The following is a 57,671-nucleotide window of genomic DNA, read 5'->3' on the forward strand; positions in this document are numbered from 1 at the left end:
TGATTCTACAGACCTAAAGTGGAATTTTGACCAACAGCGGATCAATGAAAAAGAAGTCCTGCTGACCATCAAAGCCTCTGTACCGAGTGGTGTAAAACTTTATGGATTACAAAAGTCGGAGAATGATGCCCTTTACTCCACCATAACGTTTGATTCGGCTGCTAAAAAGTATTTAGCCAATACGGTTACTGAAAAAGGAAGTGCCCGCACTGAGAAGGATCCTTCCCTGGATGCTACGGTAACTTATTTTGCAGACTCTGTACTTTGGCAACAGAAAGTACTGGCCGGTACTACGGATAGTGTTTTATTGAAAGGAGCCGTGAGCTATATGTATAAAAAAGGGGAGGAGTACCTGCCCGGAGAACACCCGTTCAAATTTTACATTCAGCCCGAAGTTTCTTCCAAACAAACTGATTCTGTAACAGCCACAAACGATATTGCTAATCAATCCTTAGGCTGGATCTTTTTGATTGGGTTTCTAAATGGGTTGGGCGCCCTGCTGACACCTTGTGTGTTTTCCATGATTCCTATTACCGTTTCGTTTTTTACCAAGCGGAGTCAAACCAAGGCCCAAGGCAAAGTGAATGCCTTTATGTACTCGGCCTCTATCATTGCCATCTTTACCTTTATTGGCTTTTTAATTACCCTGATCTGGGGGGCGGCAGCCTTAAACAACCTGGCTACCAACTGGGTGGCCAACCTGGTGTTCTTTGCCCTGTTTTTGCTGTTTGGCATCTCGTTCTTAGGGGCCTTTGAAATAACATTGCCCAGCGCCTGGACCAATAAAGCCGATTCGAAAGCCAATACCGGCAGTTTTGTGGGCATCTTTTTTATGGCCTTAGTGCTGGTGCTGGTATCTTTTTCTTGTACTGGGCCCTTCATTGGTAACCTGTTGCCTATTATTGGCAAGGGTGGCTACTTTGGACCGCTGGTTGGATTCTTTAGTTTTTCCCTTGCACTTGCCCTTCCTTTTTCCCTATTTGCCTTTTTCCCTTCTAAACTTAATGTACTTGGAAAAGCGGGCGGTTGGCTCAATGCGGTAAAAGTTACGATGGGGTTTGTGGAGTTGGCCCTTGCGTTGAAATTCCTCTCCAATGCCGATTTAGCTAAGGGCTGGCGCTTATTGGATAGAGAAATCTTTATTGCTCTGTGGGTAGTGATCTTTATTTTACTGGGAGTATACCTGTTGGGTAAACTCAAGTTTCATCATGATGATGAATTGCCTAAAAACGATTTTGGTCTGCCGTATGTAAGTGTTACCCGGCTATTACTCGCTATTACAGCTATTTCGTTTTCTGTTTATATGATCCCTGGCTTATGGGGTGCACCTCTGAAAGGAATCAGTGCGTTTGTTCCTCCAATGGGAACACAGGATTTCATCGCCTCTCCTGCAGCATCAAAGCCTGGTGCTGGTAGTAGTACAGTTAGTAACCAAGATGAACTGCCGCATCCTAACAAATATTATGACAAGATGCATATTTATGAACCGGAAACGGTAACCAAATATGGCATGGTCACCTATTTCGATTACCAGGAAGCTTTGGAAGTGTCTCGCAAATTAAAAAAGCCCTTGTTGCTGGATTTTACCGGGGTGAATTGTGTGAACTGTAGAAAGATGGAAGGCCAGGTATGGAGCGATCCGGAAGTAATGCGTCGCTTAAAAGAAGACTTTGTGGTGGTGTCTCTTTATGTGGATGTGCACAACATTGAGTTGCCCCAAGGAGAACAATACTTTTCCAAGGCTTTAGACAAGCAGGTGGAAACTTTAGGCGACCGCAATGTTGATCTGCAGGTTTCACGCTTTGGCTCCAACACACAGCCCTATTATTTCTTTGTGGACGACAAGGAAGCAAAGCTGGCTGATCAGGGCTATGGCTATGATCCCAGTATTCCAAAGTTTATTGAACTGTTGGATAAAGTAAAAGCAGAATACAATAAAAGAAAGGCTTGATCATTCAATACTGGTTCCGATAATGAATGAAAGATATTGGCCGTTCAGGCTTTAAAAATGTGCATTTGGTGTTTTTTCTCATCGTGTAAAAAAGGGTTTGTTTCTACTTACCCTTTCTTTTATTTAAGCATACGAATGCGCAAATAAATTTATGACATTAATCAGCCTAAAGTAGTATCCAACAATATAGATTCGCCTAATTGAAATTAAACCAATGCAAGAATTATACAAAGAGCAATTACAGCTGTTTTTAAATAGGATCAAACAACGCTCTCAAAACTTTATCGGATACCCTGCATCGGTAGATTATGATTATAAGGAATTATTTCCCTTTTTGGATTATTCCTTAAATAATGTAGGAGATCCGTTTGTGGAGTCCAATTGTGATATGGATTCCAAAAAGTTTGAGCGTGAAGTATTGAACTTTTTTGCCGATCAATTTCATGCACCCAAGAACAATTGGTGGGGCTATGTTACCAATGGTGGTTCAGAGGGAAATTTATATGCCTTGTATCTGGCCAGGGAATTATACCCGAATGGTATGGTGTATTACTCCGAATCAACCCATTACAGTGTACAAAAGAACATTCACTTACTGAACATGGACAGCATCGTGATCCGCACCGATTATAAAGGAGAGATGGATTACGACGATCTGAAAGAAATGATTCAGTTACAACGGCACCGACCTGTGATCATTTTGGCCAACATTGGAACCACCATGACAGAGGCAAAAGATAATGTGCCTTTAATAAAAGATATTCTGAAGAGATTGGCTATTAAAAGCTCTTACATTCATTGCGATGCCGCGTTAGCAGGAACATATCTTTCCTTATTAGGTCAAGGCTCTTTTGACTTTTCCTATGGTGCCGATAGCATTGCCATTAGCGGGCATAAATTTATTGGTTCACCTATACCTTGTGGTGTGGTGTTAGTCAAAAAATCATATAAGGATAGAATTGGACGTTCCATTCCTTATATCGGAACACTAGACACAACTATCTCAGGCTCCCGTAATGGAATAACACCACTCTTTTTATGGTATACCATTCAAAAGCTGGGAAGGCAGGGATTGTTAGAAAGAGCAGAAAATTGTCTGACCGTAGCAGACTATGCCTTGCAACTTTTAGAAGAGGCTGGAATCAATGCCTGGCGCAACGAAAATGCTTTAACCGTGGTATTTCCTCAACCCAATGAACATATCTGCAAGAAATGGCAGCTAGCAAGTGAAAATGAGATGTCGCATCTTATCTGTATGCCTGGCGTAACGAAATCACACATTGATGCCTTTGTAAATGATTTAGTTCAGCAGCAAGATGAAAAGTGCCCAGACTTGGAATCACAATTAAACTAAGGCAAGATAAATAACGGGCTTCCAAAAGAAGCTCGTTTTCTTTTTAATTTGGAGTCAGAAACAAAGGACGACTGTCGTGGTAATTAGTGAAATTTGTGAATTTGTGTCATTCGTTTAATTCGTGTATACTATTCAATATTCAAGTTGTAATTATTGACATAATCAACCAGGGCTGCTGCATTGCTTAGGTTTAACTTTTTCAGGATTTTGGTGCGATGCACATTTACTGTCGACAAAGTAATGCCTAGTTTTCTTCCTATTTCTTTTGAAGAAAGGCCCTCCTTAACAGCTTCAACAATTTGAAATTCTCTTTTTGAAAGTTGGGTGATCTTGACGCTTTTCCCTTTACCTTCAATTAATTGCAGTGTGATATTGTCTTTTATTTCATGGCAAATGTATCTTCTGCCTTCGCTTATTTCTCCAAGTGCTATGAACAATTCACGAAGCGGTGAACTTTTGGTCATATAGCCAAGTGCTCCTTTTTTTAAAAGCTGACGCGCATAAGTTGGTTCCGTGTGCATGGATAATACTAATATGTGGGTAGTAGGGGAGCATTTTCGAATAATATCTACAGCCTCTGTGCCACTTAGATCGGGCATATTAATATCCATGATAAAAATATTGGGATGGGCTTTCTCTGCAATTTCAATAGCCTGGTTCATACTGGCACAGCAGTCAATAACTTCATAAAGTTGATGTGTAAATAGAATTTGTCTTAATGAGTCTCTAAACAAAATATGATCATCTGCAATTAAGATCGTCTTTTTCTTCATGTTGAATGCTTGTTGGATGGCTGCTTTCGTATTAGTTTTTGTTGAACTAATGAGCTTAGGAGAAAATCAAATCAAATAAAGGAGTCTTTCTGATGTGTTACCATAAATCAAACTATGATTGGTTTGTAGAATTCGTGCGACACTCGTACTTTTATTAGGTGGGGATGCTGATCTTATTGAAATAACTGTACTATGAAATTTTTAATTGTAGACGATCATAAGATAATAAGGGACGGCCTTAAGCAAATACTGTCAAAGAGCTTCCCTTTCTCCATTTGTGATGAGGGGGAAAATGCTGAAGATGTCTTTGGCAAGCTAAAGGAGTCGTCTTATGATGTTGTTATTTGCGATTTGTCAATGCCCGGTAGAAGTGGGTTAGATGTAGTTGAACAAATCAAGCTAACTCACCCAGATATGCCAATACTTATTTTAAGTATGCATCCAGAGGAGCAGTATGCCTTGAGAGCGTTAAAAGCGGGCGCATGGGGCTATTTAAACAAAACGGGAGGTGCTGATATTTTAATAGAAGCTATCAAACGTGTATTGCAAGGCCGAAAATTTATTCCCGCTTCTGTGGCAGAGCAATTAACCTTGAGTCTAAGTTCTCCATACCATAGTTTGCATGAAGCTTTATCCAATCGCGAGTTTCATATATTTAAGCTGATTGCAGAGGGTAAATCTATTTCAGAGATATCAGACTTATTGTCCCTTGGTTCTACTACCATAAGCACGCATCGGGCACGACTTTTAAAAAAACTGCATTTAAGAACAAATGCAGACCTGACAAAGTATGCTCTTCAGCATAATCTTCTATAGTGCTTATTTCTTGTAGTAAGAAGTCTACAAGTAAATAGTGCGTTCTACTATTGTTACCATTTCTTATCATTAGTTTCTTTATGGTAGAATTCATTTTTACCCCTAGTAAGTCCAAATAAGTTTTTGAAAAACCTTTAGTAATGTTGGTTATTGTTAACCATCATTTAACCACGACTTACCTTATAGAAACAAATAGTCCGATTGTTAGCCTCCTGAACTCTAATGGTCAAAGTGTGTGCAAGCCAAACCTATTGCAATCAATAAATAAGCATCATTTTGATCGAAATGTGACTATTCTACTAAATCATGGATCTGAAAAGCAAAATCTATAGTCTAAATCCTGTAATAATTTTAGGAGCTATTGCCTATTTCTTCTTCAGTTCTTGTAATGGACTTGCATCCAACAATGCTGATTATGCTCCCAGTTATTCGACAAAGCATCTAAGCAAGAAAATACTGTTTTTTGGCGTTGTCAATCCTGCTTACTATGAAAAGTTAGATCCTTTAATTAAATACCTGAATAAACATTTGACAGACGTACAGGTTCAAACTGTTGCTGGAAGTAATTTTGACGCCTATTTGGAAAAGCTTGATAAGAGATATTACGACTTTACATTAATAAATGGGATGAAGGCGCTTGAATGCGAAAAAAATGGATATGCAATTGTAGGCAAGGAAGACAATGATGAGAATTATCGTGGTGTGATTTTAGTAAACCGCGATTCAATGGTAAATCATTTCGCTGATCTTAAAGGTAAGACAATCGCATCGCCCGGTAAGCAAGCTTTAGCCGGTAGTATGATGCCCTTGTATTTTCTGCATACTAATGGCATAAACGTTAATAAAGACATTCGTATTAGCTATCATTCTTCGTTTGAATCAGCGATACTCAGTGTTTATCTTGGAAAAAGTACCGCTGCTATGTCCTGGCTTGCCAATTGGAAAGAGTTTGTTAGCAAACGTCCAGAAATTGAATCGAAGGTTGTTATAAAGTGGCAAACATTTCCTTTAATGAATGTGGCACTGCTTTTTCGAAATGATATGGATGCGAAAATAGCAGCCGAAATAAAAAAACTGATTTTTAACTTACAGAATAGTAAGGAGGGTATGGAAGTGTTGAAAGAAATAAATGCCACCAAGTTTGTTCCGGCTAACACCAGGAATTATCAGACCTTAAATGAGTTTGTGAAAAAGTATCATGCTGCCATACATCTCGATTAACTAATCCGCTGCCTAACAAATACCATGTTGAAAAACCTTTGGCCTGCTAAGATTCGAACCCAGTTGATATTAGGAATTGCATTAGTCCATTTAGGAATGATGGCGTTTTTTGTATTTGACATGGTCGAGCGACAGCGCACATTCTTGAAAAAGCAAAATCATGATCAGACAGTTAGTCTTGTAAGTGATTTTGCCGTTAACGCTAATTCGTTCATTGTTTCAAATGATTTTGACAGACTTGAACGTTTGGTGCGCTCTCATGGCAACTTCCCAAATTTGAAATATGCCATGATCTTGTCTCCGGACGGATTGGTGTTAGCGCATACCAATACCGCTTTTGTGGGCTTAAATGTTTCAGACAGTATTAGTCTTAGATTAAGAAATGTACGCCAAACGCAAACGCTAATTGAAAACAATCGAATTCTGGATATTGCAGTTCCTATCTTACAGAATAGGAACATAGTTGGCTGGGCAAGAGTAGGAGTAGGGCAAGAATACATTTATGATAATCTCTTTATAATCCTTCGAAATGGTATTTTGTATATAGTACTGGCTCTAGTAATAGGGTCATTTTTTGCTTTTTTAATTGGAAGAAAGTTGAGTAACGGGCTTTACAAGCTTATTGACGTCACTAAGAAAATTAAAAATGGCGATCGTAATGTGAGAGTTGCAGGGTCTAATAGTTTTGAAATTGACGAACTAGGGATGGCCTTAAACCAGATGCTGGATGAGATAAGTACCAATGAAAGATTGCTTTCAAAAATGTTGGAGAATATGCCTGTTGGTGTGTGGATCATCAATGAAAAAGGAGATATTGTTTCTGCAAATGCCGCAGCCAAAGAAATTTGGGGCGGTGCAATATATGGGGCTATAGAAGTATATAGCGAGTACAAAGCCTGGAATACAGTAACCCACCGGCGCATACAACCAAATGAATGGGGAGCTACTATTGCTCTTGAAAAAGGGATCCCCGTTTTAAACCAGGAAATAGCGATTGAAGGGTTTGACAAAAGCCGAAAGATTCTCCTGAACTCCGCCATTCCACTGACGGATAGCAATGGTAAAATAAATGGGGCTATTGCAATCAATGTTGATATTACTGAAGAAAAAGAAAATACGGCCAAGTTAAAAGAACGGGAAGGTCAGCTCCGCATTTTTGTAGAACATAGCCCTGCATCGCTGGCAATGTTTGATGCCGAAATGAACTATATGGTAGTTAGCCGCCGATGGTTAATGGATTATGGGTTGAAAGAAAAGGAGGTAATTGGCAGGTGCCATTACGATGTATTTCCAAATGTGCCAGAACGCTGGAAACAGATTCACCAGCGTTGCCTTACAGGTACTATTGAGAAATGCGAAGAAGATACCGTTATTGGAAAGAATGGCGCTTTGGAATGGATCAAATGGGAAATACATCCCTGGTGTAAAGCTTCAGGTGAGATAGGTGGTATAATCATGCTAACCGAAGTGATAACAGAGAAAAAAGAAACAGACCTACGCTTTAAAAACCTGGTAGAAAAAGCCCTGATCGGTATCTGGATCATACAAAATGAACGATTTGTATACGTTAATCCTCGTTTGGCAGAAAAGCTTGGCTATACTGATGATGAATTACTGCAAATGGATAGTATCTATTCGGTAATATACCATAAGGATATAGAACTTGTCAAAGCAAAATTGCAGTTGCGATTAGAGGGCGAAACTGAAAATACTCAATATGAAATAAGATGCAGAAGAAAAGATGGTAAGATCATCTGGGTAGAAGTAAATGGCTCTGAAACACTCTTTATGGGTGCAAAAGCTGTTATTGGCGTTATGAAAAATATCACGGAGCGGAAGGAATTTGAATCGCTGATCTTACACGAGAAAAAACTGTCAGAAACGATTATTAACGGCTTGCCTGGCATTTTCTATATGGCTGATAAAGAAGGCCGCTTAATTCGCTGGAATAAGAATTTCGAAACCATTTCTGGCTATACTCATAGGGAGGTAGGGCAGATGTATGCTACCGATTTTGTAGAGATAAGTGAAATTGATCTTGCTTTAAGTATACGACAAGAAGCCTTTCTCAGAGGTAAAGCCAGTGTAGAGATGCCGATTTTGACAAAACAAAAGCACCGGCTGATCTTTTATATAACGTTTATGCCAGTATTATATAATGACGAACAGTATATACTTGGTATCGGGATTGATTTTACGGAAAAGAAAAAAACGGAAAGAGCACTATTAAAAAAGAACTGGGAGAATAACGAGCGGGTGAAAGAGTTAAGATGTTTGTATAAGTTGTCTGAATTGTCTTATTCAAAACAGCTTGCCATTGAAGATATAATGATAGAATGTGTCGCTATTATTCCGCCAGCATACCAATATCCTGATATTACCTATGTTAAATTAGAATTTGGGGATAAAAGTTTTAAATCACAAAAATTCTTTGAAACAGAATGGAAGCAGGAGGCTAGCATTTCAATTAAAGGAAACAAGATCGGCAAGTTAAGCGTCTATTATTCAGAAGAGCGCCCTGTTTTTGACGAAGGGCCATTCTTGAATGAAGAGCGATACCTGATTACTTCAATAGCGGAGATTCTAAGTAATGCCATTGAAAGAAAGATGGCAGAGGGTGAAGTGCTTAAATTAAATAGACTCTACCAGTTTACGAGTAATATCAATGAAATGATGCTTAGAGCAGCCGATGATGAAACCATATTTGCTGAGGCTTGTCAAATTGCTATTGATCATGGAGGGTTTCAAATGGCATGGGTTGGATTATATAATGAGGTATTAGATTCCATAACCCCAGTTGCCTGGGCTGGGAATGAAAACGGTTTTTTAGAGGCTAAGAATTATAAATCACTTCCAGTATCTACGGCCACAACTCCTGTGGCGCGTGCCATACGAAGTAGAAAGCCATACTGTTTCAATAATGTTTCAAATAATCCTGGGGTTGCTGATTTAAGAGAATTGATGCTGGAACGAAATTACCAATCAGGGATATCGTTGCCCATTCTTGTAAATGGCAAAGTCGTAGCAGCATTCATTATTATGATGTCCGAATCCAATTTTTTCAATGAAACAGAAATCAAACTGCTGCAAAAAGTAACAGATAATATTGCTTACGCGCTTGATAAGGTAAGAATTAAACATTTGCAGGTAAAATCTGAAGCAGAATTAAGAGAAAGTGAAGAGAAGTTTAGGCGTTTGGTTGAAGAGTCGTTGGTAGGTGTATTCATACTGCATCAGGAGAAGTTCATGTATGTCAATCTACAGTTTGAAAAAATATCCGGTTATTCTAAAGAGCAGCTACTAAAAAATTTAAGATTTGATAACCTGGTTCACAATGATGATTTGCAAAGAGTATGGGCAAAATATAAAAACAGGTTCAATGGGCCAAAGGTTGCCGATCATTACCTACTAAAGGCTAAGCATCGTAATGGATCGGTAGTGCATGTAGAACTGATTGTTTCAACCATAAACTATCAGGGCGAACTAGCTGTGTTAGGAACGATCATTGACATTACACAAAAGGTTGAGGAGGAAATGAGAATTAATAAGGCCGTTACGCACATGCAAGAAATGGAGCGCCAGGAAATAGGCATGGAGCTGCATGATAATGTGAAACAGATACTGGCTGCTTCTTTATTGAACATGGATTATGCCCAAATGTGTATGGATGATCCTGAAATGGCAGTGGGTGTTATTGAAAAGGCTAAAAAGTATATGGGCGAAGCGATCCATGAGCTAAGACGCATTTCACATCAATTAGCACCCTCTATTGATTCTACATTATTGTTAGAGGAAAAGATATGGTCGTTGATCAGCACTATGAATGTAGCAAATAGCTTAAAAGTAAACTTGCAAATTGATGCATTTCCAAAATCGCTGGATAATGACTTGCAGTTAGCTATTTATAGAATTATACAGGAGCAATTTAGTAACATTCTAAAATATGCGAAAGCATCTGAAGCTACAATTAGTGTTACTGAGTCCAATAGTCAAATCATCATGACGATAAAAGACAATGGGCAAGGCTTTGATATAGAAAGCAAAAAAATAGGTATTGGTTTGGAGAATATCAGAAGAAGAGCGCAGGTTTATAATGGTAAAGTTACCATCGATTCTTCTGTCGGAAATGGCTGTGAGTTGAAGGTAAGTATTCCACAACTTAACTAGTTGTTTATAGTCCTATTGATTGGATTCGACGCGAGAATTTTTGAATCCAGTAGAAAGTAAATTCAGTAAAGATCATCGTTAAGGCAAAACGAGTAGTCATTTAGACTACTCGTTTTTTATTTTGAGTATTGAAAGTAAACAGCAAATAGCAGTAATTCTACTGGTAAAATAATGGGTGTGCAAAGGAGTGCTGCATCTATTTCTCGTGCTATGAAGTTGGCGGCGGCTGATCTTATTCTTATATTAGGCCTTCACACTATCATTTATGAATTTGCGACTCCCATTATTTACGGGTGCTTTTGTAGTACTATTAGGTACTAACATACAAGCACAAGTGGCTTCTAACATTAAGACACAAACATATTTTTCAGATCCTGCCTTGTCGCCCGATGGAAAGGAACTAGCCTTTGTTTCAGGTGGCGATATCTGGACAGCTGCTGCCATAGGCGGTGAAGCTCGGTTATTAGTATCGCACCCCGCTATGGAATCACGCCCTATGTATTCGCCCGATGGTAAAAAGTTGGCCTTTGTCTCTACCCGCTCTGGCAACGGCGATATCTACATTCTGGATATGGGAACAGGGGTGGTGACAAGGTTAACGTTTGATGACGGCAATGAGGAACTAAGCGCTTGGTCGAAAGATGGGCAGTACATTTACTTTTCCTCTACCAGCCAGGATATTGCCGGTATGCGTGATGTGTTTCGTGTAAAGGTTACTGGTGGCACCCCCATGATTGTTTCTGGTGATCGCTATGTCAATGAATATTTTGCTACTCCTTCTCCTGATGGCAAAACAATAGCCTTATCTGCTCGGGGCTTTGGATCGCACCAGTGGTGGCGCCAGGGGCGTAGTCATCTGGATGAATCCGAGATATGGTTGTTGAATGAAAAAGAGGGCAAGTATACGCGTGTGGCCGAAAAAGGCGCCCGTCAGTTGTGGCCGATGTGGAGTACCGATGGTAAAACATTGTACTATGTATCGGATCGCGATGGACAACAAAACCTTTGGATGCAGCCGGTAGGTGGTACTGCCAGCAAACTGACAACCTTTACCAAAGGAAGGGTACTGTGGCCTTCAATAGCCGCAAATGGCAATACGATCGTTTTTGAGCGAGATTTTGCCATTTGGAAATATGATCTGAACACTAAAGAAGCTAAGCCAATTGCACTTAGTTTGAGAGGAGCTCCGGCAGGGGTTGCTGTAGAACAGGTGCGATTGAACAGTGGCTTTAGCAACCTGGAACTTTCTCCGGACGGAAAAAAACTGGCCTTTGTAGCGCACGGAGATGTATTTGTGGCCGGCACTAAAGATGGCGGCGATGCCACTCGTGTTACCAATACAGCAGGAATGGAGTCTGAGTTAGTATGGACGAAAAACAGTAACGCTGTTATCTATGTATCGGATCGGGATAACCAGACCAATATTTACCAATACCATTTTCTTACAGGAAAGGAGACACAGTTGACCAAAGCCATGGGTGATGAGGGAGGGCTGACCCTTTCTGTCGATGGCAAAAAGCTAGCATTTATCCGTAACCGAAACGAGCTTCATGTTTTAGACCTGGTTACACAAAAAGACGTGTTGCTGACCAAGGGCAACTTTAATTTTTCCCCTATAGGTTCTGGGGGTACGTTGAGCTGGTCTCCTAATGGACAATGGATTGCTTTTGCTAGTTATGGTCAAAAGTCGTTACGTAACATTAGCGTAGTATCGGCCCAAGGTGGTGAGGAGCATCCTGTGAGCTTCCTTGCGAATGTATTTGGCGGTGAAGTATTGTGGGGCCGCGATGGTAAGTCAATTTTATTTATCACAGGACAACGTACTGAGAATAGTTCAGTTGCCCGTGTCGATCTGCAGCCGCGCCAGCCTCGTTTCCGTGAGGATCAGTTTAGAGACCTCTTTACAGAACCACAACCATTAACAACTACTCCAACACCAGCAGTCAAATCTGACCCTGTTATCGATTCAATGAGCAGTGTTACCAAGCAAGTTGATGGCATTGTATGGGAAGGTATAAGACAACGCCTAAGTCTTTTACCTTTAGGTGTAGATGTGCAAAGTATTGATCTAAGTAAAGATGGCAATACACTGGTATTGACAGCAAACATTGGTGGTCAATCCAACCTGTTTACTTATTCATTGGATGAATTGTCGCGTGAGGCTCCCGTATTGAAGCAAGTAACTTTCAGTTCTGGTTTTAAGAGTAATGTACAATTGTCTGCAGATGGTAAAGAGGTTTACTTTTTAGAAAGCGGACGTATACAATCAGTGAATCTTGATACAAAAAACGTAAAACCAGTTGCCGTCACAGCGGAAATGGCTGTTGATTTCAACAAGGAGAAATTAGAAGTGTTCCGTCAGGCATGGGAATTACAGAATGATGGTTTCTATGATGATAAATTTCATGGTGCGGATTGGCAGGCTGTGAAGCGGACCTATGAGCCATTGGCCGCAGGAGCGCAAACCCCAGATGAATTACGCCGTATCCTAAACCTTATGGTAGGAGAGCTTAATGCCTCACATTCCGGAGTGTCAGGCTCTACGCCACTTGCTTTCCAGGTGGGGCGCCTTGGTTTGCGTTTTGACCGGAGCGTATATGAGAAAGAGGGCAAACTGCTGGTCAGTGAAGTAGTAGCACTTAGCCCGGCCGCATTAGCTGGAAGTATAAAGCCGGGGGACTATTTGTTGGCAGTAGATGGAGTTAGTTTAAATAGCAACGTCAGCCTGGAACAACAACTTGAAAATAAAGTGGGAAAAAGGGTTGTGTTGCGCGTAAGTAGTGGCAGTAACAATAGGGATGTAGTTGTAAAACCGGTAAGCCAGCCCGTAGAAAAAGGGTTGCTATATAAGCAATGGGTACAGCAAAACCGGGAATATGTAGCTAAGGCTAGTGGAGGCAAGCTGGGATATGTGCACATGTTTGATATGGGGCAAGGGTCGCTGGACCAATTGTACCTGGATATGGATGCCGAAAACCACGCACGAGAAGGTGTAGTAGTAGATATCCGCAATAACAATGGTGGTTTTGTAAATGCTTATGCGCTAGATGTTTTATCACGCAAAGGGTATATGACCATGACCGTTAGAGGCCTGCCACCGGCGCCTGCCCGCACACAATTAGGACAGCGGGCGCTTGATGCACCTACCATTCTGGTAACGAACCAGCACTCCCTTTCCGACGCAGAAGATTTCTCAGAAGGATATCGTTCCTTAGGTTTGGGAAAAGTAGTAGGAGAGCCTACGGCTGGCTGGATCATTTATACTTCCAACATAACGCTGTTTGATGGTACCGTTGTACGCCTGCCCTTTATTAAGATCACAGATAATAAAGGGAAAAATATGGAGTTGGCACCACGCCCTGTAGATATACCTGTATCTAATACTTTAGGTGAGAAAGGTCGTGACCAGCAACTGGATACTGCAGTGAAAGAATTACTGTTGCAGGTTGAAAAGAAAAGTTAGTCAACCTATTTTAAACAAAAATGCCTGTAGATCATCTACAGGCGTTTTTGTTTAAGGTGTATAGCTGCACAATATTAAAAAAGAATTTGATTTTTTGTAGAAGAGTAATGGTATTTCAAAGCCTTTTATTTATTCTAATAACTGGAAGAAAAAGCGGCGGAGTTAATGAATAATAAGAGTCGGTTAAAGAATATGATGTCAATTACTTAATATGCATTTCTTCTACCTCTGACCAATTTTCTGGTATTCCATTCTTCATAAAATGGGAGGCATTTGCCATAAAAAAAACTGCAGTTAAATCATTGCTGTTGCCTTCTATTACCTTTTGAAAGTGACCGTACGCCTTGTCAAAATCTTTATGTAAGTAATGCAGCATGCCTTGGTTAAAAGAAACGAGTGATGCTGTCTTTTTTTTGATTTCTTCAGTAGTATCTCCACTAAAACATTCATGAATACCAATTGGCACTTGTTTGCCTTTTAATTGAACTTTTCCAAGATAACGGAACTGAAACTCCTTTTGATGATTCATTTGTTGTAAAGAATCTTCACTAATAATAATTTTCCCTTTATAATGTTTTGTAAGACTTTCTAATCGCGATGCTGTATTCACGGTATCAGCTATGGTTGTGGCATCCATTCGATCATGATCGCCAGTAATACCCATGATAAGAGGACCGGTATGCATTCCTATTCCAATATGAATAAGTGTTTCGTTATTTAGTTGTCGTTTCCTGTTGAATTCTTGTATTGTTTTTTGCATTTCAATAGCAGCGGCAAGTGCATCTGAGGCATTACCCGGGAATATAGCCATTATGGCATCACCCAGGTATTGGTTTATAAAACCATTGTGTTCATTAATGATCGGTCCCATTAATTTATTGAAAGAGCAAACGAAACTAAAGTTTTCTTCAGGAGTCATTTGTTCTGCAAGCGTAGTGTAGTCGCGGATATCAGAAAAAAGAACAGTTACAATTTTTTCAACATGATCACCAAGTCTCACATCGGTAATTACACTACAGCCCAATGATTTGATGAATTCAAAAGGAACAAATTTTTCTGTGGCCTTGTAAATGCTACGCATTGTTTCTTCCCTTTCTTTTGCTTCACGGATATTTTTCTCATACAGTAACGCGCTTTCTATGGCAGATGAAGATTGCAACGCTAGTGTGGTAAGGAGTTTTAAGTCCGCTGCGGTATAATGAATAGGGGTAATGTTGGCTAGTATAATGGCGCCCATTATGCGGTGCTTTACTTTTAGGGCAGCATATAAAAGGGATTGGATAGGTTGCAAAAGTATACCGGTTTCTATTAATGCAATGGTATCACTAACGATCTCCGATCGCCCACTAGATACCATTTTAAATATTAAACTTAGATTAGTATTTATTTTTTCTTCACTGAATAATTTATCTCCCGATGAAGCCAATATTTGTAGTTGGTTGCTTTTTTCATTCCACAATAGAACGGCTCCATTATCAGATCTGATCACGCGACTGGCTTCATTCAGCGTTGTTTGAGCAATAGCTAGAGGGTCAATAGTTGTTGCCAGCTGTTCTGAAAAATTGAAGATCAGGTTGACTTCTTGATAGAGGTTTAAAATTTCACTACCAAGTTTTCTTTTCTCAGCTTCCATTTGTAAGAGATGTGAAAGGAACTCGCTAATTACTGTTGCTTTTTCATTGCCTTTGACCCAACCGAATACTTCATTTTCTATTGTGATTGGGTATTGAACATTGGCAGGTGCCGTACTATCACCAAACAATAAATTGCCATTTTCATCTTCTACTTTTACGCTCGTTTTCAATTGCTCGACCAAGGAGGAAAGAAGTATAGAAACATCATTCTTTTTGCTAATTATATTTTTAAGAGTTAACCTGGCCATGTTATTGCATAAAAGGGCTATTACAAAAGTGCTAACACTTCTTTGGCTTTATTTAATACAATTTCAGGATCAAATGGTTTGGTCATATATAGGTCTGCGCCAACTTCCTGGCCTTTTTGTTTATCTAATTCCTGGCCTTTGGCTGTAAGCAGTATTATAAAGACCTTTTCTAAGCCTAATTCCTTTTTTACACGGCTGCAGACTTCCATACCATTCATTTTAGGCATCATTACATCCAGGAAAACCAGTTGTGGCTCTTCCTCCTGAATGATTTGTAATGCCTGCTCACCGTTTTCTGCAGTAAAAAAATCTACTCCTTCATCCTCCAGTTCTTCCAATGTTTGCTCAATGAGCATGCGTATATGCGCTTCGTCATCAACTATTAATATTTTTTGTTCCATCTTATGCGTTTATGTAGCATTCCATTGCTTTTGCTAACTAATTAGATAATGAAATTGAAACCTACTTAGGTGGTTGATATATGATGAACAATACGTTCTCTAGTCCTTTCTCAAATCTTAAGCTCTGAACAATTTCCTGTTTTCTGGATACCAAAGCATTAAGTATAATAATATCTGGTTTTGCATCAATTGCTTTTTGTATCAATTCCTTACCATCAGATTCAACCACATGGTAACCTTTTGCTGCTAACACATCGGTCAAGGTGTGTATTGCGTTTTTGTCTTCATCCACTACCATTACTTTTTTCTTCGACTTACCTTGTTCCAAAAGGTGCCCTACCTCATCAAACAATTTGGTTGTATCTATCGGTTTGGTAAGATATTGATCTACACCTATCCGGTAGCCACGTGCTTTATCCTGAATAATTGATAATACCAGTATAGGAATGTCCATGGTGAAGGGATCATTCTTAAGAATGGCTGCCACGTCAAAGCCATTCATTTCCGGCATCATAATATCCAGAATGACAAGGTCTGGCCGATTAGCCCTTACTTTTGATAAAGCTTCTTTTCCATTTGTAGCTTCTTCAATTATATACCCGGCATCACTTAATTCCTGACGCAATAAGGAACGGATTGATTCATCATCATCTACTACCAAAATAGTTGCCTTACTACCTTTTCTATTTAAAGTAGATTGCTTCATTTGTTCATTTAGTCGTCTCACCAGATCATTAAAGTGAAGAAGCTTAACATCCGACTTGATGATGGGGAGTGCAAACGAAAATGTACTTCCTTTACCCGGTTCGCTTTCTAGCCAAATACGGCCACCATGGTGCTCTATGATTTCTTTACAAATGGGCAATCCTAGGCCAGTACCTTTAGGCTTATCTGTAAGGGTGTCGCCACCTACTTGCTTAAATTGTTCAAAAACAGCTGCATGATCTTGAGAAGCTATGCCTATGCCTGTATCACTAATATCAACAACGATCTCATCGTCTTTTCTATATACACGACAGGTAACAGACCCCTCAGGTGTAAATTTTACAGCGTTGGATATCAGGTTGACCATTACCTGTATCAACTTATCCCGGTCGCCCATAATTTCAGGTAGATCAGTTTGTATCTGTTTTTCCAGTACCAGTTTTTTTTGTTCAAACAAAGAAGTAGTGGCTGCAATAGACCTTTCCGCTACTGAAGAAATTTCAATGGGTTCAAGATTCCATTCCATTTTTCCAGCTTCTATTTTGGCTAGATCCAGTACATCATTAATTAGGTTTGTTAGCCGCTCCCCTTCAGTAATCACTACGTTTAAGTTGTCGGAAACCTGGTGAACTGTCTTGTCTATTTTTGGGTCTGAACTATCTACTAATGGAAGTATTTTTTCTTCCAACCTTTTTTTAATGATTTTGGCAAAACCAAGCACTGATGTAAGTGGTGTTCTTAATTCATGACTTACAGTAGAAAGAAAAGCACTTTTAGCTTCGTTGGCAGCTTCTGCAGCCTTACGTGCAGTATCGGCCTCCTGCCTGGCCTGTTTTACTTCTTCAAACAGCTTGGCTTTTCGTAAAGCTGTTCCAACATGGGCTGCTATTGTACTTAAAAGATGTACGTCTTTATCTGAAAAACGATTTTCTTGCACCGTGCTTTGTACACTCAGCACGCCTATTGCTTCATCGCCTATAGGAATGGGGACGCCTATATAAGACGCTGCGGGTATTCCTACACGGCGAATACCCATTTGCTCTGCTACTTCATGTACATCTTTATTAATTAAAATCGGCTGACCGCTCATTAAAACTTTTGAAGTAATGCCTTCTCCTAATTTCATTGGCTGTAATGCTTCACCATATTGATAGGGAAAGCTTATGGTATTGGATTTTTTATCCAGCAAAGCCAGGTAAACAATATTCGCCTTGAAAAGTTGTCGCATCTGTTCTCCCACCAATTTAATCAGGTCATCTAAGTTTATTTGCGATGCCAGGGCCTGGCTAATCTGGTTTACAGTTGTTAGTTCCTCTGCCTGCTGTTGCACTTCACGGGTTCGTTCCTGCACTTTTCTTTCCAATTCAATCTGTTGTTTGCGCAGCTTGCTGGTGCGGTAACGGGTAAAAAGATAAATAGCAGACAGTGCTACAAGAATGTATAGGAGATAGGCCCACCATGTTTGATACCAAGGGAACTTAATGGTAAAGCTATATTGGGCTTCCTGACTTATGTTTTGATAAACATTCTTTGCTCTTACGTGAAAATGATATTTGCCACCAGGAAGATTGGTGTATTCTTTATAAGTATTATTATCCCAGTTAGACCAGCCCGGCTCAAAGCCTTCTAACCAGGTTTGGTATTGCGTTTTCTTTTCCTGTTCAAAAAAAGGTGCTGCATAATCAAAACGAAGACTGTTTTGATTATAGGGCAATGTCTTCTTTTGACTACTAGACAGTGTTAACGCCAGTGCCTGTTTTTCCGCAATTATATTTTGTAACAGGGTGGTAAAAGGTTCACTATAATCTTTTTTAAGGTTTTCATTGTATCGTATTAATCCATCGGTAGTTGCAAACCATACAATACCGTTTGGTTCAGGAAAGATGTTGGCAACTACATGGTCAGCAATCGGTAGGAAAGGAGTTTTTTCAATTAGGTATCCACCGCCTGGTTTGGGTGTTGCCAATGCGGTTTCCTTACCAAAGTTTAACCATACGCGTTCTTTGTAATCCGTTTTTACAACATACTGGTTGGGGTCGTTACCAAAACCCATTTTCCCAAAACTTGTATCAACCATAAATCGTTGTGAGTCTGTATTGAACCTGAAAACAGATTTTCCGGATACAAAGAAGACCGTTCCCTGTATGGAGCTAACATAGATGCTTCCTTCCGATAAGCCATCTGCTGTACCGAATTTTTTTACCTGAATGTTAGCTAATGATAGGTGGCCGTTATTATCAGTGAAATTGGTCAGCCTTATTGATCCTTGTTGTGTACCAGCCCATATGGAGCCATCCCTGGATTCTGCAAAAGTCCAGACATCTTCAGTTACGCCTGGTACAAGACCTTCATAGACCCATGCAGCAGATTTGCCGGATGGAGAGACTGATGTATTTCGTTTCAAAACAGCCATTCCTCCACTTAAACCAGCAAACAGTATGTTTCGGTTCTTTTTAGAAATGTAAAGACCACTCACTAAAAAGTCACCCGCAACAGACTCTTTTATGGTATGTATTTTATTATTTTCTAAGGAAAAAAGTCCGTCTGTTGAAACAAGCATTTTATTGCTATCTGGTATCAAGGCAAATACCTGGTTGGCTGGTATATCTTTTACCTGTCCAAATTTTGCCGTATTGGGGTTTAACTTTAAAAGTCCGTTTGTTGTACCTATATACAAGTCGCCTTCAAATCTATTTACATTAATGGTAGCGGTGCTGATACCTGATTGTATAGTGAATTGTGTAAAAGGAGAAGCTGCTTCTACGCGGGAAATACCATTATCTAATGCCATCCATAATGTACCTTTCTTGTCTGTGTAAACAGCGTACACTGATTCATCCTGTAAGCCAACCTCTCTGTTTAATTGCTGAAGTTTTTTTCCTTGTTTATCTAAAATAACAATGCCTCTTCCTGCTGTAGACAAAGCGTATGATCCATCTCTTAACGTAATGCCTTTGTATAAGGTGTTGTTGAATAATAAAGAATCAGCATCAGTTGAGAAATGAGTAAACGAGCTGCCATTATATAAATACAATCCACTGTTAAATGCGCCAAACAGGTATTGCTTTAGTGCCTGATCTTTATTTGTATAAGGTAGCATTACCTGTACGCGTTCTTTCCCCAAAAAGGAGCTACCTTGTACAAAGACCAATTTATCATTTACCAATTTTAAAATGCCTACGCCCTGCTGGTGCACATAATACGTATTGTCAAAGTAGAAAGCGTACATGAATCTTTGGGGCGAATTCCAAATTCTTAATTTCCAGCTTTCCTTGCCACCTTCATTTATTTTCTGAAACCTGAAAATGCGTTCACGAGACTGAAAGTATACTCCTTCATCTGTGGCAATTACAGTCCATACGTCATTGAAATTGCGATAGGCTACAGGCACGAATTTTAAAAGCGAATGCATTTTGGGTTGACCCAGGCTATCGGGCGCAAGGTATCCGAAATCGCTATAGCCACCATAATAAATAGTACCGTTTTTGTCTTTACCCAATGACCTAACAATAGCGTCGGTGTTAAATACTATTTTACGCCATTTTACACCATTGTATTCCAGAAGACAAGATGTATTCCCAAAATACATGACCCCTCGGTTATCTTCTACAATAGCCCAGTTTTGTGGTGAAGAGTTATACTCTTTGGCGGTATAATTTGTAATGAAAGGAAGGCCTTCCTCTGCGCGGTTTTGTCCAAAAACTAGTAATGATCTAAGTAGCGTAAAAAATAGAAAAACCCGTTTTGGACCTAGTATTTTTAGGTGATTCCCCATAACCAGGGTCTTTGGTAATTATAAGTTACACAAATTTTTGCAGGATACCTATTGCGTTGGTCTGTATCCTTTATACTATCTATAACTGTAGAGTTGTTTCCTTGAATAAAGGTGTTGCTTCTTTAGGGTCTTTTAATTACACTTATGTTAGCGGATATAGATTAACTTATTGATACGAGTCTTGATTTTGTGCGGATGCAGAAATTCAATTATGCCAGGGATTTGGAATTCAATAATTGCAAGCGTTTGTCTGTTACTGGAAGGCTGCCATATTTACAACAGCACTTATGCTAGGAGGTGAAACGCGTTAGGAAAGGAAAAAATAAATTAGACTGTTGCTTTTATTAATATTATATAAGACCTTTAAGTAATAATCAATTTTGTACTCTCTGTATTGACTTTTATTCTGTTGGAACAGATTTAATTCTTACTCTTTGTTTAAACACCTTTTTTGGCCCTTTGATTCATTCCTTTGACCTTTTATCTATCACAATTCTACTTTATTAATCTGCTTCCTTGATTATTGGGTAAGTGGTTTTATACTGCTACCGCTTAACTGTTTTTTATCAGTTCTCCCTATCTAATCTGTAATCATACGCTTTGAAGATGGTGTAACGGAAATTGTGTTTTCCCACTCTAAACGCCATGTTATGCTCTGTTGTATTTATGCGGATACAATAGCCAATATAGTATTGCCTGTTAGCAAGCTACTGCAATGTTATTGCTGTAATTCTCCACCATGCATTTAACTGCATCTGCCCATTTTCTATCGTATCATAAAAACTTTCTCACCACAAATACAACTCTTATGTTGAGATATACAAAATCTTGCAGCCATCTTTGGGTGGCTTTGAATCCATGCGGTAATAGCAAGCAGCGAAAGCATGGTATTAGTATCTTTTTTGTTTCCATTTTATTGATGCTTTCTAGTCAGGCTATCAGTCAGTCTCCCAGCGCTGACCTGGACCAAGGGGAAAACGGATCGGCTTCTTCACCCAAAACCATATTTTGGCAAAATGGTAATTTAGGCCCTTCCGGCGCACACTTTGCAGAAGGCTACTCCATTCCCTACCGTATGCGGATTTCGGGGCTGGTTGGTAATGCAACAACCATACATACCTTGATAATTGAGTGGGATACCAAAGACCAAAATGGCCATGCTCTTGACTACATCACACACTATTATAACCTCGATAATCCAGAAGGTTCTCACCAGAAAAACTATACCCATGGACCGGAAGCTGTTGATCCAACAACCGGTACGGGTTTTGTCCTTACTGACAGTTTGGAATACCAAATTCCAACTCCTTCCAGTACTGGTGCTGAAAAAACAGGACAACCTGCGAATAGCTTCAACGACTTGCCTGGTTCAACTCGCGCCAACAGATCCAATGCTACTAAGATGGCCATTTGGGGTGGTACCATTGTCGATTTTCTATACCTTAAGCAGGATAACCAAGATGCCACAACGGCCAGTACCAAAACCCAACTTAGAATAAGATTTAGATCCAATAATGGTAGTACAGCCTTGATAGCCTGGGGAGGTCATATAGCTGCTGAATACGATTGGGGTTTGGGAAGAGGGGCGTCCAAAGTAAGCGGGTCACCTTACCATATGCGCCTGATCTCCATTGATGGCAAAGGCGGTAACCAAGACCGATCTTTGAAGGCCTCTGCCGTATTGGTGCCAACACAAGGTTGCACACTTTCGGCTGCGCAAACAGCTTGTGAGGGTACTACTGCTGGTTTAACCTATTCTTACACCGGTTCTACAGCAGGCATCACTAATTATGCATGGACGCTTACACCAAGTACAACACATGCTACCATACAGAACGGTACCACTACAACAACACTATCTGGCGCTAATGTTACTTCAATAACAATAGTACCAGGTTCCGGTCAAACATTTGCAACCGGTACGTTCACCGTCTCGTTAACAGTTACCAATCTGGGCGGCGCCGGAACCCCTTGTACGCAAACTGGTACTATAAACCAGGCAGCAACAGCAAATGCCAATATCGATCAAACTATATGTGAAGGCAGTACGGTACAACTTGCCGGTTCAGTAGGAGGCGGTGCTTCTTCAGGAACATGGTCAACCAGTGGTGATGGTACATTCAGTCCCAATGCTACTACGCTGAATGCCGTTTATACGCCAGGTACTCAAGACAAAGCCAGTTCGTCAGCAATTACTCTGACACTAACTACCAATGATCCAACCGGACCATGTGGTGCTGTTTCTGACTTCATGCTGTTGACCATTAATGATCCAGCAACAGCTGATGCGGGGGATGATCAAACAGTATGTGCGAGTTCGCCAACGGTAACGCTCGATGGCTCTGTAGGTGGTGGTGCTTCTTCCGGAAGCTGGAGTGGAGGTAATGGTACCTTCCTTCCAAATGCAAATGCATTGAATGCCACCTATACACCAACTGCAGCAGAAGTATTAGCAGGTTCAGTAACCCTAACTTTGACTACTAATGATCCAACTGGCCCATGCGGTACAGCAAACGATGCTGTGAAAATTAACTACACCGCTAATCCTACACGACCTGCAGTAGATTACATAGCTCCTGAGTGTAATGAAGAAACCTTTAGTGTAAGAATTAAAAATGTTGTAGACGGAGGTTCTTATGCACTCATCCAAAATTATATGGGTGCACCTACAATTACAAGAACAACGGCTGCTAATAAAGATGCGGATGGTAACATTGTAATCAGCGGCTTAGTGGTTGGAAAAGGCTTTAGTATTGTGCTTACGGTAGGTGATTGCAGTTCGTTAGCTACGGATTGTAGTAATTATAAGACGTCAGGTGCAGCTCCTTTAACGCAGGAGGCAACCACTAACATCCAATCTGTAGAAACCGTTACGGCTAGGATCGACCCCAAACAATCTAAAGTTTTAGCAGCACCAAATCCATTCAACAGCAAAATAAGATTTGCTTTGCAGTCGGCTGTTTCTGGTCATGGCTCCCTGGAATTATATAATATGCTTGGGCAAAAAGTGAAAACCGTTTACCAGGGCTTTGTGAAAGAAGGTCAGACACTTAATGTCGAATACGCTGTGCCAATGGCTCAACGTACGAACCTGGTGTACGTTTTCCGGGTTGGTGATCAGCAGGTAACTGGCAAACTTGTCAGTATCAAATAGCCTTATTAATTGAAAGCTTTTCATCTTAGGATGCTCTGAAAAGAGCATCCTTTTTTATTGTATTGATTGCTGCCTGTAGAAATTCTAGGCATTTGCAAATTCGTCTAATAGATCTTAAATAGACACGCCCGATTTTCGAAACTATATTTATTAAATTGCCGGCATGTAAGTAGCTGGTGTTTGTTGCCAATTTAGGCAGTAATTGAGGCTAGTAATGAGGACGCATTATTATCCATTAGTTGCAGTGAAAAATCCATTGTGCAATAAGGAAATTAAAGCGTTTTTTAAGCAGTACTTATTTCGGTGAGACAAAGAGTCTAATAAATTAATTGGGAAAGCATATAAATGAAAAAGAATTGGATTATTGCCGGTTGCCTATTGTCTATGTCAAGTGTCAGTCAGGCGCAATCAAAAATAAATCCGGACTCTATCCGGTCGAAGATGCAATGGTTTTCGGATGCCAAACTTGGAATTTTTATTCATTGGGGTATCTATGCGGTGAATGGCATTGATGAGAGCTGGAGTTTTCACAACCGTAAGATCAGCCACGTAGATTACATGAATCAGTTAAAAGGGTTTACAGCCCGTAACTATAATCCGGATCAGTGGGCGGCTCTTATCAAAGAAAGCGGTGCCCGCTATGCGGTGATGACGACCAAACACCATGATGGTGTAGCACTATGGCCCACAAAAGAAAATCATTATAGTGTACCCAAAAACACGCCGGCTCACCGTGATGTGCTAACACCTTTTTATGCGGCCTTGAATAAGTACGGAATCAAGCGCGGCGCTTATTTTTCGTTGATAGACTGGAGCCATTCGGCTTATCCAGGCTTTTTGAAGGATAGCAGCCGTTACAAAATAGCCGATGATCCTGCTCGCTGGGAAACGTTTTTGAAGTTCAACCTAGCTCAGATTATTGAACTGAATAAAGCTTATAAGCCCGATCTGTGGTGGTTTGATGGCGACTGGGAACATAGTGCGGAAGAGTGGAAAGCCGAAACGATACGCAGGAGTATACTCAATGAAAAGCCAGATGCTATTATAAATGGCCGCCTGCAAGGTTATGGCGACTACGATACCCCGGAACAAAACTTCCCGGTAACCCGACCAAAATTCAACTGGTGGGAGTTGTGTATGACCATTAATAATAACTGGGGCTATCAGCCACAGGATACCAATTGGAAAACTCCCTACGAAGTGATTACCATCTTTGCCGATGCGATCAGCAATGGCGGTAACCTATTGCTGGATATTGCACCCAAAGAAGATGGGACTATACTAGCCCAGCAGGTACATGTATTAAAAGAGTTGGGTAAATGGAACCATAAACACGAGGAAGCTGTTTTTGGCACCCTGGGCGGTATGTCGCAAGGACATTTTTATGGCCCTTCTACACTCTCAAAAGACTCTTCGACCCTTTATCTTTTCCTGCCAGGGAAAGTTAATGGCCCGGTGGTGGTGAAAGGATTAAGTAATAAGATCAAAAATATCAGAGTTGTTGGTACGGAGCAAACGCTACCACATAAAATCGTTGGAAAGATTTCCTGGAGCCCGGTTCCTGGACTGGTGTACATAGACGTGCCAGCAGCGGTGCAGGATACCTATATGTCAGTCCTTGCAGTAGAACTGGACGGTCCGCTGCATTTATATAAGGGACAGGGTGGATTGCAATAGCCATCGGATAGACAGTTAACCGCCGTTTTGGTATGTTTCCCGAGGGGGATCAGCTACCATAAGAAAAATGTTACAGCATGAAAAGAGAGGCTATTTAGCCTCTTTTTTCATAAAACCCAGGCCTTTTCTCGGCGGGTAAGTGATAGCAGTTAGGCTATGAGGTAAGACTCGTCGGGAAGTAGCGTGGATGCTAGTAGGCATCACTGTTAAATCCCTATTAAACGTTACTACAATTATTGATAACAGGGGTAAATTACTGTTCAATATTATAATGGCAATAGGCTTTTGTTTGATTACTAGGCTTTCACTTTAACAATCGCTATCTTATGAATAACACCATCGTACATGCTCTGAAGCTACCCATGCTATTCTTGTGCCTTTTATCGATAGGCTTTATGAGTTGCACCAAGTCAATTGCTGCCGAAGATCAAAATGTTATTGAGAAAAACTATCACTTACAAAGAGTTGGCTCTTCCGCCAGGGATTTCCTGACAGATGAAAATTTTACCTCACTACGAATAGAGGTGCAGTACATGCCAGGCTATGAACCCGATGCAAAAGCGTTGCTTAACTTAAAATATTTCCTTTATGATCACCTGCATAAGCCGGGAGGAATCAGTATCGTTACAAAAGAAATTCCCTCCTCTGCTGATTCCTCTCTTACCATGCAAGAAGTAATAGGCATTGAGAAAGCTAACCGCACCGCATTTACAAAAAACAAAGAGCTGACTGTTTACATTCTCTATACCAATGGCTATTATATAGAGGGGCAAATGCTCGGATATGCGTATTTAAATACATCTGCCGTGTTATTTGGCCGAAATCTGGATGACAACTCCAACAAGTTTAAAAAGCTGAATCGTTCGGATTTGGAAACAAGAGTATTACAACATGAGGTGTGTCATTTACTTGGATTGGTTAATGTGGGGTCTGCGTTACAGAGCGCACATAAAGATGATGATCATGGTAAACATTGTATTAACAAACAATGTTTGATGTATTTTCTCACTGATACCGAAGAGTCGCCTAGCTTTTTGTTACGCAAAACAAATCCAAAGCTGGATGCAGCCTGCCTGGAAGATTTAAAAGCAAACGGTGGAAAGTAAATGTCGTCCTAGATTTCCACAGAGTTTTTTCACCAATTGCAATCAACTTATTTTCGCTTGTCAATATTGAATAGATTATGAAGGTTTGTATTGCTGAAAAACCCAGTGTGGCAAAAGATATTGCAGAAGTATTAGGGGCAAAGCAGCGCAAAGATGGCTATTATGAGGGCGCAGGATACCAGGTCACCTGGACCTTTGGGCATTTCTGTACGCTCAAAGAACCGGAAGATTACCAACCTGAATGGAAATTCTGGAGGCTGGATGACCTGCCCATGATACCCGCCAGTTTCGGTATCAAACTCATCAACAATGATGGTGTAAAAAAACAATTCGGTATCATCGAAAAACTGATCCAGGATTGTGAGGAAGTTATTAACTGTGGTGACGCCGGACAGGAGGGAGAACTGATTCAGCGCTGGGTGCTGCTAAAAGCCAAATGCAACAAACCCATAAAACGGCTGTGGATATCATCGCTTACTGAAGAAGCCATTCGCGAAGGTTTTCAGAAACTGAAAGACAGTGAACAATACAATAACCTGTATGCTGCCGGTAGCTCCCGCGCCATTGGAGACTGGCTGCTAGGAATGAATGCTACCCGGCTTTTTACCAAAAAATTTGCGCAGCCTAAAGTAGTGCTGTCGATTGGGCGGGTGCAAACGCCCACTCTTGCTATGATCGTACAAAGGCAAAAAGAAATCAATGCCTTTGTGTCGTCAGTGTACTGGGAGTTGAAAACCCTGTACCGCGAAACAGAGTTTGTGGCAACGATCGACCGCCTACACAACCAGGAAAAAGCAAACAAGGGCCTGGCTTACCTGAAAGAACATTTATTCGAGATCATATCAGTAGAAAAGAAAGATGCTAAAGAGGGCAATCCGCGCCTGTTCGACCTAACGGCCCTACAGGTGGAAGCCAATAAAAAGTTTGCTTATTCGGCCGATGAAACATTGAAGCATATCCAGAACCTGTATGAGAAAAAGCTGGTGACCTATCCCCGTGTGGATACTACTTACCTCCCGGAAGACATGTACCCCAAGATTAAAGGGATACTGCAAAGCATGGTTCATTATAAAACATTAACGGCCTCAGTGTTGGCGCAACCCATCCCAAAACTAAAGACCGTATTCGATGATAAAAAAGTAACAGATCACCATGCCATCATTCCTACCGATATATCACCTTCAAATAATTTGTCGCCCGAAGAAAAGCGGGTATACGACCTGGTGGCGCGCCGTTTTATTGCAGCCTTTTACCCCGAATGTAAAGTGGCCAATACTACTGTGATGGGTAAAGTGGGGCAAGTGGAGTTTAAAGCTACTGGTAAGCAGGTGCTGGAAGCCGGCTGGCGCGAAGTGTATGCCAATGATGCTAAAGCCAAAAAGGACAAAGAAGAAGGGGAGGAAGCGGAAAGGATCCTGCCTGTATTTGAGGTAGGAGAGCGTGGGCCGCACGAACCATGGATACACCAAGGCAAGACCACACCCCCCAAGCCTTTTACAGAAGCCAGTCTGCTAAGGGCCATGGAGACAGCCGGCAAACAGGTGGAAGACGAAGAAATGCGTGAGCTGCTAAAGGATAATGGCATTGGGCGCCCCTCTACCAGGGCCAATATCATTGAAACTCTTTTTCGCCGTAAATACATTGAGAAGAAAAAGAAAAACCTTTTTGCGACCCAAACGGGTATCGACTTAATAGATACGATTCAAAATGAATTGTTGAAAAGTGCAGAACTGACGGGAATATGGGAACGAAAACTGCGATTGATTGAAAAAGGAGCTTACGAGGCGGCCACATTTAAACAGGAACTGATTGATATGGTGGTGGCGCTTACCAGGGAAGTAAAGATAAGCAGGGGCAAGTCGATTAGTATTGCTCCAGAACCGGTGGCAAAACCAGTAACTGATGAAAAAAAGGAAGGCGCCAAAAAAGAGCGCAAACCTAAGGCCGAAAAAGAATCTATATCCATAGAGCAGTTGTATTGCCCAAAATGTAAAACGCATTTATTGAAGAAAGGGAATAGTGCCTATGGATGTGCCAATTTCCAGGTATGCGGTTTCAAAATACCTTTTGAAATACTGGGAAAAAAGTTAAGTGATAAGCAAATCTTTGACTTGTTGAGCAAGGGAAAAACTGGTAAAATAAAAGGGTTAAAAATACCGGGCAATGAACAGGAAATTGATGGAAAGTTGGTGATGGATGGAAGTTTCAATATAGGGTTGGAGTGAATGGAAGGTGTTAGAAATAGACCTGGTAAAGAAATTGCGGACGAGCTTTTCTTAAGCGAGCGGCAGAAAAATATACTTAAACCCTCCTTGGATAAATAGCAGCTATTTAAAAACGTGCGGTTTAGGTGTAGATAACGTGAGATAGGTCATCAACTTGCTGTAAGTTTGCCGCATGAGTTTGTTTGCGCCCGGTAATAAAGTGAAAGTTAATGTTGCCATTTTAGAAGATCCATCCCAAAAGGCTAATCATCATTTATTTCAAGAAGTCTATAAACAAAAAGGTACTGGCGAAATAATCTGCCTTGACACCGATACATCCTCTAAGGAAGTGTTTTACTATTGGGTGAAGTTCTCATTCTTCAAAATCCGGCTCAAAGAAGAATACCTCGTATTACAGTAAAGGGTATAACCACTGTATTTAAATTGGTAAGGCTCATCATTTGGGTGTAGGTGGTGCCATTGCGGTCGGTATACTCGTATAACAGCTTTCAATTCTGTTAATGATTGGATTGCGATTTAATATAAAAGTTTGCAATTAAAGCTGTCCATCCTGTTTGATGCGAAGCACCCAAGCCCCGACCGCTTTCGCTGTGAAAGTACTCGTAGAACAACAAGTAATCCTTGAAATGCTCATCTCGTTGCATTTTTTCCGAGTTGCCAAATACTGGACGACAGCCCGATTCGTTCCGTTCAAAGATTCGCAAAACACGCCGACTCAATTCATCGGCCACTTCGTTTAACGTCATATATCTCTCTGACCCGGTTGGGCATTCCACTTTAAAGTCATCGCCATAATACGTATAAAAGCGTCTTAGACTTTCAATCACCAACCAGTTCATCGGCAACCATATAGGTCCCCGCCAATTACTGTTGCCGCCAAACATATTATTGTCGCTTTCACCCGGTGTATACTTTACCGTAAACGTTTGGTCGTTCCATGTAAATTGATAGGGATGTGCCAGGTGAAATTTTGAAAGGGAGCGAATTCCGTAATCACTTAAAAATTCATTTTCGTCCAATAAGCGTTTTAATGTCATCTTCATCCGGAAGCCCCGCATCAGGCTGAAGAGACGCATCCCTTTATTATTGACAATATCCCAGTGCGAAGCAAGGTTAGCCAAGTCTGGCCGGTTTTCCTGAAACCATTTCCTGCGTTTCTCAAAAAACTCATCTTGCTTGATGTCCTTGTCGGCTATGGTTTCAACCACAAAAAGTGGAATCAGGCCAACCAAACTTCTTACTTTCATTGGTATAGATAGGTTGCCGGGTAGGAACAACCGGTCGTAATAAAAATTGTCCTCCTCATCCCACAAATTTGCTTCTATGCCATTCATGGCACCAGCGATATACAGAAAATGCTCAAAATACTTTGAAGTGATTTCGGTGTACGCTGGATTATGCCAAAAAAGCTCATGGGCAATGTGGAGCAGGTTGAGCGCATACATAGCCATCCAACCCGTTGCATCTGATTGTTCTAAATAGCTGCCGCCAGGCAATACATCATTGCGGTCAATTACGCCAATATTATCCAATCCCAGAAAGCCCGCTTCAAATATGTTATTCCCTTGTGTATCTCTTCTGTTCACCCACCAGTTAAAATTGAGCATGAGTTTATGAAATACTTTTTCCAAAAACAGTACATCGCCTTTGCCTTGATTGGCTTCCTTTTCGGCTTTGTAAATTTCCCAGGTGGCCATTGCATGAATGGGCGGATTGGAATCGCTGAACTTCCACTCGTAAGCAGGTAGCTGGCCGTTGGGATGCATGTACCATTGGTTTACCAAATTCAATAATTGTGTTTTGGCAAATTCCCTGTCCACTAAGGCCAAGGCGTAACAGTGAAAGGCCATATCCCAAGAGGCAAACCAAGGAAACTCCCATTTGTCCGGCACTGAAAGGATTTCTTTACTGTGCAGGTGTTCCCAGCCGTCATTGCGTAAAGACAATCGTTTTGGGGGAGGTGAAGGTTGTCCGAGATCACCTTTTAACCATTGATGCACATCATAATAATAAAATAGCTTGTTCCACAACAAGCCTGCCAATGCCTGTCGTTTGATATTGATAGTATCAAGATTTATTTCCTCTTTAAAAACTTCGTGGTAAAAGTCATCAGCTTCTTTTTTTCTGGCGTTGAAAATTTCATCAAAGTCTTCAAAAGAAAAATTCGGGTCTTGCGACAGCGATAAGCGAATAACCATCTGTTCACCGGCGGGAATGGTCAGGTTATAATTGAAAGCGGCTTTGGTGCCACTTTTTGAAGGGTTAATGCTTTTGGCACCGTGGATCAGATAATTGTTGATGCCATCTTTATAATAGCCCGTGTTTTTATCGTACTCATACAGGCGGGCGGTGTTGGTTTCGTTGTCGCAGAAGATAACTTCAGGAATGCCTTCACCCTGCAGGTAATATTGCCCTAACGATTGGTGATACGCTTCTATCATTCCGGTAGCTCCAGAACTGAGTTGGGGCCTATAGGTATCATATCCCCAGGTCCATGTGTTGCGGAACCAAATGGTAGGAAGGACATGAATGGCTACATTTTCATATCCCCGATTATGAATGGAAATTCGAATTAAAATATGCTCAGGTGTGCGTTTGGCGTATTCGACTATTACATCAAAATACCGGTTGTCGTCAAATACGCCGGTATCTATGATTTCAAATTCAGGTTCCTCTTTAGTTCTCCGACGATTTTCTTCCAGGAGTTGTAAATAGGGGAAGGGTGATTGGGGGTATTTGTACAACATCTTCATGTACGAATGCGTCGGTGTATTATCCAGGTAATAATAAAGCTCCTTTACATCCTCACCATGATTTCCTTCGGTGTTGGTTAATCCAAAATAGCGTTCTTTCAGAATAGGGTCTTTTTTATTCCAATACGATAAAGCAAAACACAATAACTGTTCATCATCACAAATGCCCGCAATGCCATCCTCCCCCCAGCGATAAGCATAACTTCTTGCCATATCATGTGTGATATAATTCCAAGCATCACCGTCTGCACTGTAATCTTCCCGTACTGTGCCCCACTGCCGGTCGCTGACATATGGTCCCCATTTTTTCCAATTAGCCAGTTTTACTCTTTCCTGTTCAATGGTCATAATGAAGGATTCTCCTCAATTTTGTATCTATAAGTTACATAGAAGAATTGTTATTACTCTTACGTTCAGGCTTGAAATTGTAACTATTGTATTGTTTTTAAACTATTATTGGTGTGTGTGTCTTGGCTTTGTACAGTGGCTGAACCTGCAACCGAAAGCAAGGAAAGCGGTAAAAGGGGGCGATACTTTTTATATTGGTTTTCCTAACGCTTGTCTGGTGCCTTAACGCTAGCAACGGTGTAAGAGGCGATTGCAAATACATTCAAAAAGAGCCGAAGGCTCTTTTTGAATTAGCCTTTTTCTTCTTTTAAAAATTTGCCACTACTGTCAAATAATAAATCTTTACCGCCTACTTCTGCTTCATAATTTATTTCACCATTTGCTTTTACAATCTTGGCGGCCTCTTTTATTTTACTTCCTTTATAATGTTGGTGTATATAATTCGTAATCGTTGCAGGTAATTTACTAACAGCCATATCCGTTTCCGTTTCAAGAATTGATCCTTGCTGATCAATTACACAAGACATATCATTACCACTTTCCTTGAAACTAACTTCATAATTCCCTGCTTCTTTCTCCCATTTGGCCGTTACGCCTGGATGGGCTTTTGAAAAGGATGTTTTCACCGTTGCGGGAACTTTGTCTGCATTTATATGCTGTGCATAGACAAATACTGAAATCACCAAAAAGTATAGCATTACTGCAATTTTCTTTTCCATAAATGGGCTTTTTTAATTTGAAAGTCTAAGTTAGTAACCCATTCTGTTTTTATTTTGAAGCGGGTTTACCAGACTTCCCGGGAAAAGAATAAAAGGTGTAACCACTATAGAATCTGCTCCTTTAAAAAGGGGTAGGGCTCGTCACCTTGGGTGGAGGAGCTGCCTTTGCAAAGGTCGGCATACTCGTACAACGATTTCCGTTTCTGCAACAACGTAACCTTTTCATTTTCATGCAGGTAGTTCAAAAACTGTAGCATCACATCCTCAAAAGGCTTCCAATTGAGACTGCAAATGGAACGGTAGTTTTCTGCACTCATTTTCAGTTCCTGTAACTCCACTTGATCCAGGTGACTCTTTTTGAAATAAGCCGTAAAGAGCATGATGTCGTCAAAATAGAAGTCGACTGCGGTGGGATAATAGAACTTGAATTTGATTTTGGTCTCCGATTGAAAACAAAACCATTGGTCAAAACTGGTTTTGTTGGATAGGAAGCATTCCAGAATTTCTTTTTGGGCTTTGCTGACCGTTATAGTACGGCTGTTGGATTGGAAGATCTTTTTTAGGCTGATCATAGGAGCTTGGCATAGATTTATGCGTAAATATAAAGAGCTATTGGGAAACCCTCAAATCCAATGGGCTGGCTGTTTTTCGAAGGTTTGGCTGTAAAACTTGGAGATGATGGTTAATGGTCTATTGCTTTGGGAAAGAGCGATAGATAGTAACTCTTTAAGTGTCAAGCAGGAAAGAGAAACTCGCCGAGGAGATAGAGTTTATTTTTTAAGAATTCCTTTTTCCACGCTCTCGTTAATCAACTTCACAGCATACTCCCAAATTTTAGTTGAACCGTCTCCAATCGCTTTTTTCTTATCATACACTTTTTGATAAGGCACATTAAATTCTTTCCAGGTTCCGCCATTATTTGATGTGTTTTGGAGCAATGGTTCAAAGCGATCCATTGCTTTTGCAAATTTTGCATCGTCTGTAATTCCCTCTTCAAATTCTTGCCAAATGGCAATGAATTCTTCTGCTTGATCTTCTGGCAAAAGACCAAATATTCGTTTTGCCGCAATAAGTTCCTCTTCAGAATTTGTGTGGTTTTTTACTGTGTCGTAAATAAAAGTATCGCCAGCGTCAATTTCAACAAGATCGTGGATCAAAACCATTTTCAAGACTTTGAGAACGTCTATGGGTTTATCTGAATGTTGAGCCAATACAATGGTCATCATAGCTAGATGCCAGCTATGTTCAGCATCATTTTCGTTTCTGTCACTATTAAATAATTTAGTTCTGCGCTGTATGTATTTGAGCTTGTCAATCTCCTTTATGAAATTTACCTGTTTTAGTAAATCGTCAGTCTCCATTGCTATAATTTTTGAAAGATGTTGGTGTTAAAGTGATGTCCCTTAAAATGGCTACCTACTATCTAATCCTTTGAAAAAGAGGGTAGGTAGTTGATATAAAGGTACAGCTTCTTCCCAGCCAGGTTTCTGAGGCTGAGCCATTGTGAGTTTGCTTGAACTCGGCGTAGGTAAATCTATTTGTAGATGGCTTCGGGAGGAATGTCGCACAATTTTATGCTATTCTTCGAATTGTACACAGATAAAGTGTAAAAAAGTATTTTAATTATTTTAGGATCTGTAGTTTAAAACTCACGCTTTCTCCTTTTTAATAAAAGACCAGCATTATTTTGCATATCGCATGAAAATCGTATTTCTCTCTTCTCATTCCCTAAGTGCAAAATTAATAAGCCTGTATTTGGTGGGATTGAGCCAAGATTTTCAGCAAACATAATTACATATAAAGAGTCATCTCCAGCAGTTAGGGGAATGATTGTCTTGATGGCAATTGTACTTAGCCTTTGTTTGTGTAGAATTTCTTTATTATTAAGAAAGAGGCTAACTGTATCCCCATCAACCTCGCCATTATCAAATAGTGACACTAAAATACTATCTGTATCAAAATAGATTTCATCAATTATTTCTGTCTTTCTATTTATGAAACTTAATTTCATTTTCAGGGATTCCAAGTTCGACTCCTGTATAAAGTTTTTTGTATTTCTTAAATCAATTGACTTAACTACTGGATTCAAATAATTAATATGGTCGATTTTGTCCTTTATTTTTAGTGTTAACGAGGAGTCATCTATTGATACGTTTGTTGTTGGTTTGTGTTGAGTTGTTACTTCAGTATTGGCTTCTTTATTGAATTCGTTGCTTTTATACCCATTATTATAAGTCGTAATCGCCTTAATTTCCTGTGGATTTGTTTTGTTTTTATTTTGGTTTTCTATTTGAGCAAGCGATTGAATGCCGGATATATTTAATTCTTCCAATTTTGCTAGAAGTCTTGAGTCTGAACCATCGTTTTGTTTTTTTAGAAATGCATTACCAGTATATGAATCAGTGGATCTTAAGTCTAACGATCTAGTAATAAATGTACCTGTCAATATCTCAATAGTGTCTTTTTGGTACGTTAAGTTGGCATATATTTTTACTCGCTTTGCATCATTTGAATAATTATTGTATAGATTTTTTTGATCCTCTATCAACAATGCGTTTTTCTTAAAGCGAATTTCTACAGACTTTAGACCAATATTCTCCAAGCCCTTATTGGTGAAGCTTGTTAATGCATATCCCTTAAGCCTTTCATTTTCTTCTAGTATGATCAATTCGTATTTTAAATTGCTTCCTGACGTTTTTAACTCACCGACCCAGATTCCAGTATAATTTTGAGAAGAAGATTGAAGCGGGAACAAGAATATTACGAAGGACAGCCTTAAAATAACTTTGATAATTCGAACTGTACTTTTATCATTTCTACAAAAAGTATGCAATGTGATTTCTTTATTTAATTGGATAGTCTAAGCCTTACGTTTTCTCCCAATTCCCTTATCTAGTTATTAAATATTGGAAATAATAGTAGCTACCATTTGATATTGAATCAAAGCTAATCATGGTCCTGCCATTTATATGTGAAATAGCTTTTCTGGCATTATTTATAAATAGACATTCATTGTTTTTATATTTATTTCTGCCATAGTTTACAAGATTACACGCATAGGCTTGAAAGCTGTCAAGCTTAAAATGATCTTTAATTGTATTCGAATTGTAAAATTCAGTTATCGATGTGTCTTTCAGGGAAAGAACTATCGTTCCTGATTGACCTGTTTGCTGGTTGTTGATTACTTCTACATAGTGATATGGAACATCCGCTTCTATTTTCAGCGCTTCAAACATTTCCAAGTAGTTACCTGGCTTTTTGTTTCCATTAACTGGTTGTTTATTACATGAAAAACAAAAAAATAAAATGACTAAGTATATTGTTTTGCCACTTGTCATGTTTCTAGTTTATAAAGTTAGAATAGTAACAATGTTTGATTCAAACTATACTTCTAATAAGGAAACCTGGTTATTTGGCTATTGACAAGATCTAAATAGGATTGGATAAGTTTTCGTGGAGTTGGATAAGCGGAAATTCAAACTAATATAGATATAAATATAATATTTATCAATTGAAAATGCTTTTGGCTAAAGCTTTTTCTGCATATATGCTTCATCGTTAAAATCCATCAAGAGGTACGGTTTGGGACTTACATTTACCCTTAAACTAAAAAAAAGTTACAAATGCTTTGTCTTTCTAAATAAATTCTTAATTTGTTGTATCATTCAATCAAGCCCAATCTTGTATCTCTATTGAAGCTAACCCAATCAATACAAACGAACCAATTGAAAGAAGCACCTATTTACTTTAGTTTTCTCTTTTAATGCATTTACTTTAAAATAGCTCTAAGAGTTATTTTATTAATTCTTGGATTAGGCTTTTTCTTAATCCATCACTATAATCCTTTGTCTTCTTGAAAAGTTTCACATGAATCCATCCTATTGGTTTCCAATCTTATGTAATACTATCGATTCTGTCCTTTTGAAGCCAGTGTTGCTAACAAAGCTTGGAGTTCATGGTAAATCTTTCTGCAAAAACAGGATCCTTACTTTATGGTATATACCATGATAGTAAGTTATTGCCTGTGCGGAAGACAAGCTTTATTATTGTCTCTTTATGGCTATTAATAACTAATTCTCTACAAGGTCAAAGTCCTGCCTTTTTTCAAAATTCGAATGATGAATTCGTCTATTATTCCCCGGTAAAACAGAGGATTATCACATCTACGCCTGGTGGTGGCAACTGGAGTGCCGATTCAACCTGGGTTGGTGGTGTGGTTCCTACTTTAAATGATGATGTAATAATCTTAAGTACTGCTACTATTACTGTAAATTCCTTAAGCGCTGAATGTCGAAACCTATCAATCTTAGGTTTTTTGCATTTTAATGATGCTACAACAATAAATATTCATGGTAATTGGCAAAATGACGGATTCGTAGATGCAGGAAAAGGTACTGTGGTTTTCAAGGGTAAAGGCAATGCTCTGATCACAGGTAGCGCTCCCTCTATTTTAAATGATCTCGTAATCGATAAGGGAAATAGTGCAAGCTCAATCATAGAAACTAATGGTACTGGGCAAATTTCAAATACCGGTAATATTATACTCCAGAATGGGCTATTAAAGCTTTCTACGGGTGTATTTAAGTTCAATTCATCACCGATTATTCCATCTTCAGCAGGAATATGGGTTAATGGTGCTACACTAAATGGCGGCGATTTTTCCTATATAAACAGGGGAATAGTTCGTATAACTAATGGAATAGCCAATTTTGGGACAGGAATTGATAACCGTGTTCTAATTCAGCATGCTGGTTACTTTGAAGTTTCCGGAGGTGTAGTAAGTATTGCTGGAAGGATAGAAAATACTGCAGATGAAACACCTGTGGAAGGGCCGCCTTCAAGTGGTGTATTAATATCTGGCGGAGTTTTACATATATCGACTATAGGCAATCGAGACAAAGAAACGGGTTCATTTCATATGTCTGCCAATTCCAATCTAAATATCAATGGTGGCACAATAATTATTCAAAACCCTAATTCTGCTTCCCCGCATTCAAATGATATTAATATTATCAGTGGTACAGGAAAAAAGAGTATAATAGGTGGCACCTTTGAAATAGGAGATGAGGCTACAGCAATTGATAAAACATTTTTCATTAATACTTCTTTGCCTCTTTATAACTTGTCAATTAACCAGGTAAGTGCTCCTAAGGTTTCACTATCCAGCCCTCTAAAAGTAGAAAATCAACTTCAATTAAATGGACATTTATTACTTAATAATAACAGTCTAATTCTTGGAGTAAACGCTGCTGCTATAGGTGGTAAGCTAGGATTGAATGGTGGGATGATAATTTGTAATAATGGAATAAATGGAGGAGAGGTCCGCAAGTTAGTTTCTAGAGATGAAGTTTATTTTTTCCCATTAGGAGAAAATACAGGGACGACTGAATATTCTCCATTGGTTGTTAAGCTTAAGCCTGGAAAAATTACTGAGGATGCATATATAGGAGTTAAAGTAATAAATGAAACTCCCACAAACCTCCCTAGTTCAAAGGATCGAATTCAACGTTTTTGGACTTTCACGAAAAAAGGGATTGAAGTTTCTTCTTATGAATTGCAAGGAACTTTTTTAGCTAATGATATTATAGGTTCAAAAGATAAGGTTGGAGTAGGTCAGTTTGATGGAAATGTTTGGAAAAGGAAAGGACAAATTGATGTGAATGCAAAAACGCTAACTATATCCGGACTAAATGAGAACAGTCACGAATTAATATTTACAGGTATAACTTTAGACGATTGTGCCTCTAATCCCCCACCTACACCAACTGGCAATGATCAAGTTGAGTGTGCGGCAACATCACTTCAAACCCTTACAGCTGTAGCAACAGTTTCTTCTGGTTTTAGTGTTATTTGGTATGATGCTGCAGTCGGGGGTAATAGTGTTGTCGACCCAATTTTAAATACGGTTGGAACACGTACATATTATGCAGCTTCGAAGGATAATACAACCGGTTGTGAAAGTGTTGCTCGAACAGCAATAAAGTTAACAATCAATTCAGTTCCTACAGTAAGTAATGCTAACATAGACGATGTCAAGTGCTTTGGCCAATCTACCGGTGGGGTCAGTGTATCGGTAAGCGGAGGCACTGGCACGTACACCTATCTTTGGAACAATGGCGCCACCACAAAAGACTTAACCAATGTAGCGGCCGGTACCTACACGCTCACCATCACCGATGCCAACGGCTGTAGCACGACCACCACGCAAACGGTGAATCAGCCCGCGGCAGCTCTTGCAGCCACCAGCAGCAAAACCGATGTCAAGTGCTTTGGCCAATCTACCGGTGGGGTCAGTGTATCGGTAAGCGGAGGCACTGGCACGTACACCTATCTTTGGAACAATGGCGCCACCACAAAAGACTTAACCAATGTAGCGGCCGGTACCTACACGCTCACCATCACCGATGCCAACGGCTGTAGCACGACCACCACGCAAACGGTGAATCAGCCCGCGGCAGCTCTTGCAGCCACCAGCAGCAAAACCGATGTCAAGTGCTTTGGCCAATCTACCGGTGGGGTCAGTGTATCGGTAAGCGGAGGCACTGGCACGTACACCTATCTTTGGAACAATGGCGCCACCACAAAAGACTTAACCAATGTAGCGGCCGGTACCTACACGCTCACCATCACCGATGCCAACGGCTGTAGCACGACCACCACGCAAACGGTGAATCAGCCCGCGGCAGCTCTTGCAGCCACCAGCAGCAAAACCGATGTCAAGTGCTTTGGCCAATCTACCGGTGGGGTCAGTGTATCGGTAAGCGGAGGCACTGGCACGTACACCTATCTTTGGAACAATGGCGCCACCACAAAAGACTTAACCAATGTAGCGGCCGGTACCTACACGCTCACCATCACCGATGCCAACGGCTGTAGCACGACCACCACGCAAACGGTGAATCAGCCCGCGGCAGCTCTTGCAGCCACCAGCAGCAAAACCGATGTCAAGTGCTTTGGCCAATCTACCGGTGGGGTCAGTGTATCGGTAAGCGGAGGCACTGGCACGTACACCTATCTTTGGAACAATGGCGCCACCACAAAAGACTTAACCAATGTAGCGGCCGGTACCTACACGCTCACCATCACCGATGCCAACGGCTGTAGCACGACCACCACGCAAACGGTGAATCAGCCCGCGGCAGCTCTTGCAGCCACCAGCAGCAAAACCGATGTCAAGTGCTTTGGCCAATCTACCGGTGGGGTCAGTGTATCGGTAAGCGGAGGCACTGGCACGTACACCTATCTTTGGAACAATGGCGCCACCACAAAAGACTTAACCAATGTAGCGGCCGGTACCTACACGCTCACCATCACCGATGCCAACGGCTGTAGCACGACCACCACGCAAACGGTGAATCAGCCCGCGGCAGCTCTTGCAGCCACCAGCAGCAAAACCGATGTCAAGTGCTTTGGCCAATCTACCGGTGGGGTCAGTGTATCGGTAAGCGGAGGCACTGGCACGTACACCTATCTTTGGAACAATGGCGCCACCACAAAAGACTTAACCAATGTAGCGGCCGGTACCTACACGCTCACCATCACCGATGCCAACGGCTGTAGCACGACCACCACGCAAACGGTGAATCAGCCCGCGGCAGCTCTTGCAGCCACCAGCAGCAAAACCGATGTCAAGTGCTTTGGCCAATCTACCGGTGGGGTCAGTGTATCGGTAAGCGGAGGCACTGGCACGTACACCTATCTTTGGAACAATGGCGCCACCACAAAAGACTTAACCAATGTAGCGGCCGGTACCTACACGCTCACCATCACCGATGCCAACGGCTGTAGCACGACCACCACGCAAACGGTGAATCAGCCCGCGGCAGCTCTTGCAGCCACCAGCAGCAAAACCGATGTCAAGTGCTTTGGCCAATCTACCGGTGGGGTCAGTGTATCGGTAAGCGGAGGCACTGGCACGTACACCTATCTTTGGAACAATGGCGCCACCACAAAAGACTTAACCAATGTAGCGGCCGGTACCTACACGCTCACCATCACCGATGCCAACGGCTGTAGCACGACCACCACGCAAACGGTGAATCAGCCCGCGGCAGCTCTTGCAGCCACCAGCAGCAAAACCGATGTCAAGTGCTTTGGCCAATCTACCGGTGGGGTCAGTGTATCGGTAAGCGGAGGCACTGGCACGTACACCTATCTTTGGAACAATGGCGCCACCACAAAAGACTTAACCAATGTAGCGGCCGGTACCTACACGCTCACCATCACCGATGCCAACGGCTGTAGCACGACCACCACGCAAACGGTGAATCAGCCCGCGGCAGCTCTTGCAGCCACCAGCAGCAAAACCGATGTCAAGTGCTTTGGCCAATCTACCGGTGGGGTCAGTGTATCGGTAAGCGGAGGCACTGGCACGTACACCTATCTTTGGAACAATGGCGCCACCACAAAAGACTTAACCAATGTAGCGGCCGGTACCTACACGCTCACCATCACCGATGCCAACGGCTGTAGCACGACCACCACGCAAACGGTGAATCAGCCCGCGGCAGCTCTTGCAGCCACCAGCAGCAAAACCGATGTCAAGTGCTTTGGCCAATCTACCGGTGGGGTCAGTGTATCGGTAAGCGGAGGCACTGGCACGTACACCTATCTTTGGAACAATGGCGCCACCACAAAAGACTTAACCAATGTAGCGGCCGGTACCTACACGCTCACCATCACCGATGCCAACGGCTGTAGCACGACCACCACGCAAACGGTGAATCAGCCCGCGGCAGCTCTTGCAGCCACCAGCAGCAAAACCGATGTCAAGTGCTTTGGCCAATCTACCGGTGGGGTCAGTGTATCGGTAAGCGGAGGCACTGGCACGTACACCTATCTTTGGAACAATGGCGCCACCACAAAAGACTTAACCAATGTAGCGGCCGGTACCTACACGCTCACCATCACCGATGCCAACGGCTGTAGCACGACCACCACGCAAACGGTGAATCAGCCCGCGGCAGCTCTTGCAGCCACCAGCAGCAAAACCGATGTCAAGTGCTTTGGCCAATCTACCGGTGGGGTCAGTGTATCGGTAAGCGGAGGCACTGGCACGTACACCTATCTTTGGAACAATGGCGCCACCACAAAAGACTTAACCAATGTAGCGGCCGGTACCTACACGCTCACCATCACCGATGCCAACGGCTGTAGCACGACCACCACGCAAACGGTGAATCAGCCCGCGGCAGCTCTGAGCGTAACAGCAATTAATTCAAATTCTCCAGTATGTTCTGGAAATGTTTTGACTCTTACATCTTCTGGAACGGGGGGGACAAATCCTTATTCTTATAACTGGTCTGGGCCTAATGGATTTTCATCTACTTCACAAAATCCGTCTATTTCTAACGTACAGACTAGTGCTACAGGAACCTATACTGTCATCATCACCGATGCAAACGGCTGTACCGCTACTGCTTCAACTTCAGTTGCTATAAACCAAACTGTTATTCCATCTGTAAGCATCGCTGCTAACCCTGGTAATAACATATGTGCCGGAACCTCTGTTACTTTCACTGCTACTCCTATAAACGGTGGCATAATCCCTTCTTACCAGTGGCAGGTCAATGGAGTGAATGTTGGAACAAACAGCCCAACATTTACAAGCAACTCTCTTAGTAATACCGATAAGGTTACAGTGATATTGACCTCTAACACAGTTTGTCCCTCTCCGGCATCCGTTACAAGCAATACAATCACCATGGCGGTAAACGACTTAGTTACCCCTTCTGTTTCAATTTCTCCTAGCGCCAATAATATCTGTGCTGGATCTTCTGTAACATTTACCGCAACAGCAATTAATGGAGGGACTAATCCTTCTTACCAATGGCAGGTAAATGGGGTGAATGTTGGAACCAATAGCCCCAGTTTTACAAGCAACTCCCTTAGCAATACCGATAAGGTTACAGTGATATTGACCTCTAACGCAAACTGTGCATCACCTACTACTGCTACCAGTAGTAGTGTTACAATGACAGTGTTGCCTATTCCAGTACCTTCTGTGACTGTTATAGCAAGCTCCAATAATATATGTCCCAGTACGCAAGTTACCTTTACCGCCACGCCAACAAATGGTGGTAGTAATCCGACTTATCAATGGAAAGTGAATGGTGTGAATGCAGGGACAAACAGTTCAATCTTTACTTCCTCAAGTTTGAATAATGGCGATAAGGTGACTGTCGTTATGACGTCCAATGCTCCATGTGCATCACCTTCAACTGCTACCAGTACTGAGGTGGTCATGACGGTGCTTCCTGCACCAGTGCCTTCTGTAACGGTTGCTGCTAGCGCAAATAATATTTGTCCGGGAGAAACTATCAATTTTTCTGCGACTCCTGTTAATGGTGGTACAAGCCCTTCATACCAATGGCAGGTAAATGGAGTGAATGTTGGAACAAATTCCAATACATTCAGCAGTTCTACACTGAATAATGGTGATAAGGTGACTGTCGTTATGACGTCGAATGAACCATGCGCAAAGCCCACTGCAGCCAGTCAGACTATAACAATAACTGTTAGGCCAGCTATACCAGCCACTCCCGGATCTATAAGTGGTACTGCCAACCAATGTATCAACAGGACAGGTTTAATTTATTCCATAACTACGGTACCTAACGCTACCAGCTATACCTGGACTTTACCAACAGGATGGAGTATAACTTCTGGACAAGGGACAGCTTCTATCACTGTTTCTACTACTGGTACTGCAGTGAGTGGAAATATTACAGTTATTGCGACTAACTCTTGTGGTTCAAGTAGTGCACAAACTTTCCCTGTTACAGTTACGACTGGCACACCACCGCCACCAGGCGTGATTACAGGTACTACCGCTATTTGTCCGACAAAAACTTTAACCTACTCAATAGAGCCAGTTGCAGGTGCAACTAGTTATAATTGGACAGTGCCTACAAACTGGTCCATTACATCAGGTCAAGGATCAACATCGGTAGTTGTCCAAGCTCCTAATAATGCACAAAGTGGAAATATTGCGGTAGTCGCTACAAACGTCTGTGGCAGTAGTACGGCTAGTATCTTGTCTGTAGTTGTTGGTTCCTCTGGAAGCGTAAATGCTGGCCCTGACCAGACTATTTGTGCGGGTACGAGTAGTGTTATACTTGCTGGCGCAATTAGTGGCGTAATCAATAACGATAAGGAATGGGACTGGGTAATAACGGGGGGCACAATTGTAGATCCAAGTAGATTAAATAGCGTTTATAACCTTCCGGCAGGTTTTACTTCCGGATCTATAACAGTTAAGTTGGTCAGCAATCAAACAACAGTTGCTTGTCCAACAGTTGAGGATGAAATGGTGATAACGATAAAACCTCTTCCCTCTGCCAGTATTAGTGTTACCGGCGCGAATCCTGTTTGTGCAGGTAGTACTTCTATAATAACATTTACTGCCACACCAAATACAACAGTAATTTATAATGTAAACAATGGAGCTAATCAAACTATAAATATTGATGGATCTGGTACAGCTAACTTAACAACTGCAGCCTTAAACTCCAATACAGCTTATAAATTGGTTAGCGTTAATTACACAACAGCACCACCATGCTTGCAAACTTTGCCAGCCAGTGCGGCTGTTATAGTTAACGTGACACCGCTTCCAACGGTGAGTGCGGGTGGGCCCGATGTGGTTTGTCAATCCGCTACTCCATCCGCTATCACTTTGACAGGCGCTTCTGTTGGCGGTAGCGCTACAACGGGTGCGTGGTCAATCACTTCTGGCGGTGGTACGTTGAGTAATACAGCCCAAACGAATAATCCGGCTGGAGTGACTTATACGCCAGCTCCCGGGTTCAGTGGGATAGTTACATTAACCCTAACCACCAATGCGCCCGCGCCTTGCCAGGCAATTAGTGGCACCCGTACGATAACAGTTAATCCACTTCCAACGGTGAGTGCGGGTGGGCCAGATGTGGTTTGTCAATCCGCTACTCCATCCGCTATCACTTTGACAGGCGCTTCTGTTGGCGGTAGCGCTACAACGGGTGCGTGGTCAATCACTTCTGGCGGTGGTACGTTGAGTAATACAGCCCAAACGAATAATCCGGCTGGAGTGACTTATACGCCAGCTCCCGGGTTCAGTGGGATAGTTACATTAACCCTAACCACCAATGCGCCCGCGCCTTGCCAGGCAATTAGTGGCACCCGTACGATAACAGTTAATCCACTTCCAACGGTGAGTGCGGGAGCTGCACAAACAATCTGTTCTAATGGAACTGCCACTCTGAATGGTTCGTTTGCCGGCGGTGCTACTTCTGCTACTTGGACTACCAGCGGTAGTGGCACATTCAGTAACAATACACCAAGTGCTGTTTATACACCTAGTGCTGCAGATATTTCTGCAGGATCTGTGACATTAACCTACACAACCAATGATCCGGCTGGTCCTTGTCTGGCAGTTAGTGCCAGTACCTTACTTACCATAAAGAAGGCTGTTGTTATTACTACACAACCGATAAACACCAGTGTTTGTGCTGGTGCTTCCGTAGATCTAAGTGTAGCGGCAGTGGGTGATGGGCTAACTTACCAGTGGTATAAGGGAACGGCTCCTAGTGGAACACTCGTTGTTAATTCATCCAATATTTCCGGAGCACAGTCTCCGACGTTGCATTTTAATCAGGCTGATGTTGCGAACGATGGAACATACTATGTCGTTATTAGTGGTGCTGCTCCATGTGGTCCTGTTACATCAGCTCAAAGGACTTTAAGTGTTGATAGGGCTATTACGATCACTACACAACCTACTTCACAAACGTTTTGTGCTGGTACGACAGCTAGCTTTACTGTCGTTGCGAATGCCAATGGCGCTCCTATAACTTACCAGTGGAGAAAGAACGGCATTGCTATTCCTGGTCAAACAGGTGCAACCCTTTCTCTGGCTAATATTATTGCAGGAGATGCAGGTAATTATGATGTAGTTATAACTGGACCTTCTGGATATACTTGCTCATCGGCCACCTCATCTGCTGCATCGTTAACTGTAAACCCCAATTCAACATTAACACTTACATCCGGAAATTCTACGCAGAACATTTGTATCAATTCAGTACCTCCTGTAATTACCTATACAATGGGAGGTGGCGCGACCGGTATTAGTGTAACAGGCTTGCCTCCTGGTATGATTGGAGTTTTCAGTAATGGAGTTCTTACCATAAAAAATTCTCCAACTACTGCAGGTACTTACAACTATACAGTAACAACGACTGGTATTTGTAATAATCCAACACTAACAGGCACGATCATCGTAGATCCGGCGCCAGTTGGCGGCACGCTATCTCCTAATGTAACGAATGCTTGTGGTGCAACTAATAACGGTACTATTACATTAAGTGGGCAGGCTGGCAATGTTATTAGATGGGAATCATCAACCAATGGTGGTGGTACGTGGTCAACTATTAATAACACTTCCAACACACTTTCTTATACTAATCTTTCACAAACCACCCTTTATCGTGCAGTCATTCAAAGTGGTGTTTGTGCTTTAGCCTATTCTACAAATTCCGTAGTAAGTGTTGTTCCTCCAATTGCTCCAACGGCGACACGTTCACCTTCAGAAATTTGTCTTGGCCAAAGTTCTAACCTGAATGCCAATAGTAATTTACCACTAAACTGGAGCGGCATAGACGCAACTTTTAACCAAGCGAATCCGGCTGGCTGGCGCATTACTCAAAACGGAACAGAAATAAACTTTCCTGCGAATGCTGATAATGCTTCTACATTTCCCTGGAGTGAAACGAACGGACCGAAAACTCCATTCAATGGCGGTGTAACCTATAATAACCTACAGTCTGATGGTAAGTTCGCCATCACCTCCGGGCAGGTTATCACTACCATGGAAACACCTGTTTTTAGTACAATTGGCATGACCTCTGCCGTACTCCAATTTTACCAGGCATTGGTTTTTGCTGCAGGGGCTAGTGGTAAAATTGAAATATCAACTGATGGAGGTGCTACCTATAATCAGACCTTGGCGCAATTTAATGGTCCGCTTAACATAGGAAATCCTGCTAGCAGCTGGGAGCAGTTGAATATTGATCTTACTAATTATTTAGGGTTATCTAATCTGCGCATTCGATTTAGTTATAATGGTGCCAATAATAGCAACTGGGCACTCGATGGATTGAAAGTTCAACCACCAGGCCCTAATGTCATTTATAACTGGACATTGATTGACCCAAGCGGTGTAGCTAGCCCTTATTATTTAAATGCTACTAACCAAGCTGGAGTTACTGCCACGCCAACTGCACCGGGAACTTATACCTACCAAGTGGCTACAACAGTTGGTGGCTGTCCCGGGGGGACTTCCAATGTTACGGTTGTTGTGAAACCTTTGCCTACTTGTGATATAACTGGACCTTCTACTGTTTGTCCTAGTGCTACAACAACCTTTAGCGGTCCTGATGTAGCAGGATATACTTATCAATGGTCAATTAGCGGAGGTGGTACTATATCGGGATCTACTACTGGTAAAACGGTTACAGTCGTTTCCAACGGCACTTGTGGTACATATACACTTTCTCTTATTACAAGGTTAAATAATTGTCCGAGTACTGCCTGCACAAAAATTGTCAATATAGTAGATGTACAAGCTCCTGTCATCACGCTTGCCCCACCAGGTGTATTAGGTTGTAATCCAACTGCCGCGCAGATCGCTGCAGCTTTTGGCACGGCCAGTGTTAGTGATAATTGCCCCATTCCATTAACCGCTACAGGTGTTGTTGGGGCTGAAACTCTGGTGAGCGGATGCACTTATTCTTCAACCAAATCCTGGACGGTTACTGATGCCTGTGGTAATACCGGCACCACTACGCAAACCATCTCGTTTACTAGAGATATCGTACCTCCGGTGATAAACTGCCCTCCAACGCAAGTCTTCTGTGTAATAAATAGTAATACTTATACTATTCCATCTCCGGTTACATCTGATAACTGCAATGGTGCATTAACTATTACATTCCAGATCACAGGAGCAACTACAAGAAGTGGTACGGGAAGCGATGCAAGTGGAATATTTAATGTCGGCGTTTCAATAATAACATGGACAGTAACAGATGCATGTGGCAACAGCAATACATGTACAACACAAGTAACTATAAATCCCAAACCTACACCGATTATTTACCACAACTAACTAAGATTTATGGAAAAGGTAAACGATATACACACAACAAGCCAACGGATCGCAAGGTCTTGGTTGCATCTTTTGGAGTGGCTCAGGTTGCTGATGTTATTGCTTACACGGATCAAGGCATTAGGGGCCGGTTTGTTTTTTCACGAACCGGATCCGCTTCCTCAAGATCATATCCTTTCAAAAACCACCATAAAACATGAAGAAGTAAAAACAAAAAAACAAACAAACATGAAACTGGTGAGCAGATACATAAAATGGGGAATGACACTGCTCCTTATAGTATTTGCCAAGTGCGTAATGGCGCAGAGTGTAGGGCCGTATCCGTTTACGGGGAATGATAAAGTTTGTGTAGGCCAGACAAAATCGTATGGGGTTACAGAGAATCCAGGTTCTACCTATGCCTGGACGATAACACCTGGTATAGCCGGAACTGATTGGGTGCTTACAAGTACCAGCGCCAGTGGAAACACAATAACAGTGCAGTGGTTGATAGCTGGAACTTATACATTGTCGGTTACTGAAACGACTTCTGATGGTTGCGCAGGCGACGCGGTTCCGATTCAGATTATAGTGAATCCATTGCCCGTATGTTCTATTACCGGTCCTAACAATATTTGTCCTGGTTCTACAAATGTATATAATGCGCCTATTGGAATGGCTACATATAGTTGGTCAATTAGTGGAGGTGCAACTATTGCTGGTGCAACGAATGGGCAAACCGTTTCAGTTCTAGCAAACAATGCTTGCGGAAGTTTCACAGTGTCTCTTACCATTACTAATGCTAATGGATGTACAAGTACATGTAGTCAGACATTTGATATAACAGCTCCACCAGTGGTACTAACTGCTCCGGCAGACTTTACAGCAACAAGTTGTCAGACACAAGCTCAGATCAATACAGCTTATACAACCTGGTTAGCTAGCGTAACAAGCAGTGGCGGATGTAACTTAACTGTTACCAATAATAGTGCAGGGGCACCATTAGCATGTGGCGGAACTACAACTGTGATATGGACAGCAACAAGTCCTTGCGAGCCGAATGTAACTGATACGGCGACGTTCACCGTCACCGCAGCGCCTGCGCTGACGTTACCAGCGGCGCAGAACCAAACCATCGCGGCTTGTTCAACCCAAGCGCAAGTGGATGCGGCTTATGCGGCCTGGTTGGCGAGTGTGAATGCCAGCGGCGGATGTAATACCAGCGTGACCAACAATGCGCCGGCAAGTGCACCAGCGGCTTGCGGTGGCAGTGTGGCCGTAACATGGACAGCGATCAGCGCCTGCGATACGCTGACCACCACGGCGACGTTCACCGTCACCGCAGCGCCTGCGCTGACGTTACCAGCGGCGCAGAACCAAACCATCGCGGCTTGTTCAACCCAAGCGCAAGTGGATGCGGCTTATGCGGCCTGGTTGGCGAGTGTGAATGCCAGCGGCGGATGTAATACCAGCGTGACCAACAATGCGCCGGCAAGTGCACCAGCGGCTTGCGGTGGCAGTGTGGCCGTAACATGGACAGCGATCAGCGCCTGCGATACGCTGACCACCACGGCGACGTTCACCGTCACCGCAGCGCCTGCGCTGACGTTACCAGCGGCGCAGAACCAAACCATCGCGGCTTGTTCAACCCAAGCGCAAGTGGATGCGGCTTATGCGGCCTGGTTGGCGAGTGTGAATGCCAGCGGCGGATGTAATACCAGCGTGACCAACAATGCGCCGGCAAGTGCACCAGCGGCTTGCGGTGGCAGTGTGGCCGTAACATGGACAGCGATCAGCGCCTGCGATACGCTGACCACCACGGCGACGTTCACCGTCACCGCAGCGCCTGCGCTGACGTTACCAGCGGCGCAGAACCAAACCATCGCGGCTTGTTCAACCCAAGCGCAAGTGGATGCGGCTTATGCGGCCTGGTTGGCGAGTGTGAATGCCAGCGGCGGATGTAATACCAGCGTGACCAACAATGCGCCGGCAAGTGCACCAGCGGCTTGCGGTGGCAGTGTGGCCGTAACATGGACAGCGATCAGCGCCTGCGATACGCTGACCACCACGGCGACGTTCACCGTCACCGCAGCGCCTGCGCTGACGTTACCAGCGGCGCAGAACCAAACCATCGCGGCTTGTTCAACCCAAGCGCAAGTGGATGCGGCTTATGCGGCCTGGTTGGCGAGTGTGAATGCCAGCGGCGGATGTAATACCAGCGTGACCAACAATGCGCCGGCAAGTGCACCAGCGGCTTGCGGTGGCAGTGTGGCCGTAACATGGACAGCGATCAGCGCCTGCGATACGCTGACCACCACGGCGACGTTCACCGTCACCGCAGCGCCTGCGCTGACGTTACCAGCGGCGCAGAACCAAACCATCGCGGCTTGTTCAACCCAAGCGCAAGTGGATGCGGCTTATGCGGCCTGGTTGGCGAGTGTGAATGCCAGCGGCGGATGTAATACCAGCGTGACCAACAATGCGCCGGCAAGTGCACCAGCGGCTTGCGGTGGCAGTGTGGCCGTAACATGGACAGCGATCAGCGCCTGCGATACGCTGACCACCACGGCGACGTTCACCGTCACCGCAGCGCCTGCGCTGACGTTACCAGCGGCGCAGAACCAAACCATCGCGGCTTGTTCAACCCAAGCGCAAGTGGATGCGGCTTATGCGGCCTGGTTGGCGAGTGTGAATGCCAGCGGCGGATGTAATACCAGCGTGACCAACAATGCGCCGGCAAGTGCACCAGCGGCTTGCGGTGGCAGTGTGGCCGTAACATGGACAGCGATCAGCGCCTGCGATACGCTGACCACCACGGCGACGTTCACCGTCACCGCAGCGCCTGCGCTGACGTTACCAGCGGCGCAGAACCAAACCATCGCGGCTTGTTCAACCCAAGCGCAAGTGGATGCGGCTTATGCGGCCTGGTTGGCGAGTGTGAATGCCAGCGGCGGATGTAATACCAGCGTGACCAACAATGCGCCGGCAAGTGCACCAGCGGCTTGCGGTGGCAGTGTGGCCGTAACATGGACAGCGATCAGCGCCTGCGATACGCTGACCACCACGGCGACGTTCACCGTCACCGCAGCGCCTGCGCTGACGTTACCAGCGGCGCAGAACCAAACCATCGCGGCTTGTTCAACCCAAGCGCAAGTGGATGCGGCTTATGCGGCCTGGTTGGCGAGTGTGAATGCCAGCGGCGGATGTAATACCAGCGTGACCAACAATGCGCCGGCAAGTGCACCAGCGGCTTGCGGTGGCAGTGTGGCCGTAACATGGACAGCGATCAGCGCCTGCGATACGCTGACCACCACGGCGACGTTCACCGTCACCGCAGCGCCTGCGCTGACGTTACCAGCGGCGCAGAACCAAACCATCGCGGCTTGTTCAACCCAAGCGCAAGTGGATGCGGCTTATGCGGCCTGGTTGGCGAGTGTGAATGCCAGCGGCGGATGTAATACCAGCGTGACCAACAATGCGCCGGCAAGTGCACCAGCGGCTTGCGGTGGCAGTGTGGCCGTAACATGGACAGCGATCAGCGCCTGCGATACGCTGACCACCACGGCGACGTTCACCGTCACCGCAGCGCCTGCGCTGACGTTACCAGCGGCGCAGAACCAAACCATCGCGGCTTGTTCAACCCAAGCGCAAGTGGATGCGGCTTATGCGGCCTGGTTGGCGAGTGTGAATGCCAGCGGCGGATGTAATACCAGCGTGACCAACAATGCGCCGGCAAGTGCACCAGCGGCTTGCGGTGGCAGTGTGGCCGTAACATGGACAGCGATCAGCGCCTGCGATACGCTGACCACCACGGCGACGTTCACCGTCACCGCAGCGCCTGCGCTGACGTTACCAGCGGCGCAGAACCAAACCATCGCGGCTTGTTCAACCCAAGCGCAAGTGGATGCGGCTTATGCGGCCTGGTTGGCGAGTGTGAATGCCAGCGGCGGATGTAATACCAGCGTGACCAACAATGCGCCGGCAAGTGCACCAGCGGCTTGCGGTGGCAGTGTGGCCGTAACATGGACAGCGATCAGCGCCTGCGATACGCTGACCACCACGGCGACGTTCACCGTCACCGCAGCGCCTGCGCTGACGTTACCAGCGGCGCAGAACCAAACCATCGCGGCTTGTTCAACCCAAGCGCAAGTGGATGCGGCTTATGCGGCCTGGTTGGCGAGTGTGAATGCCAGCGGCGGATGTAATACCAGCGTGACCAACAATGCGCCGGCAAGTGCACCAGCGGCTTGCGGTGGCAGTGTGGCCGTAACATGGACAGCGATCAGCGCCTGCGATACGCTGACCACCACGGCGACGTTCACCGTCACCGCAGCGCCTGCGCTGACGTTACCAGCGGCGCAGAACCAAACCATCGCGGCTTGTTCAACCCAAGCGCAAGTGGATGCGGCTTATGCGGCCTGGTTGGCGAGTGTGAATGCCAGCGGCGGATGTAATACCAGCGTGACCAACAATGCGCCGGCAAGTGCACCAGCGGCTTGCGGTGGCAGTGTGGCCGTAACATGGACAGCGATCAGCGCCTGCGATACGCTGACCACCACGGCGACGTTCACCGTCACCGCAGCGCCTGCGCTGACGTTACCAGCGGCGCAGAACCAAACCATCGCGGCTTGTTCAACCCAAGCGCAAGTGGATGCGGCTTATGCGGCCTGGTTGGCGAGTGTGAATGCCAGCGGCGGATGTAATACCAGCGTGACCAACAATGCGCCGGCAAGTGCACCAGCGGCTTGCGGTGGCAGTGTGGCCGTAACATGGACAGCGATCAGCGCCTGCGATACGCTGACCACCACGGCGACGTTCACCGTCACCGCAGCGCCTGCGCTGACGTTACCAGCGGCGCAGAACCAAACCATCGCGGCTTGTTCAACCCAAGCGCAAGTGGATGCGGCTTATGCGGCCTGGTTGGCGAGTGTGAATGCCAGCGGCGGATGTAATACCAGCGTGACCAACAATGCGCCGGCAAGTGCACCAGCGGCTTGCGGTGGCAGTGTGGCCGTAACATGGACAGCGATCAGCGCCTGCGATACGCTGACCACCACGGCGACGTTCACCGTCACCGCAGCGCCTGCGCTGACGTTACCAGCGGCGCAGAACCAAACCATCGCGGCTTGTTCAACCCAAGCGCAAGTGGATGCGGCTTATGCGGCCTGGTTGGCGAGTGTGAATGCCAGCGGCGGATGTAATACCAGCGTGACCAACAATGCGCCGGCAAGTGCACCAGCGGCTTGCGGTGGCAGTGTGGCCGTAACATGGACAGCGATCAGCGCCTGCGATACGCTGACCACCACGGCGACGTTCACCGTCACCGCAGCGCCTGCGCTGACGTTACCAGCGGCGCAGAACCAAACCATCGCGGCTTGTTCAACCCAAGCGCAAGTGGATGCGGCTTATGCGGCCTGGTTGGCGAGTGTGAATGCCAGCGGCGGATGTAATACCAGCGTGACCAACAATGCGCCGGCAAGTGCACCAGCGGCTTGCGGTGGCAGTGTGGCCGTAACATGGACAGCGATCAGCGCCTGCGATACGCTGACCACCACGGCGACGTTCACCGTCACCGCAGCGCCTGCGCTGACGTTACCAGCGGCGCAGAACCAAACCATCGCGGCTTGTTCAACCCAAGCGCAAGTGGATGCGGCTTATGCGGCCTGGTTGGCGAGTGTGAATGCCAGCGGCGGATGTAATACCAGCGTGACCAACAATGCGCCGGCAAGTGCACCAGCGGCTTGCGGTGGCAGTGTGGCCGTAACATGGACAGCGATCAGCGCCTGCGATACGCTGACCACCACGGCGACGTTCACCGTCACCGCAGCGCCTGCGCTGACGTTACCAGCGGCGCAGAACCAAACCATCGCGGCTTGTTCAACCCAAGCGCAAGTGGATGCGGCTTATGCGGCCTGGTTGGCGAGTGTGAATGCCAGCGGCGGATGTAATACCAGCGTGACCAACAATGCGCCGGCAAGTGCACCAGCGGCTTGCGGTGGCAGTGTGGCCGTAACATGGACAGCGATCAGCGCCTGCGATACGCTGACCACCACGGCGACGTTCACCGTCACCGCAGCGCCTGCGCTGACGTTACCAGCGGCGCAGAACCAAACCATCGCGGCTTGTTCAACCCAAGCGCAAGTGGATGCGGCTTATGCGGCCTGGTTGGCGAGTGTGAATGCCAGCGGCGGATGTAATACCAGCGTGACCAACAATGCGCCGGCAAGTGCACCAGCGGCTTGCGGTGGCAGTGTGGCCGTAACATGGACAGCGATCAGCGCCTGCGATACGCTGACCACCACGGCGACGTTCACCGTCACCGCAGCGCCTGCGCTGACGTTAACTTGTCCTCCTGCACAAACTTTTTGCGAAGGAGCTGGCAATAATTATACTATCCCAACATTAGGTGCACCTGATAACTGTAGCGGCAGAATTTTAACTATTACATTCCAGATCACTGGAGCAACTACAAGAAGCGGTACTGGAACTGATGCAAGTGGAATATTTAATCTCGGCGTTTCAACAATAACATGGACAGTATCAGACGCATGTGGCAATACTGCCACCTGTTCAACATCGGTAACCATTAATCCGTTACCGGACCCAGTTATCAGTGGTCCAGATCCAGTTTGCGTAAGTAACGACACTGTAACGTATAGTACCAAGAATGTGGGTTGTAATACATACAGCTGGACGGTATCTGCCGGAGGAACTATTATAGGACCAAACACAGGTAGCACAATTACCGTTCAGTGGGCTACTGCAGGTACTAAGACCGTTACGGTAACAGAGACTATGTGTGGCACAGGCTGTTCAACTACCGTTAGCAAGACTGTTATTGTTAATCCCAAACCTGTAACAACACCAATAACTCATAATTAATAATGAACTGTGAACTAAGTGATATATCGATATGCTCCTGCTTTCAACGGAAGCAGGAGCATTTGTAGTCATGAAAAATTGTTTCAATGATTTAAATAAAAGCTTGATGCAAGCATGCAGTTAAGCATGCCTGATGGTTATAATGGTCAAACAGGTACGATATCTAATTGTTTTTGTTTTGCTTTTGTTCAGCACCTTAAAAGTCGCTGCACAAAATGCTATGCCTGATAACGTATGTGTGGGAACCACCAGAACGTATTCAGTAAATGATCCAACTGTTCCATCCACTTATACCTGGCAAATTAATGGTGTTACACAATCTACCACAACAAATTCGTTAACTGTAACCTGGAATACTGTAGGTACTTATCTTATAACAGTTCAGGAGCACTCGGCAGATGGATGCGACGGAGAAATACAGTCTGGATATGTTTATGTACATCCTTTAAGTAACAAGAGTATTGATAGTATTGTGTGCGAGTCAGCACTTCCATTCATTTGGAATGGTAAGAATATAGCAGCTGCAGGATCGTATACCGTCACTTTAAAAAATATGTGGGGTTGTGACTCGGTGGTGACCCTGACGCTGGTGGTCAATCCGAATGTCACCAGCAGCGAGACCATCACGATCTGCCAAGGGCAGTTACCATACACCTGGAACGGTCAGTCGCTGACCCAAGCGGGTGCACACACCGCGACGCTGAAGACGCAAGCGGGTTGTGACTCGGTGGTGACCCTGACGCTGGTGGTCAATCCGAATGTCACCAGCAGCGAGACCATCACGATCTGCCAAGGGCAGTTACCATACACCTGGAACGGTCAGTCGCTGACCCAAGCGGGTGCACACACCGCGACGCTGAAGACGCAAGCGGGTTGTGACTCGGTGGTGACCCTGACGCTGGTGGTCAATCCGAATGTCACCAGCAGCGAGACCATCACGATCTGCCAAGGGCAGTTACCATACACCTGGAACGGTCAGTCGCTGACCCAAGCGGGTGCACACACCGCGACGCTGAAGACGCAAGCGGGTTGTGACTCGGTGGTGACCCTGACGCTGGTGGTCAATCCGAATGTCACCAGCAGCGAGACCATCACGATCTGCCAAGGGCAGTTACCATACACCTGGAACGGTCAGTCGCTGACCCAAGCGGGTGCACACACCGCGACGCTGAAGACGCAAGCGGGTTGTGACTCGGTGGTGACCCTGACGCTGGTGGTCAATCCGAATGTCACCAGCAGCGAGACCATCACGATCTGCCAAGGGCAGTTACCATACACCTGGAACGGTCAGTCGCTGACCCAAGCGGGTGCACACACCGCGACGCTGAAGACGCAAGCGGGTTGTGACTCGGTGGTGACCCTGACGCTGGTGGTCAATCCGAATGTCACCAGCAGCGAGACCATCACGATCTGCCAAGGGCAGTTACCATACACCTGGAACGGTCAGTCGCTGACCCAAGCGGGTGCACACACCGCGACGCTGAAGACGCAAGCGGGTTGTGACTCGGTGGTGACCCTGACGCTGGTGGTCAATCCGAATGTCACCAGCAGCGAGACCATCACGATCTGCCAAGGGCAGTTACCATACACCTGGAACGGTCAGTCGCTGACCCAAGCGGGTGCACACACCGCGACGCTGAAGACGCAAGCGGGTTGTGACTCGGTGGTGACCCTGACGCTGGTGGTCAATCCGAATGTCACCAGCAGCGAGACCATCACGATCTGCCAAGGGCAGTTACCATACACCTGGAACGGTCAGTCGCTGACCCAAGCGGGTGCACACACCGCGACGCTGAAGACGCAAGCGGGTTGTGACTCGGTGGTGACCCTGACGCTGGTGGTCAATCCGAATGTCACCAGCAGCGAGACCATCACGATCTGCCAAGGGCAGTTACCATACACCTGGAACGGTCAGTCGCTGACCCAAGCGGGTGCACACACCGCGACGCTGAAGACGCAAGCGGGTTGTGACTCGGTGGTGACCCTGACGCTGGTGGTCAATCCGAATGTCACCAGCAGCGAGACCATCACGATCTGCCAAGGGCAGTTACCATACACCTGGAACGGTCAGTCGCTGACCCAAGCGGGTGCACACACCGCGACGCTGAAGACGCAAGCGGGTTGTGACTCGGTGGTGACCCTGACGCTGGTGGTCAATCCGAATGTCACCAGCAGCGAGACCATCACGATCTGCCAAGGGCAGTTACCATACACCTGGAACGGTCAGTCGCTGACCCAAGCGGGTGCACACACCGCGACGCTGAAGACGCAAGCGGGTTGTGACTCGGTGGTGACCCTGACGCTGGTGGTCAATCCGAATGTCACCAGCAGCGAGACCATCACGATCTGCCAAGGGCAGTTACCATACACCTGGAACGGTCAGTCGCTGACCCAAGCGGGTGCACACACCGCGACGCTGAAGACGCAAGCGGGTTGTGACTCGGTGGTGACCCTGACGCTGGTGGTCAATCCGAATGTCACCAGCAGCGAGACCATCACGATCTGCCAAGGGCAGTTACCATACACCTGGAACGGTCAGTCGCTGACCCAAGCGGGTGCACACACCGCGACGCTGAAGACGCAAGCGGGTTGTGACTCGGTGGTGACCCTGACGCTGGTGGTCAATCCGAATGTCACCAGCAGCGAGACCATCACGATCTGCCAAGGGCAGTTACCATACACCTGGAACGGTCAGTCGCTGACCCAAGCGGGTGCACACACCGCGACGCTGAAGACGCAAGCGGGTTGTGACTCGGTGGTGACCCTGACGCTGGTGGTCAATCCGAATGTCACCAGCAGCGAGACCATCACGATCTGCCAAGGGCAGTTACCATACACCTGGAACGGTCAGTCGCTGACCCAAGCGGGTGCACACACCGCGACGCTGAAGACGCAAGCGGGTTGTGACTCGGTGGTGACCCTGACGCTGGTGGTCAATCCGAATGTCACCAGCAGCGAGACCATCACGATCTGCCAAGGGCAGTTACCATACACCTGGAACGGTCAGTCGCTGACCCAAGCGGGTGCACACACCGCGACGCTGAAGACGCAAGCGGGTTGTGACTCGGTGGTGACCCTGACGCTGGTGGTCAATCCGAATGTCACCAGCAGCGAGACCATCACGATCTGCCAAGGGCAGTTACCATACACCTGGAACGGTCAGTCGCTGACCCAA

At 44.3% G+C, this 57,671-nt stretch carries 24 protein-coding genes (2 of these 24 running past the window's edge); 14 read left to right on the plus strand and 10 right to left on the minus strand.

The window, feature by feature from the left end:
* Together SY85_RS24830 and SY85_RS24835 are read left to right on the plus strand one after the other, a co-directional pair.
* Nucleotides 1-1,951, plus strand: partial view of a protein-disulfide reductase DsbD family protein gene (locus SY85_RS24830; RefSeq protein ID WP_066409093.1) — the 3' portion only. Its footprint begins 68 nt before the window's first position; 1,951 of the gene's 2,019 nt are visible here — the last part of the coding sequence; its start codon lies off the left edge, out of view; its stop codon occupies nucleotides 1,949-1,951.
* A 214-nt stretch (nucleotides 1,952-2,165) separates the two neighbouring features.
* Nucleotides 2,166-3,305 carry a histidine decarboxylase gene (locus tag SY85_RS24835; RefSeq protein WP_066409095.1) on the plus strand — a complete coding sequence of 380 codons (1,140 nt, stop codon included), beginning with the start codon at nucleotides 2,166-2,168 and terminating at the stop codon, nucleotides 3,303-3,305.
* A 128-nt stretch (nucleotides 3,306-3,433) separates the two neighbouring features.
* On the opposite strand, the gene SY85_RS24840 is transcribed toward SY85_RS24835, so the two are convergent.
* Nucleotides 3,434-4,078, minus strand: coding sequence for a response regulator transcription factor (locus SY85_RS24840; RefSeq protein WP_066409096.1), 645 nt, complete (start codon nucleotides 4,076-4,078; stop codon nucleotides 3,434-3,436).
* A gap of 192 nt (nucleotides 4,079-4,270) precedes the next feature.
* Here SY85_RS24840 and SY85_RS24845 point away from each other — a divergent pair, with 192 nt between their 5' ends.
* The 4 genes from SY85_RS24845 to SY85_RS24860 all read left to right on the plus strand — a co-directional run bounded on the left by SY85_RS24845 (nucleotide 4,271) and on the right by SY85_RS24860 (nucleotide 13,745).
* A complete protein-coding gene (locus SY85_RS24845; RefSeq protein WP_066409097.1) occupies nucleotides 4,271-4,894 on the plus strand; it encodes a response regulator in 624 nt (207 codons plus the stop codon).
* A 306-nt stretch (nucleotides 4,895-5,200) separates the two neighbouring features.
* The gene (locus SY85_RS24850; protein ID WP_066409100.1) at nucleotides 5,201-6,115 is read left to right on the plus strand and encodes a phosphate/phosphite/phosphonate ABC transporter substrate-binding protein; all 915 of its coding nucleotides are present in this window, start codon (nucleotides 5,201-5,203) and stop codon (nucleotides 6,113-6,115) included.
* Between the two features lie 24 nt (nucleotides 6,116-6,139).
* Nucleotides 6,140-10,282, plus strand: a complete 4,143-nt coding sequence (locus SY85_RS24855; protein WP_066409102.1) for a PAS domain S-box protein — start codon at nucleotides 6,140-6,142, stop codon at nucleotides 10,280-10,282.
* A gap of 265 nt (nucleotides 10,283-10,547) precedes the next feature.
* Complete coding sequence (locus SY85_RS24860) at nucleotides 10,548-13,745, plus strand: S41 family peptidase (protein ID WP_082886693.1); 3,198 nt, start codon at nucleotides 10,548-10,550, stop codon at nucleotides 13,743-13,745.
* A 202-nt stretch (nucleotides 13,746-13,947) separates the two neighbouring features.
* Here the strand turns inward: SY85_RS24860 and SY85_RS24865 are convergent, their stop codons facing one another.
* From SY85_RS24865 to SY85_RS24875, 3 genes are all read right to left on the minus strand, one after another.
* Entirely contained in the window at nucleotides 13,948-15,627 is a 1,680-nt protein-coding gene (locus tag SY85_RS24865) for an adenylate/guanylate cyclase domain-containing protein (protein WP_066409105.1), read from the minus strand.
* Between the two features lie 20 nt (nucleotides 15,628-15,647).
* Nucleotides 15,648-16,028: a response regulator transcription factor gene (locus SY85_RS24870; protein WP_066409108.1), complete on the minus strand. Its 381-nt coding sequence runs from the start codon at nucleotides 16,026-16,028 to the stop codon at nucleotides 15,648-15,650.
* A gap of 61 nt (nucleotides 16,029-16,089) precedes the next feature.
* Nucleotides 16,090-20,508 (minus strand): ATP-binding protein, encoded by a 4,419-nt coding sequence (locus SY85_RS24875; RefSeq protein WP_082886694.1) that lies wholly within the window; start codon nucleotides 20,506-20,508, stop codon nucleotides 16,090-16,092.
* 808 nt (nucleotides 20,509-21,316) lie between these two features.
* On the opposite strand from SY85_RS24875, the gene SY85_RS24880 reads away from it, so the two are divergent.
* The 5 genes from SY85_RS24880 (at nucleotide 21,317) to SY85_RS24900 (ending at nucleotide 29,070) form a co-directional block, all read left to right on the plus strand.
* Complete coding sequence (locus SY85_RS24880) at nucleotides 21,317-23,662, plus strand: hypothetical protein (protein ID WP_066409111.1); 2,346 nt, start codon at nucleotides 21,317-21,319, stop codon at nucleotides 23,660-23,662.
* A 345-nt stretch (nucleotides 23,663-24,007) separates the two neighbouring features.
* Nucleotides 24,008-25,339: an alpha-L-fucosidase gene (locus SY85_RS24885; protein ID WP_066409114.1), complete on the plus strand. Its 1,332-nt coding sequence runs from the start codon at nucleotides 24,008-24,010 to the stop codon at nucleotides 25,337-25,339.
* A gap of 326 nt (nucleotides 25,340-25,665) precedes the next feature.
* The gene (locus SY85_RS24890) at nucleotides 25,666-26,445 is read left to right on the plus strand and encodes a hypothetical protein (protein WP_082886695.1); all 780 of its coding nucleotides are present in this window, start codon (nucleotides 25,666-25,668) and stop codon (nucleotides 26,443-26,445) included.
* Between the two features lie 77 nt (nucleotides 26,446-26,522).
* On the plus strand, nucleotides 26,523-28,670 hold the full coding sequence (locus tag SY85_RS24895) for a type IA DNA topoisomerase (RefSeq protein WP_066409117.1): 2,148 nt from the start codon (nucleotides 26,523-26,525) through the stop codon (nucleotides 28,668-28,670).
* A 172-nt stretch (nucleotides 28,671-28,842) separates the two neighbouring features.
* Nucleotides 28,843-29,070, plus strand: coding sequence for a hypothetical protein (locus SY85_RS24900; RefSeq protein ID WP_066409119.1), 228 nt, complete (start codon nucleotides 28,843-28,845; stop codon nucleotides 29,068-29,070).
* Between the two features lie 97 nt (nucleotides 29,071-29,167).
* Here the strand turns inward: SY85_RS24900 and SY85_RS24905 are convergent, their stop codons facing one another.
* The 6 genes from SY85_RS24905 to SY85_RS24935 all read right to left on the minus strand — a co-directional run bounded on the left by SY85_RS24905 (nucleotide 29,168) and on the right by SY85_RS24935 (nucleotide 35,828).
* Nucleotides 29,168-31,771, minus strand: coding sequence for an MGH1-like glycoside hydrolase domain-containing protein (locus SY85_RS24905; protein ID WP_066409122.1), 2,604 nt, complete (start codon nucleotides 31,769-31,771; stop codon nucleotides 29,168-29,170).
* Between the two features lie 290 nt (nucleotides 31,772-32,061).
* A complete protein-coding gene (locus SY85_RS24915) occupies nucleotides 32,062-32,490 on the minus strand; it encodes a PepSY-like domain-containing protein (protein WP_066409126.1) in 429 nt (142 codons plus the stop codon).
* Nucleotides 32,491-32,594: 104 nt separating this feature from the next.
* Nucleotides 32,595-33,062, minus strand: a complete 468-nt coding sequence (locus SY85_RS24920) for a hypothetical protein (protein WP_066409129.1) — start codon at nucleotides 33,060-33,062, stop codon at nucleotides 32,595-32,597.
* 198 nt (nucleotides 33,063-33,260) lie between these two features.
* Entirely contained in the window at nucleotides 33,261-33,851 is a 591-nt protein-coding gene (locus tag SY85_RS24925) for an HD domain-containing protein (RefSeq protein WP_066409132.1), read from the minus strand.
* Nucleotides 33,852-34,132: 281 nt separating this feature from the next.
* Complete coding sequence (locus SY85_RS24930; protein WP_148661289.1) at nucleotides 34,133-35,158, minus strand: hypothetical protein; 1,026 nt, start codon at nucleotides 35,156-35,158, stop codon at nucleotides 34,133-34,135.
* A gap of 220 nt (nucleotides 35,159-35,378) precedes the next feature.
* The gene (locus tag SY85_RS24935) at nucleotides 35,379-35,828 is read right to left on the minus strand and encodes a hypothetical protein (protein ID WP_066409140.1); all 450 of its coding nucleotides are present in this window, start codon (nucleotides 35,826-35,828) and stop codon (nucleotides 35,379-35,381) included.
* A 617-nt stretch (nucleotides 35,829-36,445) separates the two neighbouring features.
* Here SY85_RS24935 and SY85_RS25370 point away from each other — a divergent pair.
* From SY85_RS25370 to SY85_RS24950, 3 genes are all read left to right on the plus strand, one after another.
* On the plus strand, nucleotides 36,446-47,635 hold the full coding sequence (locus SY85_RS25370; protein ID WP_066409142.1) for an Ig-like domain-containing protein: 11,190 nt from the start codon (nucleotides 36,446-36,448) through the stop codon (nucleotides 47,633-47,635).
* A 9-nt stretch (nucleotides 47,636-47,644) separates the two neighbouring features.
* Nucleotides 47,645-54,496, plus strand: coding sequence for a hypothetical protein (locus SY85_RS24945; RefSeq protein ID WP_066409144.1), 6,852 nt, complete (start codon nucleotides 47,645-47,647; stop codon nucleotides 54,494-54,496).
* A 133-nt stretch (nucleotides 54,497-54,629) separates the two neighbouring features.
* Nucleotides 54,630-57,671: the beginning of a hypothetical protein gene (locus tag SY85_RS24950; protein ID WP_066409147.1), read on the plus strand. 3,633 nt of this gene lie beyond the right edge of the window; 3,042 of the gene's 6,675 nt are visible here — the first part of the coding sequence; its start codon is at nucleotides 54,630-54,632; its stop codon lies off the right edge, out of view.

The organism is Flavisolibacter tropicus (genome assembly GCF_001644645.1).
GTDB classification, from domain to species: Bacteria; Bacteroidota; Bacteroidia; order Chitinophagales; family Chitinophagaceae; genus Flavisolibacter; species Flavisolibacter tropicus.

Excerpts from the sequence above, each read along its gene's own strand:
- SY85_RS24875 (WP_082886694.1), bottom strand. The coding sequence starts at position 20,508 with ATGGGGAATCACCTAAAAATACTAGGTCCAAAACGGGTTTTTCTATTT.
- SY85_RS24865 (WP_066409105.1), bottom strand. The coding sequence starts at position 15,627 with ATGGCCAGGTTAACTCTTAAAAATATAATTAGCAAAAAGAATGATGTT.
- SY85_RS24870 (WP_066409108.1), bottom strand. The coding sequence starts at position 16,028 with ATGGAACAAAAAATATTAATAGTTGATGACGAAGCGCATATACGCATG.
- SY85_RS24905 (WP_066409122.1), bottom strand. The coding sequence starts at position 31,771 with ATGACCATTGAACAGGAAAGAGTAAAACTGGCTAATTGGAAAAAATGG.
- SY85_RS24890 (WP_082886695.1), top strand. The coding sequence starts at position 25,666 with ATGAATAACACCATCGTACATGCTCTGAAGCTACCCATGCTATTCTTG.
- SY85_RS24935 (WP_066409140.1), bottom strand. The coding sequence starts at position 35,828 with ATGACAAGTGGCAAAACAATATACTTAGTCATTTTATTTTTTTGTTTT.
- SY85_RS24885 (WP_066409114.1), top strand. The coding sequence starts at position 24,008 with ATGAAAAAGAATTGGATTATTGCCGGTTGCCTATTGTCTATGTCAAGT.
- SY85_RS24925 (WP_066409132.1), bottom strand. The coding sequence starts at position 33,851 with ATGGAGACTGACGATTTACTAAAACAGGTAAATTTCATAAAGGAGATT.
- SY85_RS24915 (WP_066409126.1), bottom strand. The coding sequence starts at position 32,490 with ATGGAAAAGAAAATTGCAGTAATGCTATACTTTTTGGTGATTTCAGTA.
- SY85_RS24850 (WP_066409100.1), top strand. The coding sequence starts at position 5,201 with ATGGATCTGAAAAGCAAAATCTATAGTCTAAATCCTGTAATAATTTTA.
- SY85_RS24860 (WP_082886693.1), top strand. The coding sequence starts at position 10,548 with ATGAATTTGCGACTCCCATTATTTACGGGTGCTTTTGTAGTACTATTA.
- SY85_RS24880 (WP_066409111.1), top strand. The coding sequence starts at position 21,317 with ATGTTGAGATATACAAAATCTTGCAGCCATCTTTGGGTGGCTTTGAAT.
- SY85_RS24920 (WP_066409129.1), bottom strand. The coding sequence starts at position 33,062 with ATGATCAGCCTAAAAAAGATCTTCCAATCCAACAGCCGTACTATAACG.
- SY85_RS24945 (WP_066409144.1), top strand. The coding sequence starts at position 47,645 with ATGGAAAAGGTAAACGATATACACACAACAAGCCAACGGATCGCAAGG.
- SY85_RS24900 (WP_066409119.1), top strand. The coding sequence starts at position 28,843 with ATGAGTTTGTTTGCGCCCGGTAATAAAGTGAAAGTTAATGTTGCCATT.
- SY85_RS24840 (WP_066409096.1), bottom strand. The coding sequence starts at position 4,078 with ATGAAGAAAAAGACGATCTTAATTGCAGATGATCATATTTTGTTTAGA.
- SY85_RS24895 (WP_066409117.1), top strand. The coding sequence starts at position 26,523 with ATGAAGGTTTGTATTGCTGAAAAACCCAGTGTGGCAAAAGATATTGCA.
- SY85_RS25370 (WP_066409142.1), top strand. The coding sequence starts at position 36,446 with ATGGTAAATCTTTCTGCAAAAACAGGATCCTTACTTTATGGTATATAC.
- SY85_RS24845 (WP_066409097.1), top strand. The coding sequence starts at position 4,271 with ATGAAATTTTTAATTGTAGACGATCATAAGATAATAAGGGACGGCCTT.
- SY85_RS24855 (WP_066409102.1), top strand. The coding sequence starts at position 6,140 with ATGTTGAAAAACCTTTGGCCTGCTAAGATTCGAACCCAGTTGATATTA.
- SY85_RS24835 (WP_066409095.1), top strand. The coding sequence starts at position 2,166 with ATGCAAGAATTATACAAAGAGCAATTACAGCTGTTTTTAAATAGGATC.